The organism is Bacillus sp. NMCC46 (assembly GCF_002998465.1).
Taxonomy (GTDB): Bacteria; Bacillota; Bacilli; order Bacillales; family Bacillaceae; genus Bacillus.
On sequence record NZ_PVQZ01000006.1, the window covers coordinates 115,343 to 173,013 of the forward strand.

The 57,671-nt window shown below is 43.2% G+C and carries 55 protein-coding genes (2 of these 55 running past the window's edge); 40 read left to right on the forward strand and 15 right to left on the reverse strand.

Annotated features, from left to right (window positions below; all coding sequences use genetic code 11):
- Both C6Y01_RS16080 and C6Y01_RS16085 read right to left on the reverse strand, forming a co-directional pair.
- Positions 1 to 937, reverse strand: partial view of an acyltransferase family protein gene (locus tag C6Y01_RS16080; RefSeq protein ID WP_106038496.1) — the 5' portion only. Its footprint begins 104 nt before the window's first position; only the first 937 of its 1,041 coding nucleotides appear in the window; the start codon lies at positions 935 to 937; its stop codon lies beyond the left edge, outside the window.
- A gap of 210 nt (positions 938 to 1,147) precedes the next feature.
- Complete coding sequence (locus C6Y01_RS16085; RefSeq protein ID WP_034664251.1) at positions 1,148 to 2,140, reverse strand: LLM class flavin-dependent oxidoreductase; 993 nt, start codon at positions 2,138 to 2,140, stop codon at positions 1,148 to 1,150.
- A gap of 435 nt (positions 2,141 to 2,575) precedes the next feature.
- On the opposite strand from C6Y01_RS16085, the gene C6Y01_RS16090 reads away from it, so the two are divergent.
- From C6Y01_RS16090 to C6Y01_RS16165, 15 genes are all read left to right on the forward strand, one after another.
- The gene (locus C6Y01_RS16090) at positions 2,576 to 3,178 is read left to right on the forward strand and encodes a TerD family protein (RefSeq protein ID WP_034664249.1); all 603 of its coding nucleotides are present in this window, start codon (positions 2,576 to 2,578) and stop codon (positions 3,176 to 3,178) included.
- A 20-nt stretch (positions 3,179 to 3,198) separates the two neighbouring features.
- Entirely contained in the window at positions 3,199 to 3,780 is a 582-nt protein-coding gene (locus C6Y01_RS16095) for a TerD family protein (RefSeq protein ID WP_034664247.1), read from the forward strand.
- A gap of 40 nt (positions 3,781 to 3,820) precedes the next feature.
- Positions 3,821 to 4,399, forward strand: coding sequence for a TerD family protein (locus C6Y01_RS16100; protein ID WP_034664245.1), 579 nt, complete (start codon positions 3,821 to 3,823; stop codon positions 4,397 to 4,399).
- Between the two features lie 139 nt (positions 4,400 to 4,538).
- Positions 4,539 to 5,318 (forward strand): TerC family protein, encoded by a 780-nt coding sequence (locus C6Y01_RS16110; RefSeq protein WP_034664243.1) that lies wholly within the window; start codon positions 4,539 to 4,541, stop codon positions 5,316 to 5,318.
- 94 nt (positions 5,319 to 5,412) lie between these two features.
- Positions 5,413 to 6,603 (forward strand): HpcH/HpaI aldolase/citrate lyase family protein, encoded by a 1,191-nt coding sequence (locus C6Y01_RS16115; protein WP_095285933.1) that lies wholly within the window; start codon positions 5,413 to 5,415, stop codon positions 6,601 to 6,603.
- Positions 6,593 to 7,924, forward strand: a complete 1,332-nt coding sequence (locus C6Y01_RS16120; RefSeq protein ID WP_095285934.1) for a phosphoribosyltransferase family protein — start codon at positions 6,593 to 6,595, stop codon at positions 7,922 to 7,924. Before C6Y01_RS16115 ends, C6Y01_RS16120 begins: the two co-directional genes overlap by 11 nt.
- Positions 7,917 to 9,026, forward strand: coding sequence for a cysteine protease StiP family protein (locus tag C6Y01_RS16125; protein ID WP_106038497.1), 1,110 nt, complete (start codon positions 7,917 to 7,919; stop codon positions 9,024 to 9,026). The genes C6Y01_RS16120 and C6Y01_RS16125 overlap by 8 nt, the downstream gene beginning before the upstream one ends.
- On the forward strand, positions 9,023 to 9,838 hold the full coding sequence (locus tag C6Y01_RS16130) for an HAD family hydrolase (protein ID WP_095285935.1): 816 nt from the start codon (positions 9,023 to 9,025) through the stop codon (positions 9,836 to 9,838). Before C6Y01_RS16125 ends, C6Y01_RS16130 begins: the two co-directional genes overlap by 4 nt.
- A gap of 70 nt (positions 9,839 to 9,908) precedes the next feature.
- Positions 9,909 to 11,525, forward strand: coding sequence for a YceG family protein (locus C6Y01_RS16135; protein ID WP_106038498.1), 1,617 nt, complete (start codon positions 9,909 to 9,911; stop codon positions 11,523 to 11,525).
- 14 nt (positions 11,526 to 11,539) lie between these two features.
- On the forward strand, positions 11,540 to 12,634 hold the full coding sequence (locus C6Y01_RS16140) for a toxic anion resistance protein (RefSeq protein WP_003217200.1): 1,095 nt from the start codon (positions 11,540 to 11,542) through the stop codon (positions 12,632 to 12,634).
- Positions 12,635 to 13,034: 400 nt separating this feature from the next.
- Positions 13,035 to 14,303: a glycine/proline betaine ABC transporter ATP-binding protein OpuAA gene (gene opuAA / locus C6Y01_RS16145; protein WP_034664221.1), complete on the forward strand. Its 1,269-nt coding sequence runs from the start codon at positions 13,035 to 13,037 to the stop codon at positions 14,301 to 14,303.
- A gap of 10 nt (positions 14,304 to 14,313) precedes the next feature.
- Positions 14,314 to 15,159 (forward strand): glycine/proline betaine ABC transporter permease subunit OpuAB, encoded by an 846-nt coding sequence (gene opuAB, locus C6Y01_RS16150; RefSeq protein ID WP_034664471.1) that lies wholly within the window; start codon positions 14,314 to 14,316, stop codon positions 15,157 to 15,159.
- The gene (locus C6Y01_RS16155) at positions 15,159 to 16,040 is read left to right on the forward strand and encodes a glycine betaine ABC transporter substrate-binding protein (protein ID WP_034664219.1); all 882 of its coding nucleotides are present in this window, start codon (positions 15,159 to 15,161) and stop codon (positions 16,038 to 16,040) included. Before opuAB ends, C6Y01_RS16155 begins: the two co-directional genes overlap by 1 nt.
- A gap of 106 nt (positions 16,041 to 16,146) precedes the next feature.
- Entirely contained in the window at positions 16,147 to 16,902 is a 756-nt protein-coding gene (locus C6Y01_RS16160; RefSeq protein WP_223249954.1) for an alpha/beta fold hydrolase, read from the forward strand.
- A 123-nt stretch (positions 16,903 to 17,025) separates the two neighbouring features.
- A complete protein-coding gene (locus tag C6Y01_RS16165) occupies positions 17,026 to 17,748 on the forward strand; it encodes an SDR family NAD(P)-dependent oxidoreductase (protein WP_106038499.1) in 723 nt (240 codons plus the stop codon).
- Positions 17,749 to 17,796: 48 nt separating this feature from the next.
- Here the strand turns inward: C6Y01_RS16165 and C6Y01_RS16170 are convergent, their stop codons facing one another.
- Positions 17,797 to 18,924, reverse strand: a complete 1,128-nt coding sequence (locus tag C6Y01_RS16170) for a M20 peptidase aminoacylase family protein (RefSeq protein WP_034664215.1) — start codon at positions 18,922 to 18,924, stop codon at positions 17,797 to 17,799.
- A 153-nt stretch (positions 18,925 to 19,077) separates the two neighbouring features.
- Here C6Y01_RS16170 and C6Y01_RS16175 point away from each other — a divergent pair, with 153 nt between their 5' ends.
- The 3 genes from C6Y01_RS16175 (at position 19,078) to C6Y01_RS16185 (ending at position 23,335) form a co-directional block, all read left to right on the forward strand.
- Entirely contained in the window at positions 19,078 to 20,508 is a 1,431-nt protein-coding gene (locus tag C6Y01_RS16175; protein WP_034664213.1) for a YfcC family protein, read from the forward strand.
- Between the two features lie 217 nt (positions 20,509 to 20,725).
- A complete protein-coding gene (locus C6Y01_RS16180; protein ID WP_060595484.1) occupies positions 20,726 to 21,673 on the forward strand; it encodes an L-lactate dehydrogenase in 948 nt (315 codons plus the stop codon).
- A 39-nt stretch (positions 21,674 to 21,712) separates the two neighbouring features.
- Positions 21,713 to 23,335, forward strand: a complete 1,623-nt coding sequence (locus C6Y01_RS16185) for an L-lactate permease (RefSeq protein WP_106038500.1) — start codon at positions 21,713 to 21,715, stop codon at positions 23,333 to 23,335.
- A 206-nt stretch (positions 23,336 to 23,541) separates the two neighbouring features.
- Here C6Y01_RS16185 and C6Y01_RS16190 read toward each other — a convergent pair whose 3' ends face one another.
- Entirely contained in the window at positions 23,542 to 24,531 is a 990-nt protein-coding gene (locus C6Y01_RS16190) for a LacI family DNA-binding transcriptional regulator (RefSeq protein WP_060595486.1), read from the reverse strand.
- Between the two features lie 109 nt (positions 24,532 to 24,640).
- Here C6Y01_RS16190 and C6Y01_RS16195 point away from each other — a divergent pair, with 109 nt between their 5' ends.
- The 6 genes from C6Y01_RS16195 to C6Y01_RS16230 all read left to right on the forward strand — a co-directional run bounded on the left by C6Y01_RS16195 (position 24,641) and on the right by C6Y01_RS16230 (position 31,261).
- Positions 24,641 to 25,966 carry a DegT/DnrJ/EryC1/StrS family aminotransferase gene (locus C6Y01_RS16195; RefSeq protein WP_106038501.1) on the forward strand — a complete coding sequence of 442 codons (1,326 nt, stop codon included), beginning with the start codon at positions 24,641 to 24,643 and terminating at the stop codon, positions 25,964 to 25,966.
- Positions 25,941 to 26,807, forward strand: coding sequence for an HAD-IIB family hydrolase (locus C6Y01_RS16200; RefSeq protein ID WP_034664203.1), 867 nt, complete (start codon positions 25,941 to 25,943; stop codon positions 26,805 to 26,807). The genes C6Y01_RS16195 and C6Y01_RS16200 overlap by 26 nt, the downstream gene beginning before the upstream one ends.
- Positions 26,804 to 27,850, forward strand: a complete 1,047-nt coding sequence (locus C6Y01_RS16205) for a Gfo/Idh/MocA family protein (protein WP_034664201.1) — start codon at positions 26,804 to 26,806, stop codon at positions 27,848 to 27,850. Before C6Y01_RS16200 ends, C6Y01_RS16205 begins: the two co-directional genes overlap by 4 nt.
- Positions 27,851 to 27,904: 54 nt before the next feature.
- On the forward strand, positions 27,905 to 29,098 hold the full coding sequence (locus C6Y01_RS16210) for an MFS transporter (protein WP_034664199.1): 1,194 nt from the start codon (positions 27,905 to 27,907) through the stop codon (positions 29,096 to 29,098).
- A 112-nt stretch (positions 29,099 to 29,210) separates the two neighbouring features.
- Entirely contained in the window at positions 29,211 to 29,840 is a 630-nt protein-coding gene (locus tag C6Y01_RS16215; RefSeq protein ID WP_034664197.1) for a LysE family translocator, read from the forward strand.
- 662 nt (positions 29,841 to 30,502) lie between these two features.
- Positions 30,503 to 31,261, forward strand: coding sequence for a YqcI/YcgG family protein (locus C6Y01_RS16230; protein WP_106038502.1), 759 nt, complete (start codon positions 30,503 to 30,505; stop codon positions 31,259 to 31,261).
- Here C6Y01_RS16230 and C6Y01_RS16235 read toward each other — a convergent pair.
- Positions 31,256 to 32,608: an amino acid permease gene (locus C6Y01_RS16235; RefSeq protein ID WP_034664193.1), complete on the reverse strand. Its 1,353-nt coding sequence runs from the start codon at positions 32,606 to 32,608 to the stop codon at positions 31,256 to 31,258. The genes C6Y01_RS16230 and C6Y01_RS16235 overlap by 6 nt on opposite strands.
- A 79-nt stretch (positions 32,609 to 32,687) precedes the next feature.
- Between C6Y01_RS16235 and C6Y01_RS16240 the strand changes: the two genes are divergently transcribed.
- The 3 genes from C6Y01_RS16240 (at position 32,688) to C6Y01_RS16250 (ending at position 35,003) form a co-directional block, all read left to right on the forward strand.
- Entirely contained in the window at positions 32,688 to 33,284 is a 597-nt protein-coding gene (locus C6Y01_RS16240) for a DUF1989 domain-containing protein (protein ID WP_034664192.1), read from the forward strand.
- A gap of 199 nt (positions 33,285 to 33,483) precedes the next feature.
- Positions 33,484 to 34,305, forward strand: coding sequence for an ammonia-dependent NAD(+) synthetase (gene nadE, locus C6Y01_RS16245; RefSeq protein ID WP_034664190.1), 822 nt, complete (start codon positions 33,484 to 33,486; stop codon positions 34,303 to 34,305).
- A 140-nt stretch (positions 34,306 to 34,445) separates the two neighbouring features.
- Positions 34,446 to 35,003 (forward strand): shikimate kinase, encoded by a 558-nt coding sequence (locus C6Y01_RS16250; protein ID WP_034664188.1) that lies wholly within the window; start codon positions 34,446 to 34,448, stop codon positions 35,001 to 35,003.
- 37 nt (positions 35,004 to 35,040) lie between these two features.
- Here C6Y01_RS16250 and C6Y01_RS16255 read toward each other — a convergent pair whose 3' ends face one another.
- Positions 35,041 to 35,814, reverse strand: coding sequence for a class I SAM-dependent methyltransferase (locus C6Y01_RS16255; protein WP_034664185.1), 774 nt, complete (start codon positions 35,812 to 35,814; stop codon positions 35,041 to 35,043).
- Positions 35,815 to 35,930: 116 nt separating this feature from the next.
- Between C6Y01_RS16255 and C6Y01_RS16260 the strand changes: the two genes are divergently transcribed.
- Positions 35,931 to 36,830 carry a LysR family transcriptional regulator gene (locus tag C6Y01_RS16260; protein WP_034664183.1) on the forward strand — a complete coding sequence of 300 codons (900 nt, stop codon included), beginning with the start codon at positions 35,931 to 35,933 and terminating at the stop codon, positions 36,828 to 36,830.
- A gap of 45 nt (positions 36,831 to 36,875) precedes the next feature.
- Here C6Y01_RS16260 and C6Y01_RS16265 read toward each other — a convergent pair whose 3' ends face one another.
- Positions 36,876 to 37,661, reverse strand: a complete 786-nt coding sequence (locus C6Y01_RS16265) for a carbon-nitrogen family hydrolase (RefSeq protein WP_034664181.1) — start codon at positions 37,659 to 37,661, stop codon at positions 36,876 to 36,878.
- Between the two features lie 234 nt (positions 37,662 to 37,895).
- Here C6Y01_RS16265 and C6Y01_RS16270 point away from each other — a divergent pair, with 234 nt between their 5' ends.
- Entirely contained in the window at positions 37,896 to 38,852 is a 957-nt protein-coding gene (locus tag C6Y01_RS16270) for an acetylxylan esterase (protein ID WP_034664179.1), read from the forward strand.
- 33 nt (positions 38,853 to 38,885) lie between these two features.
- Here the strand turns inward: C6Y01_RS16270 and C6Y01_RS16275 are convergent, their stop codons facing one another.
- Positions 38,886 to 39,200: a hypothetical protein gene (locus C6Y01_RS16275; protein ID WP_012008865.1), complete on the reverse strand. Its 315-nt coding sequence runs from the start codon at positions 39,198 to 39,200 to the stop codon at positions 38,886 to 38,888.
- A 90-nt stretch (positions 39,201 to 39,290) separates the two neighbouring features.
- Here C6Y01_RS16275 and C6Y01_RS16280 point away from each other — a divergent pair, with 90 nt between their 5' ends.
- From C6Y01_RS16280 to C6Y01_RS16300, 5 genes are all read left to right on the forward strand, one after another.
- Complete coding sequence (locus C6Y01_RS16280) at positions 39,291 to 40,061, forward strand: nucleotidyltransferase domain-containing protein (RefSeq protein ID WP_095285952.1); 771 nt, start codon at positions 39,291 to 39,293, stop codon at positions 40,059 to 40,061.
- Positions 40,062 to 40,221: 160 nt separating this feature from the next.
- Entirely contained in the window at positions 40,222 to 41,139 is a 918-nt protein-coding gene (locus C6Y01_RS16285; RefSeq protein ID WP_034664177.1) for a proline dehydrogenase family protein, read from the forward strand.
- Positions 41,140 to 41,162: 23 nt separating this feature from the next.
- Positions 41,163 to 42,710, forward strand: a complete 1,548-nt coding sequence (gene pruA / locus C6Y01_RS16290) for an L-glutamate gamma-semialdehyde dehydrogenase (RefSeq protein WP_034664174.1) — start codon at positions 41,163 to 41,165, stop codon at positions 42,708 to 42,710.
- A gap of 125 nt (positions 42,711 to 42,835) precedes the next feature.
- Positions 42,836 to 44,068: a PucR family transcriptional regulator gene (locus C6Y01_RS16295; protein WP_034664173.1), complete on the forward strand. Its 1,233-nt coding sequence runs from the start codon at positions 42,836 to 42,838 to the stop codon at positions 44,066 to 44,068.
- Positions 44,069 to 44,181: 113 nt separating this feature from the next.
- Positions 44,182 to 45,480 carry an arsenic transporter gene (locus tag C6Y01_RS16300; protein WP_106038503.1) on the forward strand — a complete coding sequence of 433 codons (1,299 nt, stop codon included), beginning with the start codon at positions 44,182 to 44,184 and terminating at the stop codon, positions 45,478 to 45,480.
- A 46-nt stretch (positions 45,481 to 45,526) separates the two neighbouring features.
- Here C6Y01_RS16300 and C6Y01_RS16305 read toward each other — a convergent pair whose 3' ends face one another.
- On the reverse strand, positions 45,527 to 46,204 hold the full coding sequence (locus tag C6Y01_RS16305) for an amino acid ABC transporter permease (protein ID WP_034664171.1): 678 nt from the start codon (positions 46,202 to 46,204) through the stop codon (positions 45,527 to 45,529).
- A gap of 12 nt (positions 46,205 to 46,216) precedes the next feature.
- Positions 46,217 to 47,089 (reverse strand): transporter substrate-binding domain-containing protein, encoded by an 873-nt coding sequence (locus C6Y01_RS16310; protein WP_034664168.1) that lies wholly within the window; start codon positions 47,087 to 47,089, stop codon positions 46,217 to 46,219.
- Between the two features lie 181 nt (positions 47,090 to 47,270).
- On the opposite strand from C6Y01_RS16310, the gene C6Y01_RS16315 reads away from it, so the two are divergent.
- Positions 47,271 to 47,600, forward strand: a complete 330-nt coding sequence (locus C6Y01_RS16315) for a YckD family protein (RefSeq protein ID WP_106038535.1) — start codon at positions 47,271 to 47,273, stop codon at positions 47,598 to 47,600.
- A gap of 49 nt (positions 47,601 to 47,649) precedes the next feature.
- Here the strand turns inward: C6Y01_RS16315 and C6Y01_RS16320 are convergent, their stop codons facing one another.
- Positions 47,650 to 48,414 carry an MBL fold metallo-hydrolase gene (locus tag C6Y01_RS16320; RefSeq protein WP_106038504.1) on the reverse strand — a complete coding sequence of 255 codons (765 nt, stop codon included), beginning with the start codon at positions 48,412 to 48,414 and terminating at the stop codon, positions 47,650 to 47,652.
- Positions 48,415 to 48,529: 115 nt separating this feature from the next.
- Between C6Y01_RS16320 and C6Y01_RS16325 the strand changes: the two genes are divergently transcribed.
- Both C6Y01_RS16325 and C6Y01_RS16330 read left to right on the forward strand, forming a co-directional pair.
- Entirely contained in the window at positions 48,530 to 48,946 is a 417-nt protein-coding gene (locus C6Y01_RS16325; RefSeq protein ID WP_034664465.1) for an Lrp/AsnC family transcriptional regulator, read from the forward strand.
- A 28-nt stretch (positions 48,947 to 48,974) separates the two neighbouring features.
- Positions 48,975 to 49,781, forward strand: a complete 807-nt coding sequence (locus C6Y01_RS16330) for an AAC(3) family N-acetyltransferase (protein WP_034664163.1) — start codon at positions 48,975 to 48,977, stop codon at positions 49,779 to 49,781.
- A 1-nt stretch (position 49,782) separates the two neighbouring features.
- On the opposite strand, the gene C6Y01_RS16335 is transcribed toward C6Y01_RS16330, so the two are convergent.
- From C6Y01_RS16335 to C6Y01_RS16345, 4 genes are all read right to left on the reverse strand, one after another.
- Positions 49,783 to 50,169 carry a competence protein ComJ gene (locus C6Y01_RS16335; protein WP_106038505.1) on the reverse strand — a complete coding sequence of 129 codons (387 nt, stop codon included), beginning with the start codon at positions 50,167 to 50,169 and terminating at the stop codon, positions 49,783 to 49,785.
- Between the two features lie 120 nt (positions 50,170 to 50,289).
- Complete coding sequence (locus C6Y01_RS19445; RefSeq protein ID WP_268496294.1) at positions 50,290 to 50,889, reverse strand: methyl-accepting chemotaxis protein; 600 nt, start codon at positions 50,887 to 50,889, stop codon at positions 50,290 to 50,292.
- 66 nt (positions 50,890 to 50,955) lie between these two features.
- Positions 50,956 to 51,801, reverse strand: a complete 846-nt coding sequence (locus C6Y01_RS19450) for a methyl-accepting chemotaxis protein (RefSeq protein ID WP_411266059.1) — start codon at positions 51,799 to 51,801, stop codon at positions 50,956 to 50,958.
- 312 nt (positions 51,802 to 52,113) lie between these two features.
- Positions 52,114 to 52,542 carry a NucA/NucB deoxyribonuclease domain-containing protein gene (locus tag C6Y01_RS16345; protein ID WP_034664156.1) on the reverse strand — a complete coding sequence of 143 codons (429 nt, stop codon included), beginning with the start codon at positions 52,540 to 52,542 and terminating at the stop codon, positions 52,114 to 52,116.
- Positions 52,543 to 52,909: 367 nt separating this feature from the next.
- Between C6Y01_RS16345 and C6Y01_RS16355 the strand changes: the two genes are divergently transcribed.
- The 3 genes in view from C6Y01_RS16355 to C6Y01_RS16365 are tightly spaced (each overlapping or abutting the next) and all read left to right on the forward strand, a layout consistent with a single transcriptional unit that may run on beyond the window.
- On the forward strand, positions 52,910 to 54,979 hold the full coding sequence (locus C6Y01_RS16355) for a hydantoinase/oxoprolinase family protein (protein WP_034664154.1): 2,070 nt from the start codon (positions 52,910 to 52,912) through the stop codon (positions 54,977 to 54,979).
- The gene (locus C6Y01_RS16360) at positions 54,969 to 56,954 is read left to right on the forward strand and encodes a hydantoinase B/oxoprolinase family protein (RefSeq protein WP_095285951.1); all 1,986 of its coding nucleotides are present in this window, start codon (positions 54,969 to 54,971) and stop codon (positions 56,952 to 56,954) included. The genes C6Y01_RS16355 and C6Y01_RS16360 overlap by 11 nt, the downstream gene beginning before the upstream one ends.
- Positions 56,951 to 57,671 carry the 5' portion of an ABC transporter substrate-binding protein gene (locus C6Y01_RS16365; protein WP_034664150.1) on the forward strand. It continues 365 nt past the right edge of the window, so the window shows 721 of its 1,086 coding nt (coding positions 1-721); the start codon lies at positions 56,951 to 56,953; the stop codon falls past the right edge of the window. The genes C6Y01_RS16360 and C6Y01_RS16365 overlap by 4 nt, the downstream gene beginning before the upstream one ends.

Below are 57,671 nucleotides of genomic sequence, written 5' to 3' on the forward strand. Positions count from 1 at the left end.
GCAAAGTCCCGATCGTATAAAAGAGTGTCCAAGAGAGCTGCGCTGTATCCGCAATATTGATGCCAAGTCCATAATAAACAAATGCTTTCATAATATCGATGCCGGCAAACTGCAAGACAAGAATAACAATAGAATTTCGTCCGAGATACGTCAAAATAGGGGACGTTTTGAATTTAAAGCTTAAATAAATCACGGCAGCTGAACCGAGCAGTGCACATGCATAGAAAAGAAAGAGATCGCCATAGTCGTTAACGCGCATATCGACCCGTGAATTCAAGCTTTGCATGTAAGCCGTCAGTACAAGCAGACCTGTACATAGAAGAAGGGTTGGATCTGTTTTTAATTCCACAAACCATTGCTTTGCCAAAAATCCAATTGAATAAAACACAACAGCCGTCAAGGCGACATTGGCATTCCAAGGCAGACTTTGGTCTAAAAGCAATGTAGAGGCATATCCAGCACCTCCGCAAAGAACGGTCAGTAAGATCAAGACAGCAGGTTTCCCTTTTGTCAGACGGTGCATAAAGAAAAATATAATTTCCACTAAAAAGAGCGTCGTTAAAAACCAGATGGCTGGGTTATGCGTGAGTCTAGCTTCATCTGCATTGGATATAAAAATACCTGTAAACGGAACGAAAGGATCAATATCCGTTTGTCCCTTAAAGGCAAAAAACCGAGTAACGGAGAACCAGAAAACATACGTAATGATGGAGAAATAGAGATAGGGCAAGAGTAAGCTCTTGGCTTTCTTCTGAATAAATGACAGAGCAGGGTGTGAGGATGATCGAAACATCATGCCTGATAGTAAAAAGAAAAGCGGCATATGAAAAGAGTAAATGAATTGCTTTAACGAATCTGGAATGGGCACATGCGCCATGACCACGAGCAGAATGCCGATTCCTTTAGCCGCATCGACCCAATCGAGTCTCTTTTTCATGGCCTGTCATCTCCTTCCTTCTAGCGTCGTAAACGATTCTTTAATATGTACCTCTACTATATAAAAGGTACACCCCTTATGCGTTTACAGTTCGCTAACGATTAGAAGACACATTTGCGATCAGATGACAGACGGAAGGATTTTGACATCTTGATGTTACATTTCCCATTTTTTATGACAATGTAAAAAAAGAAGCCAAAGGGATTGGCTTCAAAATAATTCTGCGATTCGTTTGAAGGAGCGCTGTTTTTCTATCGGATCAAAAGAATTGTTTAGAATCATGATGTCATCCGTTTGATAGCGATCCATCAAGCTAAGTAATTGCTCTTTCACCGTTGCTTTTGAGCCGACAATCATCCGCTGGCGGTTTTGTAACACTTTTTTCTTTTCCTGCGTGGTGTAGTGATAGGCACTGGCTTCTTCTATAGAAGGTACGCGGCTGTCCAGTCCTTTTTCAACACGCAGCAGCCATAAATCTGTACTGCTGGCGATCCGGTCAGCCTCTTCATCTGTTTCACCACAGATGACAAAAACGGCAAACATAGCGTGCGGCTGCGTAGAAAAGACAGATGGAGAAAAGTGAGACCGGTACGTCTCAAATGCTTGTTTGCCGCGTGCAGGGTGGATAAAGTGACCAAAAATATAGTTGATCCCAAGCTCCGCCGCCTGCATGGCACTATTTTCTCCTAGACCAAGCAGCCAAACCGGCGGATGAGCATCGACAAGCGGAGAAGCTTTGACTCCTGCATGCGGGTGCCCAGAAGGCAGGCTGTCTGATAAGTAATATAGAAGATCCTTCAGCTGGCGGTCAAACTGAGACAGGTCTTTATGCACGCCGTCCGTCAAAGCCAGTCTCGTCCTTTCAATTCCGCCCGGAGATTTGCCGACACCGATTTCAATTCGTCCAGGATAAAGAGCCTCAAGCTGCCGCGTGACCTCTGCTACTTTAAAGGGGCTGTACTGCGGAAGTAAAATGCCGCCAGACCCGGTACGTAAGGTTGATGTATGAGCAGCAATATGTGCCATTAATATTTCAGGTGCTGTACTAGCGAGCCCTCTTGTGCTGTGGTGTTCAGCAAACCAATAACGCTCATATCCAAGAGTTTCCGCAAGCTGAGCCAGCTGCGTTGTGTGAATCAATGTCTCTTGGGCTGTCTGACCTTTAGGAATAGCGACTTGATCTAATATGTGAAGTGATGGCATCATCAACATCCTTTCATCGACACGGTCAATGTTCTTCATCTCAAGTATAAAGAAATCCATGAATAGAAGGAAACGAAAGGGTTTATCTCTCGATCGCAAGCTTTTATATTTTCTATATCAACATATAAAACCAAGTGAAATGATGCCTACACTTCGTTCATTCAGCTAGAGCTGCTTACCGGGAACATTCGACAATGTTTCACATGAAACACTTCATTTACGACATGAACCATTTTCAACATGGATCTTTCGTTAAAAAAATATCATCTGTTTGAAACCTATCTTGAACATAGATCGTATATACTAGTAAATAGAAAAAAGAGTAAGAGGCTCCAATGTCATATCATGAATTTTGTCGAATTTTCATGTATGATAATTTTAATAGGGTCCATCGCTTAATAAATAGATTTTTATTATGCTGGAGGAGTGATTGATTTGGCGATTACATTAGAAAAAGGTCAACGTATTGATTTAACAAAAGGCAAAGCAGGGCTAACGAATATTCTTGTTGGACTTGGCTGGGACCCTGTATCACAAGGCGGCGGATTTTTAGGAAAGCTGTTTGGCGGCGGAGGCGGCGCTGATGTTGATTGTGATGCTTCAGTGCTCATGCTGAAAAATGATAAGTTTACGGAAAATAAAGATTTGATTTATTTTGGCAACTTGAAAAGCAAATGCGGCAGCGTCGAGCATACAGGTGACAACCTGACTGGTGAAGGAGACGGAGATGATGAACAAGTCCTCGTCAACTTGAGCAAGGTGCCAGGCAATGTGAATAAATTGGTGTTTGTTGTGAACATCTATGATGCACTAAGAAGAAATCAACATTTTGGTATGATTCAAAATGCGTACATTCGCATCGTGGATCGTTCAAACAATCAAGAATTAGTGAAATATAATTTAAAAGATGAGTATGCAGGGAAAACATCGTTAATCGTTGGAGAGCTTTATCGTCATGAGAATGATTGGAAGTTTGCGGCTGTTGGAAACGGTACAAATGATGCGAAGCTTGCCGATATTACGAGAAACTATATTTAATCAGAAGGGAGAGATTCCTAGTGGGAATTTCTTTAGCGAAAGGTCAAAAAATTGATTTAACAAAAACGAATCCAGGTTTAACAAAAGTGGTCGTCGGTCTTGGCTGGGACGTCAATAAGTATGACGGCGGACATGACTTTGATCTAGACGCAAGTGTATTTCTTTTAGATGCAGCAGGTAAGGCAAGCTCTCCATCGGATTTTGTCTTTTACAATCAAACAACTGGCGGTGGCGGCAGTGTCGTACATACAGGCGATAACCGCACTGGTGAAGGAGACGGAGATGACGAGCAAGTCAATATCGACTTATCAGCTGTACCAGCGAGTATTGAGAAGATTTCATTTGTCATTACGATTCATGATGCGGAAGCGCGCAGTCAAAATTTCGGACAAGTAACGAACGCATATGTGCGTATTTTAAATGCGGCATCAAATGAAGAACTCATTCGCTACGATTTGGCAGAGGACTTCTCCATCGAGACAGCGATTATTGTAGGTGAATTATACCGTCATGGCGGGGAATGGAAATTCTCAGCTGTCGGATCGGGCTATCAAGGCGGACTTGCCCGCATTGCAACGGACTTCGGTTTAGATATCGGGTAACGGCTAGTTTCATATTTTCAAAGACAGGAGAGGTACGAATATGGCGATTCAGCTTTCAAAAGGACAACGTGTCGATTTAACAAAAACCAACCCAGGGCTGACGAAAGTGATGATCGGTCTTGGCTGGGATACGAATAAATATTCTGGTGGAGCCGAATTTGATTTGGACGCTTCGGCTTTCTTAGTCGATGCAAACAATCGTTGTCAGCAAGACACAGATTTTGTCTTCTATAATAACCTTCAGCACCCAAGCGGCAGTGTCACTCATACAGGTGATAACCGGACGGGCGAAGGAGATGGAGATGATGAGCAAATTCTCGTTGATTTCTCAAAAATTCCTGCTAACATTGATCGTATCGGAATTACAGTTACGATTCATGATGCAGAGACACGCAGCCAGAATTTTGGACAAGTCTCTAATGCGTTTGTTCGTGTTGTAAATGAAGAGGGCGGGGAAGAATTGATTCGCTTTGATTTAGGGGAAGACTTCTCAATTGAAACAGCTGTTGTGGTATGTGAGTTGTACCGCCACGGAAGCGATTGGAAGTTTAACGCCATCGGAAGCGGATTCTCTGGCGGACTTGCAGCTCTTTGTCAAAATTATGGGTTAGAAGTGTAAACGATAGAAACAAATCGATTCAAGTGGCGCTGCCAATGACTCATATGAGGGCCTTTTCCAAAGTGAGAAAGAAACAGCGGTCAAGAATAACAGCAGGCGAAAGCCTGCTGATGCTCTACACTTATAGGAGGAAAACCAGTTGGATATTTTGAAACATATGTTGGACACGTATGCCTCGTTTTTTGATTGGCATATGTGGGCAGAGGTATTAACAAACCCTGTCTCTTGGGGGCTCATTGGGACCCTTGTTGTGCTTGAAGGATTGTTATCAGCAGATAACGCGCTTGTATTAGCTGTCATGGTGAAACATTTACCAGAAAAGCAGCGTAAAAAGGCATTAACCTACGGATTAATTGGCGCTTATTTCTTCCGTTTTCTATTCATTGGCGTAGGGATGCTGCTTATTAAGTTCTGGTGGATTAAGGTCCTCGGAGCTGCATATTTAGCATGGCTTGTCATTAAGCACTTCTGGTTAGGTGACGGCGATGACGAAGCGAAGGAATTGAAAAAAGAAGGCTGGATGGTTCGTGTATTTGGCGTGTTTTGGGCAACTGTTATTTCTGTGGAAATTATGGACCTTGCCTTCTCGGTGGACAGTATTCTTGCGGCATTCGCTGTATCTGAGGAAGTATGGATTCTGCTATTAGGCGGAATGCTTGGAATTCTCATGATGCGTACAGTGGCACAGTTATTCCTTGTCCTCATTGACCGTATTCCAGAGCTTGAGAATACAGCGTTTATTCTCATTGGAATTATTGCTATCAAAATGGGCTTAAGTGCTGCTCATATTGAAATTCCGCATGTCGCATTCTTTGCAATTATTATCCTAGCATTTATCGGAACGTTTATTGTTCATAAAATCAATAAGAAGAAACATCAAGATGTGACAAACGAAGCTGCGGCTTCAAAAGAAGAATAGGACGATCAAAAAGGAATGGAGTTGACTAGCGGCTCCATCCTTTTTTGAATCATCAGGTCATTTATTTTCTCTAAACAACAGGAGGTGGCACAGCATGCGGTATTTTCGATTTTTATCAGAGGCGAGGCAGCACGATCTTTTTTTCAAGCGGCCAGGGGCGATGCATTCACTGACACCGAGGCATGTACTTGCGCATGCATTAGGTGCTACTTTGTATATGCCTGCGACAAGACAAGATATAGCAGATATGCTGCTGTCACAGAAATATGAAGCGCTTTGCTCTGTTGTATTTTGCTTGGAGGATGCCATCGGTGATCAAGAAGTGGACATGGCCGAACAGAATCTAGTGGCACAATTGGCCAGTCTCAAAGAGAAAGTAACGCATGCTCCTGAAACGGCTGAACATTTGCCTCTTTTATTTATTCGTGTTCGTTCGCCGAAACAGCTGCTTAAAATGGCAGACTTGCTCGGTTCCTCTCTTCAATTACTTACCGGTTTTGTGTTCCCGAAGTGTTCAGTTCATAATGCGAAGGATTATTTGGACAGTCTGAAACAGGCATCGTCCCAAACGCGGACAACACTTTATGGGATGCCCATTTTGGAAACACCCGATTTATTAGAAAAAGAAACAAGAGATACGGTGTTGTCTGAGTTAAAGCAGATCTTGCTGAATGACGAGGAATATATTTTGAATATTCGCATTGGGGCAACGGATCTTTGTGGTTTGTACGGTATTCGCCGTGATCGTGACACGACCATCTATGAGATCAAATTGATTGCAGATTTAATCACAGATATCATCAATTATTTTGGGCGTTCCTTTGTAATATCTGGGGCTGTGTGGGAGCATTTTGGCCCTGCTCGAAAGGAACAAAAGCCATTCATCCGTGCGCTTTCTCATAGGAGCGGTGAACCGTCTTTATCTGAATTTGATGACGTACAAGGTTTACTCAAGGAGACAAAACTCGATGTGGCTAACGGCATTCATGGAAAGACGGTCATTCATCCAACACATCTTAAGCCGGTGCAAAGCATGTATGTTGTGACGAAGGAAGAGTATATGGATGCATTAAGCATTCTTGAACATGCAGACGGCACAGTTGGCGTAATGAAGAGTACCTTCTCTAATAAAATGAATGAAACGAAGCCGCATTACCGGTGGGCAGAGCACATTTTAATTAAGTCAGATATTTACGGGGTGTTTCATGAAAATAGAAGCTATATCGACATACTCACAGAAGCAGAAGCCGCATACGCTGAGCATCTTGGAACATATGGAAGTTGAGCTTGATCTTAAAGAAGGTGCGCTTCAGCTGGAAAAAGAGCATCTTTTTGACATGGCAGCAAGAGTGAACAAAAAAAGAGCCTTTTTATTCGTTAGTAAGGTGCTCGGTAAGCATATTCCTGTTCATCCAGTAAAACCGCTTCTTGTCTCGGGTCTTTTAGCCATGGCGTATGCACAAGAGCAAACAGGCAAGACGTCTCCGCATCAAGACCTTTTAGTAGAAGCACTCAAGACGGATGACCACACGGCATTAACTAAAGCCTACGAAGCACTCAAAAAAGAGAAGCTTTCATCAGGAAAACAGCCGATCGTGATCGGCTTTGCAGAAACAGCAACAGCACTGGGTCATGGTGTGTATGACGTAATAGAAGGAGCATCTTACATCCATACGACACGTGAACAGCTGCTGGATCTTGATCCTTCATTGGTATTTGAAGAAGAGCATTCGCATGCAACGGATCAGCTTTGTTATGCAGACGAAGCATTACTTCGCACAGACCGTCCCATCGTGCTAGTAGATGATGAAGTTACGACAGGCCGTACGAATATCAATATCATTCGGGACCTTCATGCAAAGCATCCGCGGCATTCTTACACGATTCTTTCTATTTTGGACTGGCGGACAGAGGAGCACGAGAAAGCCATGTGTGAGCTTGAAGAGGAGCTTGGTATTCACATCACATCATTGTCTTTATTAAAAGGGCAAATGGTCTTTCGGGGAAAAACGCTGGATGAGCCAGCTTATTCGTATGAGATTGCTGAGCAAAAGGATCTGCCAAGTCTCTCTGTTCACTCTCTTCAATCTTTCTTTAAGCACGAGCCGTATGCACTTTCTCATGCAGCAAATTCGGCAGGTCATTCGCCATATATACATGAAACGGGCCGTTTTGGTTTAAACGCAGCAGATACGGCAGCCATCGACCAAGCAGCTGCAGAGGCTGGGCTGAAACTGAAAAAGGAACGCAAAGGAAAGCAGACACTTTGTTTAGGAACAGGTGAGCTGATGTATGTGCCGATGAGACTGGCTGCACATATGGGAGAAGGCGTTCTCTTTCATTCAACGACGAGAAGCCCAATTCACCCTGTTGAAAAGGATGGATACGCTGTTCAAAATGGGTTTACCTTTGTGAGTCCAGAGGATGCCCGAATTCAGCACTACGTGTACAACATACCAAAAGATCAATACGATGATGTATTTCTCTTTTTTGAGAAAAAGGTCTCTCAGGAGGCATTGCGTCCGCTTGTTCACTTATTTGCCGAGCGGCATGTGAAGCATGTGCATATTGTGACTTTATCAGACGAGGTGAAGGTGAATGGCTAATGTGTATACAAAGATGGGAAGCTATCCAGAGCAGGATGTAACCTTCTTACTCAAAGATTTATCATCCATTGAGATGGAGAAAAGTACAGAAGAGCGGGAGCGTTCGATTCAGAGCGGTGCGCATTATTCAGAAATGCTGCCGATTGAGTATAAACCAACGGAATCTTATATGGATTTATTCTATCAATCTCTGAAAGAAAGTAAGGAAAAGGTAGCAGAAGCCGTAGCTGTGGTAGCAGAACAGATTGTGAAAAAGCGAGGCTTCCAAACGGTTCTTTGCAGTTTGGCTAGGGCGGGAACGCCGATCGGGGTGCTCATCAAACGATATATTCGAAAGACATATGGTCTTGAACTGCCTCATTACAGCATCTCTATTATTCGTGACCGAGGAATAGATGAGAATGCGCTGCATTATATGCTCAAAGAACATCCGGGCTTTGAGGTTGCCTTTATTGATGGATGGACCGGAAAAGGTGCGATTTCGAGAGAGCTCCAAAAAGCTGTGATTGATTTTGAAAGAAAGTATGATATTCGTCTTTCTAGTGAACTGGCTGTACTAGCTGACCCTGGCTATTGTACAAATGTCTACGGAACGAGAGAGGACTTTCTCATTCCAAGTGCTTGCTTGAATTCGACGGTATCTGGACTTGTCAGTCGAACGGTACTAAACAACCGCTGGATCAGTGCCGATGATTTCCATGGGGCGAAGTATTATGAAGAGCTGCTTGATGAGGATGTGTCCAATCTGTATGTGGATACAATTGAAGAAGCATTTTCTAGCCTCGAACCAAATGTACGTGAGAAAGCAGAGACCATCCTCACACAGGGAATGCCTGCGGACTGGCAGGGGATGGCGTCCATTGAAGCGATCGGTCAGGAGTTTCAAATTAAAAATACCCATTTGATTAAGCCGGGTGTTGGTGAGACGACCCGTGTGCTGCTTAGAAGAATCCCTTGGAAAATCCTGATTCAGCCTGGGTCTCAGGAGAAGCTGAAGCATATTTTGCTTTTGGCAGAGGACAGAGGCGTTCCTGTCATTGAATATGCCAATATGTCCTATACGTGCTGTGGGCTCATTCGTCCGCTGGAGCAGACGTCATGAAGACAAGTGCGTTTGCCAGTGATTTAGACCGGACACTGATTTACTCACATCGAGTGCTGGATCAGTATGAGTATGAAGGAGATTATGATTTAGTTGAGGTGCTGGATGAACGGCCGCTTTCCTATATGTCGGTTGAAACGAAAAAATCCTTGCAGACAATCCATCAACTGGGCTGGTTCATTCCAGTGACGACAAGAACGACTGCTCAGTATGAACGGATCACCTTCTTTCAGCAAGAGCTCCAACCGGAGTATGCCGTCACGACAAATGGAGGCTGTATCCTTCATCACGGCAAGCCGCTTGAGGATTGGCAGGCTATCGTTGATGAGAGGCTCAAAGCGTGTATGTCAGTCAGAGAGATGCTGAGAGCCATCTCCGACCTTCCAGTTGCGGCATGGGTGAAGCGTACCCGGACAGCAGAGGGAAGATTTCTTTATTTGATAATGAAAGATGAGTATTTATCTCGCATTCCACTTGCTGAATTGAAGCTGTGGGGCGAGGAAAGAGGCTGGCAGGTTTCTCTTCAAGGACGGAAGCTTTATTTTATTCCGGAGCCGCTGAATAAGTGGGATGCTGTTGCTTTTTTAAAGGAACGGCTGGAGCTTGAATATGTATATGGTGCAGGCGATTCCCTTTTAGATGCAGGTCTTATTCGTCAGGCGGATATGGGCTTTGCCCCAAGGCATGGAGAAGTGCTCGACTTTGACCCACTACTTGAGCCGACAGCAGCATCGGGCATGGCAGCAGCAGATGAAATCACCGCTTGTGTCATGAAGCAGATGACGACCGTAAAAAAGCCTTCGATTCGATAGCAGAAGTAGAAGGGTGAATGATATGATAGTAGTAGCTTTCGAGAAAATATAGGAGAAAGGAAGGAGCGGCGTGAGTTATAAAGAAATCGATGTCAACCATACACGGGCGGAGCAGGAAGCCTGGAAAAACGTGCTGAAAAAGCCGCTCCCTGAAAGAGACGGTTATGTAAAGGACGAGCATACATTGTCCTTGCCGCGTCTCGCCGCCCGGGTCCTTGGAACTCCGCATGATGCAACCGATTATTTTATTTATTTACATGAATTATATGAAACAGATGGCGTTCATATTTTAAGTGAAACGCTCAATCGTCATATTGAGCCGGAGCATTTTCAAGCGCTTCAACGCATTCATTTGATTAACCAAGAAGAAAAGGGATTATCCGTGAATCGCTTTGTGGCTTTTTTAGATGGTGAACAGCTGATTGTACGCCATCCAAATCCTGTGATGAACCGGCATATCCGCCTTTCATTGATCAAGGTGTTTGAGCATTTCAAACAGATGCATGAGGGTGGATTTCAACATCCCGATTTCCGCCGGGTTCTGCTGGATGTAGTGAAGTTTTCAAATAATCATCTAGGTCCATGGCTGAAGGAAGTCAATATAGAAGAAAAAATGCCGGCTGTCATTTGGTATGGAGAGGCGAATAAAAGTCAGCTTTATTTTCTTTACTATGTCATGCTGATTGGCTGTGATGTTGTGCTATTTCATCCAGAGGGCGAGGATTCGTTCCGCGAATTAGATCCAGAAGAAAAGCTGACTTTTATTGATCAGTATCCGGGAAATTCAAAGCTTGAACCGTTCCCTACTGAAAAGCTTGAGAGGAAATCAACGGTGGCGTACCGCTCGACAAGAGAGCTTGAAGAGGTGCTCCACACGGAAGATTCAATGCTGTATAAGCCGTGGCAATTCAGAGATCATACCCCTCATTCCATTACGCTGAAGACAACGTATGATGAGCTGTTTTTAATTGCAAAGGAACGTTCCTTTATTCGCCCTAATTTTCAAGCAGACCGGGACACGATACAGATTCCGAATCTCTTTGCGAAAATGATGGGGATCACACGAGACAAGCGTGAATACTGGGATCGTATCCATACGTTAATGGAAGGGAAAGAGACGAAGACCATTCGCCATTTTCCTTTTACGAAAGAAGTGTCTTCGAATTATCAATTTCATTATCAGCATGCCCTTTCTTCTGCTGGAGAGATTGATCCTGAATTATTAATGAAAAGCAATGTATGGCAGTTTTCTCATCTATATGAGGGCGCGCAGCGTGCGATAGCAGAGGCGATATCTCGAATCTGTCAGCATCCAAAGCTATTAAAAGAAGGCAATGAGACCGAATTAGATGTCCGTATTTATTTATTCAAACAGATACTGCATATCGGTCAGGAGCTCATTGAACTCATTCAAACCTTTGATTATGCACAAACCGTACCGAAAGTGATTTTATACCATACGGAATATAATGGTGAGCTGACTCGTTCTGATGCGGCTGCCCTCATTTTCCTAAACGAAATGGGGGTGGATCTCTTCGTGTATCATCCGGCGGGATACCAGTGTATCGAGCGGTATATAGATGACCAATTATTTGATACCCATTGGCTTGATGAGATGGTCATGAATCAGGAGTTTAAAGAGCCATCCATCGTCAGAAAGTTATTTCAATCCATTAAAAATCGATAAGGAGATCAAAGCTTATGACAAATACAAACGGAAATGACATCATTTCAATTGATAAAGAGGAAATCTCCATTGAGAAGGCAGACGATATCCGCGTTCAGCTTCGAAATGAACCAGAAGTGCAAAATATTGCGAGACAGATCGATGCGAAAAATCAGCTGGAGCTGCTTGAATACGGAAAACAGCCGGCCGTTGAAATCTCTAAGTTCTCTGATCGTATTCTTTCGATGATGCGTTCAACAAGTGTCACTGACTCAGGAACGATGCTGACGCAGCTTGGAAAAATTATGGATCGTTTTGATAAAAATGATTTTGACGAGCCAAAGGGTGGTTTGTTATCAAAAATCTTTAAACGCGGCGGCAGCATGATTGAAAAGATTTTCAGTAAATATCAAACGCTCGGTGCAGAGATTGAAAAAATTAATGTAGAAATCAGTAAATATAAAGACGAAATGACCAAATCGACTGTGACGCTTGAAGAAATGTATGAGCATAACATTCAATACTATATGGAGCTTGAAAAGTATGTTGTTGCAGGTCAAATGAAAATCGAAGAATTAAAGCAATTGGTTCCTTCTTATGAAGAAAAAGCGGCTAGTGGAAACCAGCTGGCACAAATGGAGCTTGATACACTTCGTAACGGCATTCAAGCATTGGAAGAGCGTGTATATGACCTTGATATGGCACGGATGGTGGCTCTTCAAACGGCACCGCAAATTCGTTTGCTGCAGCGTGGGAATACGAAATTAATCGGTAAAATCAACTCTGCGTTCATCATCACCATTCCAATTTTTAAAAATGGGATCATTCAAGCTGTTACAGCGAAGAGACAAAAGCTTGTGGCTGATTCAATGAGTGAGCTGGATAGAAGAACAAATGAAATGCTGAAACGAAATGCTGAAAACATCTCAAGTCAAAGTGTGGAGATTGCCAAATTGTCTGGACGTCCAAGTATCGACATTGAAACGATCGAATCTTCCTTTAATACGATTGTACAAGGGATGAAAGAGACGAAACAGATCGAAGAAGAAAACAAACGATTACGCGAAGATGGAACAAAACGTATGCTTGAATTGCAAGATAATATTAAGCGGGCTGCCCTAGAGTCCTAAAAAATAAGCTGTCTGTAACTAAAGTTGCAGGCAGTTTTTCCATCAATTTTATTAAAATTTGAAGAAAAAAGGTTTTTATGTGACCATTTTCGGGTAAATCCTGTTCAGGGGAATGGTTCACCCACGTTTGGAAAAGTCCGCTATGGTGAGGATTCGAGTTGTTTTTTAGCATAATTAGGAATTTCCAGTAAAATATTGTCTGGTGAGAGGAAATACCCCGTAAAATATGTAGTTTATGAAGCATTCTATAGGATTTACGAGTAATACGGCGTATAAACTCTAATCACCAGACCTCTATATGGAATTCATACATATTGTGCGGAAATAAGCGAATTCTAAAGATTGTTCGCATCATAACGCTTATGTTACGGTTATAAAGATGCTAATTTGGAGGGAAAATATGAATTCTGAAGAGAGAACTATCAAAATCAAGATAAATAATGTATCTAAAATTTTCGGTAAAAATGCTAAAAAAGCATCTCAAATGCTTGGAAAAGGGAAAACAAAAAGAGAGATCCTAAAAGAGACCGGCGCAACAGTTGGTGTCAATCGAGCAAATTTTGATGTGTATGACGGCGAGATATTTGTCATCATGGGGCTATCAGGGAGCGGAAAGTCCACACTTGTGCGGCTGCTAAATAGGTTAATCGAACCAACCTCCGGAGAAATATTTATTGATGGGGATATGATAACAAATATGTCAAAGGATCAATTGCGTGAAGTCAGACGGAAAAAGATCAGCATGGTCTTCCAAAACTTCGCATTGTTCCCCCACCGTACGATTCTTGAGAACACAGAGTACGGTCTTGAATTACAAGGTGTAGACAAAGAAGAACGCCGCTCAAAAGCGCTTGAGTCCTTAAAGCTTGTTGGACTTGAAGGCTTTGAAGAACAGTACCCAAACCAATTAAGTGGCGGGATGCAGCAGCGTGTTGGATTGGCACGTGCATTAGCAAATGACCCTGACATTTTATTAATGGATGAAGCATTCAGCGCACTCGATCCATTAATTCGTAAAGATATGCAGGATGAATTGCTTGAGCTTCATACATCTGTAGGAAAAACGATCATTTTCATTACCCATGATTTAGATGAGGCGCTTCGGATTGGCGACCGCATTGTGCTCATGAAGGACGGAAATATCGTTCAAATCGGAACACCAGAAGAAATCCTGATGAACCCATCGAATGAATATGTTGAACGTTTCGTTGAAGATGTCGACCTTTCTAAAGTATTAACCGCTGGTCATATTATGAAACGTGCAGAAACAATTCAGATCGACAAAGGGGCACGTGTTGCGCTCACGCTCATGAAAAACCTTGGGATTTCGTCTATCTATGCAGTAGATAAGAAAAAGCATTTATTAGGTGTTATTTCTGCACAAGCAGCGAAAAAGGCGGCAGAAATGGGAGCGTCGCTTGAAACAGTTCTCGATAAAGAATTCACGACAGTATTGGAATCTACGTATTTGACAGAAATCTTTGACGCAGTGTCTGATGCAGCAAACATTCCAATTGCTGTTGTCGATGAGAAAAACAGAATGAAGGGTATTGTGGTCAGAGGTGCATTAATTGGTGCGTTATCAGGTAATGATGAGTATATCAACATGTCTTCTAACAAACTTGAGGAAATTAAAACACAAGAGCCTTCTGCACAGGAGGTAGAATAAGATGTTTAGTATGAGTGATTTACCTAGAATTCAGTTCGCGGATTACATTGATCGATTTGTTGACTGGTTAACATTAACGTTTGGTGGTTTCTTTGATGGCATCACAAATGGATTAGCAGGCACAGTAAATGGAATTGTGGCAGCACTTGGTGTGATTCCATCCATTATTTTAACCCTTATTTTTGCCGGCATTGCCTGGTGGATCAGTACAAGAGGAGTTGCTCTTTTCACACTTATTGGATTTTTGCTGATCGACTATTTAGGCTACTGGCATCCAATGCTACAAACACTTGCGCTCGTTTTGACAGCTGTGGTCATTTCCATCGTGATCGGGGTTCCGATCGGTATTTGGGCATCACAGAAGGAAACTGTGCGTAAGATTGTAACACCTATTTTAGATTTAATGCAGACAATGCCTGCATTCGTTTATCTATTACCAGCAATCTTCTTCTTTAACATTGGCGTTGTGCCTGGGGTTGTAGCATCAGTTATTTTCTCCATGCCGCCAACGATTCGTATGACGATTCTCGGTATTAAACAAGTACCAGCTGATTTAATTGAAGCAACAGAAGCATTTGGTTCAACGACATTCCAGCGTTTGTTCAAAGTTCAGCTTCCACTTGCAACAAAAACCATCCTAGCTGGTATTAACCAAAGTATCATGCTTGCTCTATCAATGGTCGTCATTGCGGCAATGGTAGGTGCGCCAGGACTTGGTTCAGAAGTATATAGTGCGGTAACGCAGCTGAAAACAGGAATTGGTTTTGAAGCAGGTATTGCCATTGTGATTGTGGCGATTACACTCGACCGTATTACACAAAACATTAAAACGAAAAAAACCAGGGGGAATGCTTAATGTGGAAAAAGTCTCTCTACATTGGGATGACCGCCCTGCTTGTCTTTTTACTAGCCGCTTGTGGCGTGAAGTCAGATTCAAATGCGAGTGCAGCACAGCAGGTGAATAAAACCATTATCGGCATTGATCCGGGTTCAGGGATTATGGCGCTAACGGATCAAGCGAAAAAGGATTACGGCTTAGAGGATTGGACGGTTGTGTCTGCATCAAGTGCAGCTATGACCGCAACGCTCAAGAAATCTTACGACCGTAAAAAGCCAATTATTATCACTGGCTGGAATCCACACTGGATGTTTACTCGCTATGATTTAAAATATTTAGAGGATCCAAAGAAATCTTACGGTGAAGCGGAAGAGATTCATACGATTTCACGTAAAGGTTTTGCAAAAGATCAGCCGGAAGCAGCCAAAATGCTTAGTCAATTTAAATGGTCTCAAGATGACATGGGCGAAGTCATGATGGATATCCAAGATGGTATCAATCCAAAGGATGCAGCCGTTAAATATGTGAAGAAACATAAAGACCAAGTAGCGAAATGGACAAAAGGCGTGAAAAAGTCGAATGGTGACAAAGTCAATCTTGCCTACGTTGCGTGGGATAGTGAGATTGCAAGTACCAATGTCGCTGCAGAAGTACTGCGTGAGCTCGGATTTGAAGTGACCTTGACTCAGGTGGAAGCAGGTCCAATGTGGACAGCAATTGCAACTGGAAGTGCGGATGCCTCATTATCTGCTTGGCTGCCAAATACGCATAAAACGTATGCAGCGAAGTTTAAAGGGAAATATGATGATCTAGGCACAAGTATGAAAGGTCTTCGCATGGGGCTAGTTGTTCCGACATATATGAAGAACGTCAACTCGATTGAGGATTTGAAAAAATAGCCTATAGTGATGAGGTTCCCTTATAATAGAAGGGAGCATATGAAAAAGCAGTCTGCTCAAAAAGCGGCTGCTTTTTTCTTATATAAGGATGGTGGACGAGTTGTCGATGATGGATAAGCCAATCATGATTTTCCTGCATGGCGGAGGAGTCAGCAGCTGGATGTGGCAGGAGCAGATGGAAACATTCAAGGAAGCGTATGAATGCTATACGCCTGATCTGATTGGTCATGGGACAAGAGCAAATGAACAGTCATTTTCCATGCGAGAAAGCGCTCTTGAAGTCATCTCGTGGTTCAAGCAGCATGCGCGCGGCCGTAAAGTGATACTCATTGGATTCTCTCTAGGTGCACAGGTTGCCGTTGAAGTGTTATCGAATGAGCCTGATATCGTAGACATAGCCGTCATCAACAGCGCTCTTGTGATGCCGCTGCCGTGGCTTTACTTGATGGTGAGACCTCTTTTACCTCTTACGTATCCATTATTAAAGAAAGATTGGTTTATCCAGCTCCAAGCTGAAAAGATGGGGCTTCCAAACGATGTACTGAATGACTATGCGGCGGATTCGAAGAGTTTGCAGAAGAAAACCCTTCTGACGATGTTTCAAGAAAATCTCCATTACAAGCTCCCAGACACGTTTCAACAAGCGAAGGCACGGATTCTTGTCACAGTGGGAGAAAAGGAAAAAGGTATCATGAAACGGTCAGCAAAGAAAATAACGACATCACATCCGAAGGCAGCAGGTGTCGTCGTTCCTGATATTGGACATACATTTACGTTTGAAAAGAAAGAACTGTTTATTGATATGATTCAATCCTTTATAGAAGAGCGTGCGTTACCAGTGGAATTAAAGGAAATCAAGTAGCCGAAAGTGAAGACAGGCATAAAAGAGGCAGTTAGATCTTAGAACCTATATGATATAGGCATAAAACGCTTACAGATGAGCTGCAGTCTGACTGAAAGCTCATGAGCTGTAGAAGGAGGAGCTATGAGTAAAAACTATATCATATTCGGTGCGAGTCAAGGCTTAGGGGATGCTTTTGTAAAAGGTCTTCCTTCAAGAGGAGATACAGTTTGGATTGTGTCTCGAAGTGAACCGAGCAGTTTGAACATAGATGACGGTGTACATAGAATTTGGCTGAAAATTGATTTATCAAGCCAAACCCACATCCCTTTTATGCTCGAAGCATTGGAGAATCAAACCATTGATGTTCTCATCTATAACATTGGTTTATGGGAAAAACGAGGCTTTGAAGATGATTATTCATTCGATCACGATCAGCCAGAGGATATCGCTCATTTAATCAATGTGAATGTCATCTCTACGATTACTTACATCCAAGCACTGCTTCCGCACGTAAGGAAATCGGAGAATGGAAAAATCATCGTGATTGGCTCAACGGCGGGACTCGATCATACAAACCTGCCGCAAGTTTCTTTTGTCGCATCTAAATTTGGCCTGCGCGGAATTGTGAATGCACTGAGAGAGCATGTGAGAAAAGATAAAATATCTGTTACCTGTATCAATCCAGGAGAGCTGGCGGCAGAGGTTCCATATGAAGATGGTGCCGAAAAAGCCATCGCTCTATATGATGAAACGAGAATCCCTGTACAGGATATAGTAGAGCTTGCGAGATGTGTGATTCATTTATCAAGGGTATCCTGTGTAAAAGAAATCAATGTCCCAGCCATGACAGATTTGAATGCGTAATATAAAGAAGACCACCCGTTTAAAGAAAAAACGGGTGGTTTTTTGATTTTATGATGAATGCTGCTGAAGTGTTTGATAAACAGCTTCAGTCAAAATCTCAATGCCGGTAAAGATAGCAGAGCGGTCGAATGTCATATAAGGATGATGTAGACCGGGCTCTAGATCACAGCCTAAACCAAGCATCGTGGATTTGATATGCGGAACCTTTGCTGCATAAAAGTGAAAATCCTCTCCGCCTGTCGTGACGATCGGGGGATCGAGCTGTTCTTTGCCTAAAACCTGTTCAATGGCATGAGACATGATCTGGACAGCTTCCTCATTTAAGGTTGCGGCAGGCAGACGGTGATCGGTTGAAAGGGTAATGGAAGCGCCAAAGGCATCCGCTACAGCATGTACGGCTCTTTCAATTTCTTTTTCTAGTTCATCCATCACAACATTTGTTTGTGCCCTGACATCCAATGTAAAAGAAGCTTTGCCAGGGATGATGTTTGAACTGCCTCCGCCAGCATTCAGGTTGGTCATTTTCACAGAATGTGCAACTCTTGGGTCGACATGGATATGCGCGAGTCTCTGTACGAGGGTAGAAGCCACTTCAATGACGTTGACCCCAAGATGCGGGCGTGCACCGTGGGCTTCCTCTCCAATAATTGTGCCGATGTAATGATTACTCGATCCATGCAAAATGGCAGGTGCACAGCGTCCGTTTAATGTTTCTTGAATTGGGCGCACATGCACTCCGTATAAGTAATCAACGTCTGCTAACACACCTTTTTCAATCATTTTCAGCGCGCCGCCGCCTTTTTCCTCAGCAGGCTGAAAAATGAAGCGGATGGTGCCGTTCGGGAGCTCCTTTTCCTTTAATGCCATGAAGGTGCCGAGAGCCATTGTCATGTGTGCATCGTGACCACATGAATGATTGGCTTGAAACTCACCATCTACTTCCTGCCAAAGTGCATCAATATCGGCTCTCACAGCGACCACTGGTGCGCCTTCTCCCATTTCACCAATCACTCCTGTACAGTCGTCAAATGTTCGAGTCTTGCAGCCCATTTTTTTTAATATGCCTTCAAGATAAGCCGTCGTATTCGTTTCTTCCCAGCTGATTTCTGGGTGGGCGTGCAGGTGTTCAAAGATGTCTGTCACGGTCTGTTGCATTTCGTTTGTCAAAGTTGTCATGAGTAGCCTCCTTGCTGACAGAAAATCTGCCAAAACATTCTTTTAGTGAAATAATATTGATCTTAAATATCATCAGTGTTTATAATATAACACATCATTTGATTATTCAGAAAATTAAGTGAAATTCCGATCGGGACAAAGGGGTTTTGACACATGAAAACAGCGGCAGTATCAGCACCAGAGAAACAAAAACGAAAACTTCAAATGCCGGATGCGTATGTTCTCTTATTTATCATTGCGCTCATTTGTACCATTGCAACGTATTTTGTACCAGCGGGTGAATTTGATCGAAAGACATCAGGGGAAATCACAACAGCTGTTCCTGGCAGCTTTCACCGCATTGATCAATCACCCGTGAGTCCCGTTGGCTTTTTTACAGCCATTCAGGAGGGGATGGTAGGGTCCTCTTCTATTATTTTTCTCATTCTATTTACTGGCGGAACCATTGCCATTTTGGAGAAAACAGGTGCTATTAACGGAATGATTCACCATGTCATCAGCAGGTTTCAAACGAAGCAATTATTGTTTATTTGTATTGTTGGAGGATTATTTTCGGTGCTTGGAACGACCGGCATTGTCGTGAACTCTGTTATAGGATTTATTCCAATCGGGATTATTGTGGCAAGGTCCTTGAAATGGGACGCTGTGGCAGGAGCAGCGGTCATTTACATCGGCTGTTATGCTGGATTTAACGCAACCATTTTGTCTCCATCTCCACTAGGTTTATCTCAAACGATTGCAGAGCTGCCGATCTTTTCTGGCATTGGCCTGCGTGTCATTATTTATCTTTGCTTTCTTATATCTAGTATTGTGTACATCTATTTATATACAAGACGCCTGAAGAATAAAGAAAAGGGAAGCCTTCTTGGTGATCAATGGTTTCCTGCGAAGGGGCTTGGCGGAGCTGATGCGGAATCTGTGGACAAGCCTGCATTTACCGGCAGACATAAGCTGATTTTAGCGGTGTGCGGATTGTCTCTTGGGGGCTTCTTATATGGCGCGCTTCAGCTTGGCTGGACCGATAAGGAAATGGCAGGTGTGTTCATTTTTATGGCCATTGCTGCTGGATTGCTTGGCGGATTAGCAGCCAATGATATTGCGAAAACATTTATTGTCGGCTGTCAAAGCCTTGTGTACGGCGCACTCATTGTCGGAATGGCACGCTGCATTTCTGTCATTTTAGAAAACGGTAAGCTGCTGGATACAGTGGTCAATGGCTTGGCGAGTATGCTGACAGGATTTAGTCCAATTGCTGGTGCGATCGGGATGTATATTGCGAGTGCGCTTCTTCACTTTTTGATTTCATCAGGATCAGGAGAAGCGGTTGTCTTTATTCCAATTCTTGCGCCACTGGCTGATTTAATGGGCATCACAAGACAGGTAGCTGTAGAAGCAGTGATGCTTGGTGAAGGGGTGGTTAACTGTATCAATCCGACGTCAGGTGTGTTGATGGCTGTGCTTGCTGCAAGTGGTATTCCTTATGTGAAGTGGCTGCGTTTTATGGTGCCGCTTGCGCTCATTTGGTTTGTCATTGGCCTTGTCTTTATTTGTATCGGCGTTATGATCAACTGGGGACCTTATTAAACATGTATAAAGCTGCTGACAATTGTTTGGCAGCTTTTTTCTTGTGGAAATATGCATGGAGACAGCGCTTTGAAAGCACAATAAGTGTGTTCACAAATTCGCTACATATTTTTTTTGAGCAACCCCCTTGCAAAAGTTTGTGAAGTGTTGCACAATAAGAATGTGAAATACTTCACATAAGAAAAACAACCTAGTTTTACTCAGGAGGATGAGATAAATGACAAACGAAAAAGTAAACAAAGTAGCACTTATTGGAGCAGGTTTTGTAGGCAGCAGTTATGCCTTTACATTAATAAATCAAGCGATCACAGATGAATTGGTTGTCATCGATTTAAATCAAGATAAAGCAATGGGTGACGTCATGGATTTAAACCACGGGAAAGCATTTGCTCCGCATCCTGTGAATACATGGTATGGAGATTATGAGGATTGTAAGGATGCAGACATTGTATGTATCTGTGCTGGTGCGAACCAAAAGCCAGGTGAAACGAGACTTGACCTTGTTGAGAAAAATTTAAATATATTTAAAGGCATTGTAGACAATGTGATGAAAAGTGGATTCGATGGTATTTTCTTAGTCGCCACGAACCCTGTTGATATTTTGACATATGCCACTTGGAAATTCAGTGGCCTGCCAAAAGAGCGAGTGATTGGCAGTGGAACCACACTTGATACTGCAAGATTTAGATACATGCTCAGTGAGTACTTTGAAGCAGCGGCACACAATGTGCATGCGTACATCATTGGAGAGCATGGGGATACAGAGCTTGCTGTGTGGAGTCATGCGAATATCGGAAGTGTACCCATTACAGAATTAATGAAGAGAAATGATCAATACAAACAAGAAGATTTAGATGAGATGATGGAAAATGTCCGCCATGCCGCTTACCAAATCATTGAGAAAAAAGGCGCCACTTACTACGGCGTAGCGATGAGTTTGGCCCGCATTACAAGAGCGATCCTGCACAATGAAAACAGTATTTTGACCGTCAGCACTTACTTAGATGGAGAGTATGGAGCAGAAGATGTCTACATTGGTGTACCTGCCCTTGTGAATCGAAATGGCGCAACAGAAGTGATGGAGCTTGCACTTAATGATACAGAAAAAGAACAATTCGCACACAGTGTGAATGTGTTAAAAGAGATTTTGGCTCCTCATTTTTAATCAAAAGCAACCTATCTGAGCAGAAAAGGATGAATCACTATGTGGCAGCAAATATATAATCCGTTTGGTAATGAGTTCGTGAGTGCATTGGTAGCAATGCTCCCAATTTTGTTTTTCCTGCTTGCATTAACTGTATTTAAGTTAAAAGGTGTTTTAGCCGCTTGTTTTACCTTAATCGTCAGCTTTGTAACAGCTGTTTTCTTCTTTCATATGCCAATTGAAAAGGCATTATCTGCTGTGCTGCTCGGTATATCTAATGGGCTGTGGCCGATTGGATATATCGTCATCATGGCGGTATGGCTCTATAAAATTGCTGTGAAATCTGGAAAATTCGATGTCATTCGTTCTAGTATTGCAGGAATCTCTCAAGATCAACGTCTTCAGCTATTATTAATTGGTTTTAGTTTTAATGCATTTTTAGAGGGAGCCGCTGGGTTTGGTGTACCGATTGCGATCAGTGCTGCTCTCTTAACAGAGCTTGGGTTTAAACCGCTGAAAGCTGCGATGCTCTGCTTAATTGCCAATGCTGCGTCTGGCGCATTTGGTGCTGTGGGTATCCCAGTCATTACAGGGGCGCAAATGGGCAATATGACTCCGCTTGCGTTATCTCAAACCCTTGTGTATACGATACCGTTTATTTCATTCTGTATTCCGTTCCTCCTCATTCTCATTGTGGACGGATTCAAAGGGATTAAAGAAACGCTCCCTGCCTTGCTTGTTGTAAGTGGAAGCTATGCCATTTTACAAGCTGTCACAATGGTGACAATGGGTCCTGAGCTTGCCAATATTATTTCAGCTTTAGCAAGTATGGGCATTTTGGCTTTATTTCTTCGAAAATGGCAGCCGAAACACATTTATCGTGAAGAAGGAGCACCAGCCATTGAACAGAAACAAACGTATCGCGGCATTGAAGTGCTGAAAGCATGGTCTCCGTTCTATATTTTAACCGCCATTATTACGGTATGGAGTCTTCCAGCATTTAAAGCATTGTTTGCTGTAGGAGGCCCGCTCAACTGGACAACCATTTTAGTGAGAATGCCTTTTTTGCATCAGCAAATTGTGAAATTACCACCAATTGCACAAACAGAAACACCTATTGATGCGATCTTTAAAATTGATGTCATCAGTGCAACGGGTACTGCCATTCTGATTGCGGTGATGCTGACAGGTTTGTTTAGCAGACATATTACATTAACAGAAGGAGCTGCCTGCTTAAAAGCATCAGTGAAAGAGCTTTGGGTACCTGTTCTTACCATTTGTTTTGTCATGGGCTTTGCCAACTTGGCGAACTTCGCTGGACTAAGTTCAGCCATTGGGCTTGCACTTGCCAAAACAGGCGATTTGTTCCCGCTTGTCAGCCCGGTGCTTGGCTGGATCGGGGTGTTTATTACAGGATCTGTCGTGAGTAACAACGCCTTATTCGGCAACCTTCAAGCGGTCACTGCTTCTCAAATCGGCTCACAGGCAGGTTTGTTAATCGGGGCAAATACAACTGGCGGGGTCATGGCAAAATTAATTTCTCCACAATCCATCGCCATAGCTACAGCAGCTGTTGGAGAAACAGGTAAAGAATCTGAGCTCTTCCAAAAGACCGTGAAGTACAGCTTCATCCTGCTCGGCATTGTGTGTATATGGACATTCATTCTTGCTCAATTTGTATAGGTTTAAAAAAAGACTGAGACAGCTCTCAGTCGCAGCGTGTAGATAAACCCTCGCATTCTTTGTCCGGTCTGTGCTCCGGTGCTCGTCCTTCCTAGACTGCAAAGGTTTTCTATCACGCTGAAAGAAGGAAGACAAAGGGCTAAAACAAAGATCATTTTAGCCCTTTGTCAACAAAAAAGACTGAGACAGCTCTCAGTCTTTTTTGTTTATGTCGATTCCCTTGTCACAAGCCGGGTAGGCAGATGGATATGTTCACGCTGTAATGGTTTTTGGTCTTGCAGGATCTCGATTATTTGCTGCACAGACCGCTGGCCAAGCTCTACGATCGGGATGTCAATTGTGGTGATTGTTGGAGCTGTCACCTCGCAAATGTCTTGATTGTCATAGCCGATCACCGCTAGATCCTTAGGGATTTGATAACCGTATGAAATGGCCTGTTTAATGAGCCCTGCTGCGACTTGATCATTACCCGTGAAAATGGCATCAGGTGCATTCTTCATGTCATGGATGACATCCATTAAGCGAAAACCGTCTTCAATGGTGAAGGCCTCCCCGAAAAGCCAATCGTCATGCAGCGGCAAGCCGTGTGCAGAAAGTGCATCAAGATAGCCCTGTTTCCTTTGTTTTTGTGCTTCACTGCTTTCAGTATCAAAGCAAAATCCAATCGATCTTCGCCCTGACTGAATCAAGTAGTCAACCGCTTTATAGGCGGCTTCCCGCTCATCGTATCCAATAATCGGGATGTCTGCTGTTTGATGATATTCGTTCGCCATGACAATAGGGCCGTTCGTTAAAAATGGCTCGATCTTTTCCCACGGATTTTCTAATGCCCCTAATATGACCCCATCTACTTCTCTTTTTTTTAATAATTGAAGCCCTTCAAGCTCTAACGATTCCTGATAAAACGTCTGAAGCACGATGGCTTTATAACCTTGATCCAGTACTTCCTTTGATATGCCTTTAATCAATTGTGCAAAAAAAGGATGGTCCACAGCCGGGACAGACACAGCAATGGTTTTTGTCTGATGTGAACGAAGAGTGCGAGCCGCTGAACTCGGTGTATATTCCATTTCTTTCATCACCTGTAAAATGAGCTGACGCTTTTCCTCTGACACATATGGATGATGATTCAGCACTCTGGAAACGGTGGTGGTTGAAACCCCGCAGCGTTTGGCAATTTCATAAATTGTACACATATTAACAAATCCTTTACACAAAGTTATTGTTCTGAAATCGATAACATCATTTACAATGTGAAACAAGTTAAATATTAACAAATGGAATTGATTAATTGGAGGGAATGGAATGCAAATATTGACGAAGATATCAGGTAAAAGCAAGGATTATCTTCCTTTGCTGGATATGATCAATCAAGGTGTTCAAGTAAAGTCTGATTCAGTTGAGAAGCACCTAGCAAATGAAAAGCTGGTGACGTTCCTTGAGCAAGATATAGGGCGCACAGGCTTGGAAAAAATTCTCTTCCATTATAAACAAAATAAGGAAAAAAAGATACCATTTCTGCCAGTTGATAAACTGATTTCAGAGGATGAGATCGATGATATCATGCAGGTGTTGAAAGAAGTATTGAGTTCTGGCCGTTTTACTTCAGGGCCATATATTCCGGCGTTTGAAAAGCAGCTCGCTGAGTACTTAGGGAAGAAATATGTCATTGCCACGTCAAGTGGAACAGATGCCCTAATGATCAGCCTCATATCAGCAGGCGTCCATCCGGGAGACGAGGTCATTTTGCCAGCGAATAGCTTTGCTGCAACAGAAAATGCAGTGCTTGCGATTGGGGCTGTTCCGGTCTATGCCGATATTGATCCAGATACTTACTGCTTGGCACCGAGTGAAATTGAGAAGCATATCACAGATCAAACGGCATGCATTCTTCCGGTTCATTTATATGGAAAGCAAGCGGATATGAAGGCCATTTCGGCGATTGCAAAACAGCATGGGTTGAAAATCATTGAAGATGGCTGTCAGGCGATCGGCAGCAGCGGCCTTGGAGCATATGGAGATGGACTTGTTCTCAGCTTTAATCCATACAAGAATCTTGGTGTCTGCGGCAAAGCAGGAGCTATCGCGACAAATGATGAAGCCTTAGCGGAAAAATGCATGGAGATCAGCTATCACGGCTTTGAAGTAGGAAAGAAAAATGTCAAACGCAGTGACTATGGATTTAATTCTAAAATTGATAATTTGCAGGCAGCGATCGGACTCGAACGCATGAAGTATTTAGGGTTACAAAACTTTAAACGCTTTTACTTAGCAAAGCGATATATTGACCAGCTGCAAACGCTTGAGGATGAAGGATACTTGAAGCTTCCGAAGCTGACGGATGATCATGTCTGGCATCTGTTCCCGATTAGAGTGTTGAAGGGAGAACGAGATGAGCTTGCAGCGAAATTGCTGGAAATGGGCATAGAAACAGATGTTTATTACCCGATTCTATCGCATCAGCATCAAACAAATCTTGTTTCTCAAAAGTATAAACAAACGACACTTCCACACACGGAAAAAGCAGCACAGCAATTACTTCACTTGCCGCTGTATCCAGGCATGCCGCTGCAAGATCAGGAGAAGGTCATCGAGGGGGTTCATCATGTTATCAAGTCTTCCATTCAATAAAAAGCTGCTGAATCAGCCGGAAAATCCGAAGTGGATCGTCTTCTGTGACTTTGATGAAACCTATTATTCTCACGGAATGACCGATGAGCAGAGAGAGGATGTAAAGCGGCTGGAAGCCTTTGTGGCAGAAAAGAGCGAAGCAGGACAGCTCATGCTTGGCTGGGTCACGGGAAGCAGCCTCGATTCTGTCACAAGTAAAATGGAAAAAGGCGGTTTTCATCAATTCCCGCATTTCATTGCGTCGAACTTAGGAACTGAAATTGTGTATACATCGGAAGCTCGTTTTGGACAGCCAGATGCGGAGTGGATGAAGCGGCTGGATGCGCAGGGCTTTTCAGATGAAAAAATTGAAGACATCCTGGAAACCGTACGTGAAAAGGGAATTCATCTCAGACCGCAAACGCAGCTGGGCAGCTCAGGGTATAAGAAGAATTTCTATTATCAGGAGCAGGATGAACGGACAGATCTTCATCATCTATCATTCATCCAAACACTTGCCAAAGAGCGCGGGGTGGCGGTCAACATTAACAAATGCAATCCGCTCGCAGGAGACCCTGCGGATTGCTATGATGTCGATTTTTTACCAGTCGGAACAGGGAAGGATGAAATTGTCCGCTTTATGCTGAACCAATATGATCTGTCGAAAGATCAAGGCTTTGCCTTTGGAGATAGTGGGAACGATTTGCGGATGCTTCAATCCGTCACGCATGGTTTCCTCGTCCAAAATGCGACGGTCGAAGCCAAGCGGCACCATCATCAGATTTGTCATCATGGGTATGCAAAAGGAATCTATGAAACACTGAAAACAGTGATGTATAAACATGAGGAGGCACATTCATGAAGAAAATTGGAATTGTTGGAGCAGGGAATATTGCAAAAGCTCATGCAAGAGCATTATCAACAATCAAAGGTGCAGAGTTATCCGGTGTCTATGATTTGCACGAGTCAGTTGCACAGGGATTCATTAAACAGTACGGCGGACGTGTGTATTCAAGTATTGAAACACTAGCAGATGCATCTGATGGGTTGATCATTGCCTCCCCTAATTTTTGTCACAAAGACCATGCCCTTCAGGCACTAAGAGCAGGACAGCCCATTTTATGTGAAAAGCCGATGGCTGTGTCGCTGAAGGAAGCGAAGGAAATGGTGGAGACAGCCAAACAGTTCCAGGTTCAAGCCAGTATGGGCTTTAACTATCGTTACTTATCCTTTGTGAATATTTTGAAGAACTTGATTGCCAATGGTGAATTAGGCCGCATTTTGACCGTCAGGACTCATTTTAAGAAAAACAGTGCCCTCAGAAGAAAGACATTTTCATGGAGAGACGGCGGTGAGAGTCTGCGCACGAGCGGTGCATTAGGGGATCTTGGTATTCATTTAATTGATATGCTGTGGTACTTATTTGGCAGTGACATGAAGAAAGAATCACTTAATACCAAGATGCTGACACATGTAAAGGAAAAAGAAGAGAAAAAGGTGCAGGTGGATGATCATACCGAAATTTTCGGTCAGATGGAGAATCAAGTGTTCTTTCACTTGGTCACATCCAAAAGCACGCAGCCTGAGGAATGCGGATTTAGTGTAGAAGTCGTTGGTCATGACAAGGTATTCAAATACCATACGAACATGAAAAACGAATATGAGATCAGTGATGGATTGTGTGTGGAGCGTCATCAAATGCCGCAAACCCTGCTGACAGATCCGCCAAATGAATTTTACGGATGGTCTGATACGTTCCGTGATCAGCTGATGCACTGGGTGAATACAGATTCATATCCATCTCATATGAAAGTGGCTGATTTTGTAGATGGGTATCGCGCACAGGCTGCGCTCAATACATGCTTCGAGAGGGAAGAGGCTGTCAAGTCTGCCCGGACATATTAAAGAGGTGGAGCGGAGGATGTCATGACTCCGCTCCTTTTTAGAGGAAGTGAAAAGATGAAAAAAGTATTTTATTTTGGCTGTGTCTTTTATTTTTTTATTGGGACCATTCATGTGTTTTTTGGCAGCTTAACTCCTTATTTACTGTCAAGTTACGATAAGGGTCCCGGGGAATTATCTTCTTTAATCTTTTTTCAGTTTATTGGTTTTTTGACAGGTGTTCTGTTATCCCCCATTCTTGTGAGGAAAAAAGGCTATGGCGCTGTTCTGACCATGGGTCTTTTGCTGATGATCGGGTCACTTCTCCTTGGACTTTTGGTGCCGGGCTGGACAACACTTGTGCTGGCAGGTTTTTTTCTTGGGAGCGGTGCAGGCAGTCTTGAGACCACAGCCGGAGCGTATGTGATTTCGATGGCAAACAGTGCGAAGCGAATCAGCATCATGGAGGTCTTTTTTGGGTTAGGAGCGCTATTATTTCCACTTGTGATTCTGCTCACTGTCACTGAACAGACGTGGCACTATGTGTTTTTATTTCAAGTCGGTGCACTGACTTTCTTTCTTATGCTCTGGCTTGCCTTTATGAACAAATTGCCTCGTGGACAGATGGCTTCTTCTTCCAATTCCAATGGGATGAGAAAACCGTCCTTACTTGTTGATCGAAACAATCGAATGATTGTGGTGCTCATGATCTGTTTTGCTTTTTTCTACGCAGGGATTGAAACGAACTTTGCGAACTTTTTGCCGTCGATCATGCTGGATAAAGGGGGAGACAACTGGAGTCTTTTTGCGGTTTCTACCTTTTGGACAGCGATCGTCATTGGCAGAACTGTCATTGCGAGAAAAGCTGATCAGCTGCATCCGCTGCGTTTTTTAAAGCTAAGCGCAGCACTCATGATTGTGCTGCTCGTTGTATTTGCCCTGACAACCCACATCGCCGCGCAGCTGCTTCTCATCTTTTTCATCGGCCTGTGCGCAGCTGGCATGTTCCCAATCGCACTGACTGCATCTGCATTAATGATTGAAAATGCCATCGACGAGGCAACGAGTTACTTTATTGCAGCCGCAAGTTTAGGCGGAGCCTGCTTGTCCTTCTTGATTGGCTTTAGTCTTGAATGGGCAGGAGCAGCAAGTGCCGTCTTTGTTTTCGCCTTCTTAGCTGTTCTTCTGTTTGCAGCTGCGATTCAAATGAATCGTGCTAAGAAAAAGGATACGGTCCTGTCGCAGCAATCGGCGCTGAAAGCCGATCGGTAAGCAATATCCAATGTCTCCTTGAGTCCACCTGAAAAGATGACAAAGGACTTGTACTAAAACACAGAACGTTTGAATAATATGTACAAGTCAGCATCAAAAGGAGGACGTCTATGTGGCGGTGTTTTTTGGTTATATCTTTTTAGGGTTGTCACTTTCAGCGCCTGTTGGGCCAGTCAATGCAGCCCAAATCGACAGAGGGATTAAAAGTGGATTTTGGCACGCGTGGATTTTTGGTGTGGGGGCGATGGCCGCGGATATTGTCTATATGCTCCTCATCTATTTTGGTGTCGCCCAGCTTTTGACTGCACCTCTAGTGAAAACCTTTTTGTGGCTGTTCGGCTTTTTCGTTCTGACCTATACGGGCATTGAAAGTCTGCGTAAAATCAATTTGCAGGAGAGCCCGAAAAAGGATGGTGGAAACACTTCGGTTGGTCAGTCGTTCATGACGGGGTTTTTCATTTCTCTTTCCAATCCGCTCAGTATTTTATTTTGGCTTGGCATCTACGGCAGTATTTTGGCTAATACGATTGAAAAGTATGGGGCATCTCAAATGCTGATGTACAGCATGGCTATTTTTATCGGCATGCTGATCTGGGATTTCAGTATGGCGCTGCTTGCTAGTTCGTTTAGGCGCTATTTAAGTGAACGTGTCTTACATGGCTTATCCGTTCTTGCAGGCTTATCTTTACTTGGTTTCGGCGCCTATTTTGGGTATCAAGGGATCATGGCGTTGATTGGGTAGAAAAGCAGACTGATACATTCAGTCTGTTTCAGCGTGTAGACAAACCCTCGCATTCGGTGTCAGTCCTGCGTGCCGGTGCTCACGAATGTCAAATTCGCTCCGCTCCGGTACTCGTCCTTCCTAGACTGCAAAGGTTTTCTATCACGCTGAAAAGAAGACAAAAGGCTAAAATGAAGATCATTTTAGCCCTTTGTCAACAATTTGAAACAGACTGATACATTCAGTCTGTTTTTTGTAAGGATTGACAGACATAACACATTCTTGAATAATGATGGGATATAAAATGGTTTCAAGGAGCTTTGCCATGCGTATTTTTCTTCCAGTATTCAACTATGTGTGCATGCTGATCTTATCAGTTATCACAGCTACAAAGTCTATCTGTTTAGCTTATGCTCGGCCCTCATTTATTGGGTGCTCGATTCTGTCTTTTTGATGAAGAACAGATCATAGGAATGATACAAAAGCGCTCTATTAAAAGAAGCAGTTTGACGGCTGCATACACTTGTCTGTTCATGCATCATGGAGTGAAAGACACACATACATGCTCAATTTGAACGAGAACGCCCACCTCTTGAATGCGCAAGGAAAGTCGTTGAAGGACAGTCACCACAGCCTTTTTTTCTCATAGGCTATGGAGAAGACGCTAAAACGAGGTGGAAGAAATGGCCCAGTTGTATGCAAAAAGTTGCCTTGATCAAAATCTACGATCACTAGAAGAATGGAAGCAGGATGCTTTTACTCAATTTGGAGAGATGGTAGGAGATGAGGCAGATACATTCCCTTGTGTACCGGGAAGACAGGGGTTTTTTCTCGATCATTTACGCTATGGGTTTGTTGGTGATCCGAGGGAAGAGGAAGCGGTTGATGAATTAGCCCAGCTGCTGAGAGAATATCAAAGCTGTGCGAAAGAAACGGGTCAATATGCTTCATTTATTTGTTTTTTTGAAACACCGCAGGATTTAAAAGAAAGTTCGCTTGAAGAGTTTGAGCAGCAGTTTTGGTCACTGCTTCAACGACTGCACCAGAAAGATGAAGTGCCATGGCCTGAGGATATTCCACTAGATACTCATCATCATGAGTGGGAGTATTGCTTTCACGGGGAAGCGTATTTTATTTTGTGCTCCACACCGGCTCATAAGCTCAGAAAAAGCCGCCACTTCCCTTATGTCTTGATGGCATTTCAGCCTAGATGGGTGTTTGAGAAATTGAATGGATCGACCAAGTTTGGTCAAAAAATGAGCCAGCTCGTTCGCAAGCGGCTCAAAGCGTATGATGAGGTCAGCGTTCACCCATCATTAAAATGGTACGGTGATCCGACCAATCATGAATGGAAGCAATACTTTCTCCCAGATGAAGAGGCGGAGAAACCAGCCTCCGCCAAATGTCCTTTTACTGCATTAAAAAACATGATGAAATTATGATGCGGTCTGATCCTGCTGCTTCCACTTTTTTCTCATAAATAGCACCATGATGGCAATCACTGCAATGATCCCAAGGCTGATAAAAAAGCCAGGTCGTCCGCTTGCCTCTGTTAAAGTGCCTGAAATGGCGGCTCCAATCAAGAGAAGCGCAAGAATCATTTCGCACGTTTGGCGAGTGGATGGCTTTGATAGCTTTTTACTTGAGAACAGAATGAATACCCATGTGTACAGAAGGGTAAGACCGGCTGCTGTTGTGAGATGCTCGTAGATGTGTTTGGACAAAAAGAGTGCAAGCAAAATCGAGACAATTAATCCAGCAGCAGTTAAAATAATCGAAGGCCATCCGACATGAGATGGGTCTTTTTGTTTAAAACAAGCAGGTGCATCTTGATGCTCCGACATCGTGCCAAGCAGCGTCGTGACTGCATAGAGTGAGGCAACCAATGTCGAAAAGCCGGCAATAATGAAAATGCCATTAAAGATATGAAGAAAGATTGATAAATGAAATGGATCTAATGATGTAATAAATGGACTGCTGTTCTCGTTAAAGGCTGTTACTGGGACAAGCAAGAGAGCAAGTCCGATCGAGACGATATAGATAACCGCTAGAATGATCAGCATGACGCGTCCAGCCTTTGCCGCATCTTTCGGATCTTTTAAATGAACCGCCATCAGACCCATGACTTCAATTCCCCCAAATGCATAAAACGCGTAAATCAATCCATTCCAAAGACCAAGTGCACCGAGCGGCATCCATTCGTGATCTTTGTTTGGCAGATGCAGGGTCGGTTTATGATCTGTCAGAATGCCGAATAACACAAGCACCGCAAGGATCATAAACAGAAAAATCGCCGCTGTCTTCAGTACCGCAAGGACATTTTCTGTCTTTTGAAAAGAAGAAAGCCCTATGATAATCACGAGCAGGGCAAGAGCGGAGTAAATCGCAGAAAACACCCAGAGCGGAATAGATGGAAACCAGTGGCGGGTAAAAAGAGAAATCGCTGTTAACTGACTTCCCGTAATCAACATTTCTGCAAACCAATACACCCAGCCATTGCTAAACCCTGCCCAGCGTCCATATGCTTTACGAGCATAGGAACAAAATGACCCTTTATCAGGGTTATCGGCTGTCATCGCAGCCAAATGCTTAAAGACGAGATAGGTTCCGACCGCAGCAAGCAAAAAAGAAATGCAGACGGAAAAACCGGACTTTGTAATGGCAATGCTGGAACCAAGGAAGAAACCAGTGCCAATTGTACAGCCGACTCCGATGAGAGAAAGCTGCCACCAAGATAAAGTTTGTTCTTCTTTCAATGCATGTGCAACACCTTTCGATTTCAATGACATTAGCTTGTGACCGCCGTCTTTTTTTATACATGATCAAGGGGACGTTTTGGGCATACTGACATGGAAAGGAGTGCATGTGATGAACGGAGAATATGTCATTTTACCAAAGGATGGACACGGCTTTCGCTTAGGAAAAGGCCAATGTATGCGGGTCGTTGATATTGAAGGTCAGCAAGTAGCAGATGTCATGGCCTATCATGAAAAGGATTTTTATGAAAAATTTGACCAAGGCGCGACAATGGACAGCCTATTTTCGTCAAAAGTGAAAAAAGGGGATAAGCTCTATTCTAATTTATATAAACCGATGTTTACGGTCATTGAAGACACAGTCGAATGCCATGATTTATACATGCCCGCCTGCCGGCAAGAAATGTATCAGCTTTTATACGGACGGACGCATTTAGAGGTCATGCATACATGCTACGATAATTTGCGGACTGCCTTTGAGCCATTTGGGATTCCTAAGGAGGATATGTACTATCCTTTTAATGCCTTTATGAATACAGTCATTGATGAAAAAGGAAAACTGTCTGTGGAGCTCCCAAAATCTCTTCCCGGTGATTACATTCGTCTGCGAGCCGAAATGGATCTCATTGTGGCCGTATCCGCATGTCCCTCTGATATTGGGAAGTGTAATGGCGCAAGCTGTACATCTATACGGGTAGAAATTGATTGAAAAAAGAAAAGGGCCAGTCCATATAGACATGGTCTTTTTCTTTTGTGAATGTTTGATCATTAATGAAAGAGGGGAACGTCTAACAAAATGTTCTTCCTGAAAACATGGTATAATGAAGACTCAAAAAACGTTGTCAAACCAATGAATTCAGAGTAAAACCTGTTCTCTTCATGTAGAGGATGCTTAGGAGGAAAAGTGTATGAGTTTGCAGAAAAAGATCAGCCAAGAGTTGCATGTGCAGCCCTCAATTGACCCAAAGCAGGAGATCGAAAAGCGGGTTGGATTTCTAAAGGAATACTTGAAAAAAACTGGCGCAAAAGGATTCGTCCTCGGCATTAGCGGCGGACAGGATTCAACGCTCGCTGGCCGTCTTGCACAGCTGGCTGCATCTGAGCTGCGTCAAGAAGGAAAAGAAGAGGCAGTCTTTATTGCGGTGCGCCTCCCGCACGGTGTGCAGCAGGATGAAGATGATGCACAGCTCGCTTTATCATTTATTCAGCCGGACAAGTCGTGGAAATATGATATTGCGCCTGCCGTGACGGCATTCAGTGAACAATATCAAAAGGACACAGGCGGTCCGTTGTCTGACTTTAATAAAGGAAATGTCAAAGCACGCATGAGAATGATCGCGCAGTATGCTGTCGGAGGAGAAGAAGGATTGCTTGTCATCGGTACAGATCATGCAGCTGAAGCAGTAACCGGCTTCTTCACGAAGTATGGTGATGGCGGTGCAGATGTTCTTCCGCTCACAGGTCTGACGAAACGCCAAGGCCGGATGCTGCTAGAAGCGCTGCAAGCACCTGAGCGTCTATACTTAAAGAAACCGACAGCGGATCTGCTTGATGACAAACCTCAGCAAACGGATGAAACAGAACTTGGCATTACGTACAATGAAATTGATGATTACTTAGAAGGTAAGCCAGTGTCAGATCAAGCAGCAGAAGCGATTGAAAAGCGTTATGTTCAATCAGAGCATAAACGCCAAGTACCAGCTTCCATGTTTGATGACTGGTGGAAATAAGAAAATGCAAGAGACCTCTCCTTTGATGGAGAGGTTTTTGTCTTTATATTTTTCAAATTGCCTATCTTTTCGCGCGCCATTTATCATATAATAGATACATTATGTAGCATTCCTTGTCGTAAGGAGGACGTGTCACGAATATGAAAAACAATAGAGAAATCCCTGTGAGACAGCGAAATATTGTCCTCATTGGCTTTATGGGTGTTGGGAAAACAACCATTGGGCAGCTGGTTGCCAAAAAGCTATATAGAGATTTTATTGATGTGGATCAGGAGATTGAGAAAAAGTATAACATGACGATTCCTGAGATCTTTCAGCAAAAAGGAGAAGCATTCTTCAGGCAGGCTGAAAAAGATTATATCGTCGATTTATGTGAACATACGCAGCTAAAGATCGTTTCTCTTGGAGGCGGTGCATTCAAACAGGAAGAAATCAAACGCGCCTGCTTGAGGCATTGTACGGTTCTTTTCCTTGATTTATCTTGGGAGAATTGGAAACAGCGGCTTGATATTTTGATTGAAAACCGCCCTGTTCTTCACAACCGGACGATTGACGAGATGAAAGAGCTGTTTGAAGAGCGCCGGGAAATATATGCCCTTCATAACTCAAGAGTCGAAACAGATCATCTAGAAGCTGAGGAAGTCGCCAATTATATTGTGGACACACTCAAGCTTGGCTGGGATTTATACTCGAAATAAAAAAGTCTACCAACGAGGGTAGACTTTTTCTATAAGTTCAATTCTTCATTCCTTGAATGAGTGCAGCTTTTAAACAGAAGGAAATAGGCTGCTGCTGTGCATCGAATTGAAGTTGAAACAGCTGCTTTGTATCAGGGTCTGCGAATTGAAGATGGGAAACGATCTCTTTTTGAACATTCTCTGGTGTGCGTCCACGCATCATCCAGTCCTGATAATCAATTTGCAGATCCCAGTAACGCTTCTCTTTTTGAGTCAGTTGGTTGGCAGCGAAGAGCTCTTTCCATTCTGATAACGAGCTTTCTCGCACATGAGAAGGATCTCTGAGTCTATTTAAGTGATTAATGAATGAATCCTGTGCAGTGTTTTCGGGTGCGTAATGATCGACGAGCAGGAATGTGCCGCCTTTTTTTAAGACACGGCTGATTTCAGACATGGCTGCCGGCAGGTTTGTAAAGTGGTGAGCGGCAAATCGGCACGTCACGATGTCAAATGATTTATCAGCGAAGGGCAGTGCTTCTGCGGCTGCCCGCTCAAAAGTAATATGTTTCAGTTGGCGTTCTTCCGCAAGTGCTGCTGCAACCTCGATCATTTTTTGCGTGACATCAATGCCGATTCCTTTAGAAATGATATCTGAAAAGGAAAAAACGGTATGTCCTGCCCCACAGCCGATATCAAGTAAATGCTCGTGACCCTTCGTATTGGCTATTGCTTTCATCCATTCCAGCTCTTCTCCGGCTGCAAATATAGGTGAATCTCGATAGTTCTCGGCATTTTGTGAGAATTGGTTTTCGGCTTTAGCATATGGATTCATTTCTTCTCCCCCTTTGTTGTCTCTTTATCGTAAAATTCATTTTGTTATTTGTCTAAGACATAAAAGATATGACATGAATAGTTAAAACCTATGAGGTGATGAAAGTGGATATACGAATGATGGAATATGTCATGGAAGTGTACCGGCAGAAAAGTTTTACAAAAGCAGCGGATCAACTTCACATTGCACAGCCTTCTTTAAGCCAACAAATGAAGAAGCTGGAAGAGGAATTAGACACACCCCTCTTTATTCGAAAGTATGGACAAGTCACGCCCACACCTCAAGGGAGTCGATTCATTAAAAGGGCTGAGAACATTTTGAAGGAAAGAGATGATTTGCTGCGTGAAATGGGAGAAGCAGCTTATGAGGTGGGGAAAGAGCTGAACATTGGAGCGCCAGCAGTCACAGGGGGCTATGTCTTGCCCGGTTTATTAAAAACCTTTTGTCAAACGTATCCTCATGTTCACGTTCAACTAATAGAAGAATCACCTCGTGAGCTAGAAAAACTTCTATTGGCTGGAAAGCTGGATTTGGCTATTTTATCTATGCCTGTCGAGCATGAATCATTGAAAACGAAACACATGCTGACAGAGCCGCTTCTTCTCGCAGTTCCGCAAACTGCCCAGCCCTGGTCAACAGATGAATTGAACGAAATCATCAATCAAGCAGATCAGAAAGGGTCTGTTCCGTTTCGCCTTCTGGAAGACGCCGCATTTATTATGCTGAAAGAGGGATATGGCTTTCGGCAAGTGGTCATGGAACTATGTCTTCATCATGGTTTTCAGCCGAAGATTACCTTTGAAACAAGTCATATTCAAACAGCGCAGGCATTGGTCAAAAATGGACTAGGTGTGACAGTTGTGCCGAAAATGGTGGCACAAGAGGAAAGGAACGAAGTCACTTATTTGAAAATTGATTCATGCCCAACCCGCACTCTTGTGTTTGCATATGTGGAAGAAAGGTATTTAACGAAAGCCGCTCAAGCCCTAATGGACCTTTACCAGAATCAAGCTTAAACAAACGTTTAATTAAATGCAAAAAGCAGGGGAGCACCCTGCTTTCTAATAGATATCCAGACGCTGATCCGTCATCACAGGAATTTGCTGTCTCACTTCATCCACTAGCTGAAGATCAATTTCCGCATAATAAATGTCTTCCTCATGGCTTGTTTCAAGCAGAATACGGCCAAGTGGATCAATCACCATGGAGTGGCCAGGGAATTCAGTGTCTCTGCTTGTGCCTGTTCTGTTAACAGCAATCATAAATGACTGGTTCTCAATCGCTCTTGCGATGAGCAGGCTGCGCCAATGATCCACTCTTGCTGACGGCCATTGCGCCGTATTGATGAGCACTTTCGCTCCTTTGTTTACAAGTGTTCTGGAAAGCTGCGGAAAGCGAAGGTCGTAGCAGATCATCGCACCGATCTTCACATCCTCATCATAGTCAAATAAACCAAGCTGATCACCAGCGGTTAAATAGTTGTGCTCATCCATTAAGCGGAATAAGTGAATTTTATCATAATCCACTAAGAGCTCACCTTGGCGGTTAAAGACATACATCGTGTTGGTGATGTTGTCATCTTCTGTGCGCTTGTTCAATACACTTCCTGCGATGAGAACCACTTGGTGTTTGCGGGCAAAGGAAGAGAAGAGCTGTTTTGTGCGTTCACCGTTTACATCTGCAAGCTCCTCGGCTTGTTCAAGATCGTAACCGGTATTCCACATTTCGGGTAAAATGATCAGATCAGGCTGCTGACGGATGGCTTCTTCTAAAAACGCTTCTGCTTTTTGAAAGTTCACATCAGGTTCCCCAATTTGAACGTCCATTTGGACAAGAGCGATTTTCATACAGGTTCCTCCTTTATTCGATGGTGTAAATGTGAAAATCCATGAATGTCTATCGATTTGTTTTGCCTGAGAACATCTAGTTTTCAAGCCAGTTTCTTTATCATAAAGGTTTCAATCTTTTTTGCCAATAGAAATGTCAGAAGGTTTTGTCTTTTGTAGTGAAAATGACTTTCTAAGTCAAGAAAACAGTGATATGATACTCATAACTAATAAAACAAAGGGGGATAGTATGGTATGCAATTGTTCGATTTACCACTAGAAGAGCTAAAAGTATATAAACCGAAGAAAACAGCACGACCTGATTTCTCAGACTTTTGGAAGGCGTCGCTCGAAGAACTGCGCCAAGTGGAGGCAGAGCCAGCACTTGAACCTTATGACTATCCAGTGAAAGGCGTCAAGGTGTACCGCCTGACGTATCAAAGCTTTGGTCATTCTCGAATTGAAGGCTGGTATGCGGTACCAGATCAAACAGGTCCGCATCCAGCGCTCGTTCGTTTTCATGGCTATAATGCCAGCTATGACGGCGGCATTCACGACATCGTCAACTGGGCACTGCATGGCTATGCGACATTTGGTATGCTCGTCCGCGGTCAAGGCGGCAGTGAAGATAAGACAGTGACACCAGGCGGGCAGGCTTTGGGATGGATGACAAAAGGCATTTTATCGAAAGAGACCTACTATTATCGAGGTGTTTATTTAGATGCGGTTCGTGCACTCGATGTTATTCAGTCCTTTCCGGAAGTGGATGAACACCGTATCGGCGTGGTGGGTGGAAGCCAGGGAGGTGCACTGGCGGTTGCAGCTGCGGCACTTTCAGACATTCCAAAGGTCGTCGTGGCAGATTATCCTTACTTATCAAATTTCGAGCGTGCAGTGGATGTGGCATTGGAGCAGCCTTATTTAGAAATCAATTCATACTTTCGAAGAAACAGTGATCCAGAAGCGGAAGAAAAGGTATTTGAGACATTGAGCTACTTTGATTTGATCAATTTAGCCGAATGGGTGAAACAGCCCACATTGATGGCCATCGGTCTGATCGACCAAATCACCCCGCCATCTACTGTGTTTGCGGTATACAACCATTTAGAAACAGATAAAGATTTAAAGGTGTATCGCTACTTTGGACACGAGTACATCCCGGCTTTTCAAACAGAGAAGCTTGCCTTCTTACAAAAGCATTTAAGGATCTAAAAGAACAGAGGCCGCTCTAGGAGGGCCTCTTTTTTAATAGCTCGTATTCTGTCTCGTTTTTTCATCAGGCACTAACGCAGTGATAATCAGGGCAAGGGCAGTGATGATATGAAGAATGAATCCGAGAATCGGAATCCAAGCAAGGCAGGATGTGACAATTCCGATGATGCTTCCAATCATTGGTCCCTGGTCTCGCTTCGATAAGACGAGTGTGATAATATGCAGAATAAGCATGACCATGAGCGGTGAATAGCCATTGCTGATAACGAATAGACCTCCGATCACAGGGATGGCAAGGCAGGCTTCAAAAATCCCGGTGATCCATTTCATAATGCGAGATATAGACATCAGATCCAACTCCTTTTTTATATGTCTTATTCGTATTTTCCCAAAACGTGAAGAAGTCATGCAGAATTCTATAGAAAGAGTTGATGGATGTTGAGAGAGAGAATCAAGGAAGAGCTGAAAATCATCGAAGAAACGTATGACGTAAAGATTTGCCTCGCCGTTGAATCAGGCAGCAGGGCATGGGGATTTCCCTCGACTGATAGTGATTATGATGTTCGTTTTTTATATGTTCCCCGGAAAGAATGGTATTGGGCGATGGAAGAGCATCGTGATGTCATTGAACGGCCGATTGATGACGTGCTTGATATCAGCGGCTGGGAGCTTAGAAAGGCACTTCGCTTATTCAATAAATCAAATCCATCCATCATGGAATGGCTATCTTCTGACATCATCTATGCTGAATCTTTCTCTTTAGCAAAGCAGCTAAGAGAATTAAAGGATCGAGCGTTTTATCCTGCAGCATTGATGTATCATTACCTCAATATGGCGAAGCGGAATGAAAGCCGGCATTTACGAGGGGAGCAGGTGCGAATCAAGAAGTATTTCTATGTGCTTCGTCCGCTATTTGCCTGTCAGTGGATTGAACGCTACCGGACGGTTCCGCCGATGGACTTTCATGAACTGCTCGAGGAGCTAGTGGAGGAAGGCCCGCTTTTAACAGAAATTCACGAGCTGCTCAAACGTAAAATGGACGGAGAGGAAATGGATGTAGAGAACCGTCTCGCCTATGTCCATCCATTCATCGACAAAGAGCTGGCGCGTTTTGATGAATTGGTGAAAAGCTACAATCAGCCGAAAGACAATCTCACGCAAGAATTAAATGAGCTTTTGCAGTCTACCCTTGATGAGGTGTGGGCGTAGGAGGGAAGAGCCAGCCGGATAGCGGCAGGCTCTTTTTTATCTCTTATTGTGATAAAACCACAAAAAAAGTCAGAATTTTTGTCATCTTCAAATATTGTAGCGGACAGCTTATGAGCCTTACAATAAAGACATAGCTTACAAAGAGTGGGAGGTGCCCTTTATGGAGTCGGTCACAAGAAATTTCTTCTTGTTTTTGTCAAAGAGCAGTCTCTTGAACCATATTGCTCGTAATTGGGGAAGTGCTGTTGCATCTAAGAAAATCATCGGTGGGAAAGATTTTGAGAGCGCTATCTCTGTCATTAAACGATTAAATGATCAAGGAATGGCTGTAACAGTCGATCACCTTGGTGAGTTTGTCACAAAGGCAGAGATTGCAAATGAGCGGACGAATGAGTGTATTCAAACCATTCAGCGGATTGCTGAGGCGGGACTCAATTCCCACGTGTCACTCAAAATGACATCACTTGGCCTGGATATTGACGATGACCTTGTGTATCGCAATATGAAAAGCATTTTAGATACGGCAGAGAAACACCGTATCATGGTGACAATCGATATGGAGGATGAACAGCGCTGTCAAAAAACGCTGGACATTTTTAAAGAGATGAAATCTCAATATGAGTATGTCAGTACGGTCCTGCAGGCGTATTTGTACAGAACAGAAAAGGATCTTGATGACCTAAATGAGCTTCAGCCATTTTTAAGACTTGTAAAGGGTGCCTATAAGGAATCCGCCGAAGTGGCGTATCCAAACAAAAAAGACGTCGATCAGAATTATCAAAAGCTGATCGAAAAGCAATTACTCACAGGGAACTATACAGCCATTGCGACACATGACGATCAAATGATCGAGTTTACGAAAAATATTGTGAAAAAACACAATATACCGACAAGTCAGTTCGAATTTCAAATGCTGTATGGCATGAGGTCAGAAACGCAGCAGGCACTTGTGAAGGAAGGCTATCAAATGAGGGTCTATACCCCGTATGGACGAGAGTGGTATGGCTACTACATGAGACGTCTTGCAGAACGGCCGGCAAACATTGCCTTTGCTTTAAAAGGGATGACGAGAAAATAATTTGAAACGGGAGCGTGACAAAGATGACAACACCTTACAAACATGAACCATTCACGGATTTTAGCCAGGAAGAAAACCGCAAAGCGTTTGAACAAGCATTAGCAAAGGTAACAGAATCACTTGGTCAAACCTATCCACTCGTGATTAATGGAGAAAGAATCGAAACGAAAGACCAGATTATCTCGATCAATCCAGCGAAAAAGGATGAAGTCGTTGGAACCGTATCAAAGGCCGGAAAAGAAGAGGCAGAACAAGCGGTTCAGGCTGCGGCGAAAGCATTTGAAACTTGGCGCTATACGTCTCCAGAAGAAAGAGCCAGCGTCATCTTCCGTGCTGCGGCAAGCATTCGCCGTAAAAAGCATGAGTATTCAGCCCTTCTTGTCAAAGAAGCAGGTAAGCCTTGGAATGAAGCGGACGCAGATACAGCAGAAGCGATCGACTTCCTTGAATATTATGCTCGTCAAATGCTGGAGCTGGCGAAAGGCAAACCAGTGAACAGCCGCGAAGGAGAACACAATCAATACGTATACACACCAACTGGCGTGACACTCGTCATTCCGCCGTGGAACTTCTTGTTTGCCATTATGGCAGGAACTACAGTAGCACCAATCGTCACTGGGAATACAGTTGTCTTAAAACCAGCGAGTGCAACTCCTGTGATTGCGGCACGTTTTGTGGAAGAGCTTGAGCAAGCAGGTCTTCCAAAGGGTGTGGTGAACTTTGTACCAGGAAGCGGAGCAGAGGTCGGAGATTACTTAGTAGATCATCCGAAAACAAGCCTGATTACATTCACTGGCTCAAGAGAAGTAGGGACACGTATCTTTGAACGCGCGGCAAAAGTACAGCCAGGTCAGCAGCATTTAAAGCGCGTCATTGCTGAAATGGGCGGTAAAGATACAGTGGTTGTAGATGAGGATGCAGACGTCGAATTAGCGGCTAATGCCATTTTCACATCAGCCTTCGGTTTTTCAGGTCAGAAATGTTCGGCTGGATCTCGGGCTGTCGTCCACGAGAAGCTGTATGACCAAGTGGTCCAGCGAGTGAAGGAAATCACAGAAACAAAAACAACAGCGAATCCTCTTTCTGCGGATGTCTACATGGGACCTGTCATTGATCAAGCGTCCTTTGACAAGATCACGGATTATATCGAGGTGGGCAAGGAGGAAGGCCGCTTAGTGACTGGTGGAACGAGTGATGATTCGGAAGGATACTTCATTCACCCAACTATTTTTGCAGATCTTGAGCCAACATCTCGCTTGATGCAAGAAGAAATCTTCGGACCAGTCTTGGCCTTCTCGAAAGTGTCTAGCTTTGATGAGGCACTTGAAGTAGCCAACAACACGGAATATGGTTTGACAGGTGCTGTCATTACCAATAATCGTGATCACATCAACCGTGCGAAGCAGGAGTTCCATGTAGGGAATCTCTACTTTAACCGTAACTGCACAGGAGCCATCGTGGGATACCACCCATTTGGCGGATTCAAAATGTCAGGAACCGATTCAAAAGCAGGCGGTCCAGATTACCTAGCTCTACACATGCAGGCGAAAACGATTAGTGAAATGTTTTAAGATGGAAAAGCATGAACCTGTGCACACGGGTTCATGCTTTTTTTGCTTGTCTACGACTTGTTTCTATACAAATCTGACTGGAAAGAAGTATGATAAATGTATCACTTAATCAGGGAGCAATCAGGATGGAAGAGATATTAGAAAAGCTTCATACATTTTTTGATGTCGATAAGTTAATTGCATTTATTAGCGGGTATTTAAAAAAACCAGTCATTTTAGAAAGCACAGAGTGCCAGCTCCTTGCTTATAATTCTTACAGCATTCAGCAGTTTGACCCAGTCAACCAGCAAACGATTTTCTCAAAGGAATGTCCGGGGTCTGTAGTCGATTGGTTAAAGAAAACAGGGGTAATCGAGCGGCTTCACACGGATTCAAAGCCTTTTTATGTGAGCGGTCATGACGAGCTCGGATTTAATCGGCGGGTGGCTGTGAGCGCCAAGCATAAACAAGAAGTTGTGGGCTTTATTTGGGTGCAGGACATTGAGGATTCCCTCTCTCAGGAGGAGCTGCAATTTTTGCACGAAGCTTCCTTTCAAGTGGGAAAAGTGATTTATAAGAATAAGAAACAGCTGGAGAAAAAGGAAGGCAAGATTGAAGAATTTTTCAAAAAGGTCATGGATGATCATTTTTATACAGAAGAAGAACTGAAGTGGGAGGCTGAGAATTTAAGCATCCCGCTGCCGGCAGTATTTACTGTCATGGTCGTACATGCTGCCGATAACAAAAGTGAGACGGCAGAAGACGTGAAGGATGTCATTCGAACGTATTTGCAGCTAGAAGATAAGGTGAATCACGTATACTCCGTTCAAGCCGACATTGTCGTGATATTGGGCAGCTTGTCAGACCGGCACTCACCGAAAGCGACTGCGGCTGACGTCATCGCTCATCTGCAATCGAAAACGCATGCCCATCCTTCGCCGCTGTATATCGGGATGGGAAGAGAGTATCGAGATGTCATGAAAATGAGTACAAGTCGATTTGAAGCGATAGAGGTCGTGAAGGCTGTGAAAATTGTTGGGGGGCAAGAGCTGATTCCATATGATTACGAGAATCTGGGGGTTTTCCGGTTCTTAGACTCGATTTACAGCCATCAAAAAAAGAAAAATGATTTCAATCCAGATTTGTTACGTTTGAAGGAAAAAGACCGTGACAGCCAAACTTCTTTTTTAAAAACGCTTGAAGTCTACTTATTGAATAACTGCAAGCTAAAGCCTGCTGCAGAGCAGTTGTTTATTCATCAAAATACATTAAACTATCGAATGAAACAAATCTTTGATATGACCTCAATTGATTTAAGTCACTTCAGTCAGCGATGTGAGTTATTTATTGAATTGATGCTGATGAAAAAGGATCAATAGTCATCGAATCCGCAGGTGCCCGGGATCACCTGCGGGTTTTCATGTGAAAATGGCATACAACTGCTGCGTTTCGTTGTATGATAGGTAAGGATTTTATGAAAGGGGGGCCACCTTTGGGAGCAGTCACCTTGGCCATTTTGATTTTTATCCTGACCCTCGTCCTTGTCATTTGGCAGCCAGGACGTTTAACCATTGGATGGTCAGCATGTGGAGGCGCCATTCTTGCCCTTGTCTTTGGTGTCGTTCATCTGGGCGATGTGTGGGAAGTGACGCATATAGTATGGAACGCGACATTTGCGTTTATTGGCATCATTATTATTTCGTTAATTTTAGATGAAATTGGGTTTTTCGAATGGGCTGCACTGCATATGGCAAAAGCCGCAAGAGGGAACGGTGTCCGCATGTTTATTTATTTAACATTGCTCGGCGCTGTCGTGGCTGCTTTTTTTGCGAACGATGGAGCGGCACTGATTCTGACCCCGATCGTCTTGTCTGTGGTGAGAGCGTTAAAGCTGGATGAGCAGATGATCCTGCCTTTTGTGATGGCGAGCGGCTTTATTGCAGATACAACCTCCTTGCCATTTGTCATTAGTAACTTGGTCAATATCGTATCAGCCGACTATTTTCATATTGGGTTTCTAGAATATACAGCGAACATGTTCGTGCCAAACCTTGTGTCGCTTGGAGCGAGCATGATAGTGCTTTATGTGTTTTACCGGAAGCTCATCCCAAAAACATACGATCTGTCACAAGCGAAAGAGCCGGCATCAGCTATTCGAGATATCCGCATGTTCCGCTTGTCTTGGTATGTGCTTGGCTGTCTGCTTGTCGGTTATTTTGCAGGAGAACTCATTGGGATTCCGGTCTCCATCATTGTGGGCGGTATTGCCCTTGTCTTCTTGTGGCTGGCGAGAAGAAGTCCGCAAGTGGCGACAAAACGCGTCATAAAAGAAGCACCGTGGTCCATAGTCTTTTTCTCAATTGGCATGTATGTCGTCGTATATGGACTGAAGAATGTCGGTCTCACAGAAATATTGGCGGCATGGATCGAACAAGGCGCATCGCATGGCTTGCTTGCGGGAACGATGTTTATGGGCGTGCTTGCCGCAGTGCTGTCTTCTGTCATGAACAATCTGCCCACTGTGTTAATTGATGCGATTGCGATCGGTCATACAGATACAGCAGGCGTCATGAGAGACGGACTGATTTATGCCAATGTCATCGGCTCCAACCTTGGTCCGAAAATGACGCCAATCGGCTCATTGGCGACATTGCTGTGGCTTCATGTTCTCAAGAAAAAGGGCGTCCATATTTCTTGGGGTGCATACATGAAAGCCGGAATCATCCTGACCATCCCAACCTTGATCCTTACTTTACTAGGGTTATATGTGTGGTTATGGCTGATACATTAAAGCTAAATACAAAAGAGAGCAGATCCATGAGATCTGCTCTCCTTTATTACAGATATTTCGCATAGCGCTTTTCTAAAAAGTCTTGAAGCAATGAGACTACGCTGCAAATGCCCCAGTAAATGAGTGCGACCAAAATATACATGGTCATATAATCGAATTCGCGTCCACCTACAATTTTTGCTTGCTGGAAGAGCTCGGGTACAGTAATCATCGCAGCCAGTGAGGAGGCTTTGATTAAATCGAGCATGACATTGGTCAATGGCGGAAGTGCGATGCGGACAGATTGAGGTAAAATGACACCGCGCATCGTTTGCCAATAGCTGAGACCTAGTGACTTGGCAGCTTCCACCTGTCCACTCGGAACAGAGGAGAGAGCCGCCCGGTTGATTTCTGCAATATAGGCAGCGCTATTGAAGCTGAACCCAATAATGGCAGCAGTGACCGCTGTAAATTCAATCCCGATATAAGGGAATCCAAAATAAAGAATAAATAAAATCACCAGAATGGGCACGCCTCGCATGAATGAGATATACAGCCGTGCAGGCAGCCGAAGCATCCACGTGTTCGCCATTCTGGCAAGCGCAATAAAAAAGCCAAGAATTGTACCAAAAAACATGCTCACAAAGGAAATGAGCAGCGTCAGCCAGATGCCTTTCATGACAAATGGAAATGACGCCTTTGCCAGTGCAGGATTAAATATATATTCTAAATGAATATCTCCCACGATTGCGGCTCCTTATTTAGAAATGTCGACATCTTCGACATCAGCATCTATTTTCTTTGAGACGTCTGCATGATGAAAGAATTTTTCGGAAATCTTTTTCATGGTTCCGTCTTTTTTCATGTCTTTTAAGACACGATTTAATTCTTTTTGAAGCTCTGTGTTGTCTTTCTTCATCACAAAACCTTGTTCGTTTGGCATGTATTTTAAGTCAGGGTGAATCGTAATATTTAATTTCGGGAATGCAGCAAGAGCTAGTGTCTGCAAGTAATAATCATTTAGAATGACATCTGTACGACCATTAGCGACATCCTTTAAGTATTGCTCGTTTGTCGCATTATCATAAATGACTTCCTTCGCACCGTACTTGCGAGCGACATCCATGTAAATCGTTGTGGCAGCACCAGCTGCTTTCTTTCCTTTTAAATCTTTTAACGTTTTAATGCCAGACAAATCATCTTTTCGTACGATCGCCGTGCCATAGGAATATTTATAAGGAGTTGAAAAGGCAAACTTATCTTTTCTGTCATCTGTGATGTCAATGTCGTTTGCAGCGGCATCCACTTGACCAGAATTAATGGCGCTCAGCATGCCATCATAGCCCATTTCTTTAAATTCTACTTTCACATCAAGGCGTTTAAACGCTTCTTTGACCACTTCCACTTCATAACCAGTCAATTGATCCTTGCCATTAGATGTATCATGATATGACGTTGGATAAAGGGTGCCTGAAGTAGCAACCACGATTTTCCCTTTCTTTTGAATCTCATCCCACTTTGAATCTCCAGACTGAGAAGAGCTTGATTGACTGCAAGCAGACATGACAAGTATGAAAGCAGACACAACAAGCATCACCCATATCGATTTTCTATGATAAAAACGACTCATTTAAGAATCCTCCTCTATTTTTTATACAAAACAAAACATAGCACGCTTTTTCTGTTAGGACAACGTTTTCAGAAGAAAAGTGAAAAAGTAAGAATATTATGTGCAATTTGCGTGGTGAAATAATGTATAAAAAAGGAAGGTGCGTACAAAATAATTGCGAATAAAGGAGGGAATAACAATGATGAAAAAAGTAAGTGGCTTAATCATATTATCGATGATGCTGTTGCCTGGTTTTTATATGGAAACAGCTCATGGTGAAACACCCCAAATGGAAAAGCGTCCAGTAACGCATCAAGTAAAATTAACGACAGAACAACAAAAACAAATTGAAATGCTTGAGCAGCAAATTCTTTCTAAACGAAAAGAAGTGATTGAGAAATACGTTCAATATGGTGTGTTAACAAAGGAACAAGGTACACATATTACCAAACGAATGGATGAGCATTACAATCATTTGAAAAATAACGGATTCGTTCCATTGCTGAAAAAACCACAGCACCATCGACCATAATGATGAAACCGGCAGCGAGGTGCCGGTTTTTTATTATTTATGAATCTTTTCAGAAGGTGAGGCTTTCACCATCTTTAGGGACAAAAATGGATTGATCTGCATGATGCTCCTGAATGTAAGCTTTTAAAGAAGCTCTTGTTAGCAAGCAATGGTTCACTGCCTCAAGGTGACAAGCGACAATTTGTGCTTTTGGCTGAGAACGGTGAACGTCTAAAATATCTTCCTTCGTCATGGTAATCGGATCGCCTTCTAAAAATTGAGCAGCTCCGCTATTAACCACAATGACATCTGGCTTGCATGTATTGACAACCTCCTTCGGCTCATCACACCAAATGGTATCACCTGCAATGTAAAGGGTAGGTTCATCAGGGTGAGAGAAAACAAAACCGCTGACCTGTCCCATCCGCTTCGCAGTTTCTCCTGTCCCATGCTGTCCACCTGTCCGCTTAATATGAACACCGCAAATGTCTATTTCATCTTCAATGCATGTGACATGCTGGAAACCGGCTTCTTCAACTTCTTTTTTGTCATTCTCCGATTGCGTATAAATGGGCTGGTCTTGAGCTAATTTTTGTTTTGCCTCGTCATCAAAGTGATCCACGTGCAAATGAGTGAGTAAGACAGCATCTGGGTGTAACATGTTGTCTAAGTCAATGTTTACAGGCAGATCAACAATAGGATTGTTCAAATGTTGATTGGCTGTATGAGGAAACGGTGGATATGTTCCTTTTGCTGCTAAAAAGGGATCAATGAAGAAAGTTGCCTGACCATATTGAAGGTATAAAGTAGCATTCCGAATGAGCGTGATTTTCATGAAAAGGCCTCCTTTTTTTCTGATTAAGTTTACAGTATATTAAAAGAGTTCCATATGACAGAGGGTAATGAAAGTCTTTCAGCAGAAGGACTTGATTTTTGAAAGAGGTGAGCCAATGTTAGACCAAACCGATATGGATATATTAAAAGAGCTCTCTAAAAACAGCCGATTGACCATGAAAGCACTAGGTGAAAAAGTTCATTTAACCGGTCAAGCTGTTGCAAATCGTGTGTTAAAGCTTGAAGAAGAGGGTGTGATTGAAGCATATACCATTTCGATTGACTGGCGGACTCAAAAGACCATCCAAACATTTATGCAGCTCTATACCCGCAGTCATCATCACGAACCACTTCTGTCGTTTCTCGACCAACAGGAAGAGATCAAGAACTTGTTTAAAATAAGTGGTGAGGGCTGTTATATGGCTGAAGGCCATTTTTCCAGTCATGATGAACTGGATCTGTTTTTAACGGAGCTGACAAATTACGCAAATTATAAACTGTCTATTGCGGTTAAACGTCTCATTCATCAGTAATAGAAGAGACGCAGGAGGAAAAGGAACGATGAAAAAATTAATCAAAAATCAAGCTGAACCGATGACAAAGGAAAGAATCAAAGCAGACTTGGTTCAACTTGGTGTGAAAAAAGGCATGATTTTATGTGTTCACTCATCTTTATCATCTATCGGCTGGGTAAACGGAGGCGCTGTTGCTCTCATACAAGCATTGATGGAAACCTTATCAGAAGAGGGGACACTGATCATGCCGGCACAAACGTTAGAGCTTTCTGATCCCGCTGATTGGATCAATCCGCCTGTTCCTTTTTCGTGGTGGAAATCGATCAAAGAGACGATGCCTGCATTTGATCCAGCATACACGACGCCAACAGCAATGGGAAAGGTAGCGGAAACGTTTTGGAAATATCCAGGCGTGGTGAGAAGCAATCATCCTCATTTTTCATTCACAGCCTGGGGCAAAAGGAAACATGAGCTTCTGAAACACCACGCACTTTCTTTTGGATTAGGAGAACATTCGCCTCTAGCCCGCATGTATGATCTTCAGGCTCAGGTGCTGCTGATTGGTACGTCATTTGAGAGCCTGACAGCTTTCCATCTTGCTGAATATCGCATCCCTCAGCAAGACCTCATGACAAGAGGAGCTCCCATCTTAGAAAATGGTTGGAGGGTATGGAAAGAGTACCAAGATATTATCACAAGAGAAGAACTATTTGAGCAGATCGGTCGTGATTTTCTGCAATCAGGAGGCACTCATGATCACGGTCAAATCGGACTTGCCAGTTCATATTTATTGCCGGTGAGAGAATCAGTAGACTTTGCGGAAAAGTGGCTTGATTTGTACGATCAGTCGTGATCTACACAGTTTGGAAATTTATATGATAAAGGTCTTGATCAGGCTGCTGTGAGGTATAGCAGGTGAGCTGATAGTCTCCCTTTGGAATAGGGAAAGACAGCACCTGAGCCATGACGCTTGTGATATAAACTTGATCGCTTGCATGCGTAAAAGGCACTGTAACTGTTCTGTCAGCCGAGGCTGGGGGCATATCGCTATTTAAAGTTACAGTAATAGATGCTTTTCCGTTGTTGACCCCTTCAAAGGACACACCCTGATCTCCCATGGCGAATCCTTGAAGAATGTCATCATCTGACCAATCAATCACAGGTGGTGTTTTGCTTCCGGTGTATACGGTGATTTGGTGATAAGAGATAGATAGGGAATAGGCTTGGTTTAACTTATTCATTTAAAAAACTCCTTTATACATAGATTTTCGTTGGAATGTGAATGATTGAAAGAATGATTCTTGAAGAGAATGTTAGGCAGCAAGACGATTGTCGCCGTCTTGCGCTTCTATTTGAGGAATCTAGATGTGAAATTGCGAAACCATTGCTTTTAAATCTCCTGCTAAATGGGCAAGAGCTTCTGATGATGCTGTTACTTCTTCCATTGCGGCAAATTGTTCTTCTGTTAAACCGGCTACTTGCTGTGAATGTTCACTCGTTAGTTTAACGCCTTCTGTGATAGTGGCAAAGGATTGTTTCGCATCGTTTGTATAAGCTGCGATTTTTTGTGATGCACTAGATAAATGCTTGATGCCATCTGCCATTTCTCTCATTGACTGTTGAATATCAATAAATGATTCTTCTGTATGAGAAATAAGTACAGTCCCTTGAGCCGCTTCCTCTTTTACTCGTTTGATGGCATTCGTCGAATGAGTCATCTCTTTTTGGATTTCAGAAATGAGATGGGAAATCATATTTGATGATGCTTGAGATTCTTCAGCGAGCTTTCTCACTTCGTCTGCGACAACCGCAAAACCTTTTCCATGCTCGCCTGCTCGTGCTGCTTCAATTGCTGCGTTAAGAGCAAGCAGGTTTGTCTGATTAGCGATGTCTGTAATAACATTGGAAATATGATCAATTTCAGCTGAACGTGTTTCTAATGCTTTGAATGGCTGTCCCATTTTCCTCTATTGATTTTGCAATAGATGTCATTTGTGAGTTTACTACCCCAATATTCTGTACACCTTTTAGGGCCATTTCTTGTGCAATTGACTTCTTGAAGCCATTTGTTCCGCATTTTCCGTGATGTTTGCCAGCTCGTTAGATACTTGAATCATCGTGTGCTCACTTGTTGTCATTTGAGCAGATTGTTCTTCTGATGATTGAGCTACTTCTTGAATACTGTGGGTGATTTTTTCTGATGCTGCACTTGTTTCTTCTGCGCTAGCTGAAAGCTGCTCAGATGAGGTGGCCACTAATTCAGATGTGTTCATGACATTAAGAATGGTTTGATTTAATTTTTCCCGCATCTTATTGAAATGACCAGCCAGGTCAGACAGTTCATCGCCTGCCGTATTCGACACATTGATGGTTAAATTTCCTTCGCCGGCACTTTTAATGGCAGAAGCTATGCACTTGAGGCGTGACTGAAACCGCTTTGTGAAAATAGAAATAATGATAACTGCAACAATTAAACTTAACAACAGAACAATGACAAATTTATTATAGAATGACTGAAGCATTTGTGAAATCATGCTTTGATTGGCGCCCGTATAAAAAATACCAATCGTTTTGCCTGCTTCATTTTTGATCGGCATATAAGCCGTTTGATAGTCTTTCCCGGCAACATTTGCTGTGCCGTAATAGTTTTCTCCTTTATCTAATACAGTGGCCTTCACTTCAGGTGAGACTTCTGTACCGACAGCTCGTTTTCCGTTTAACATGACATTCGTCGCGACACGGGTATTCCCTTGGAAAATTGTGATGGTATCATCGGTATATTCAGCTAATTGGTCAACCAATGTATCATGATCATTGATTGGGGTATCCCCTTTATAAAGCTTGCCATCTTTTATCAGCCACGAGCCTGCCACTTTTTCATCTAGGTAGGCATAGCCTAGCTTTAATCACTTTTTGCTTTTTCAGTGGCCATGTGCTTGATGTTTTCTGTCATTTCACGATTCACCACATAACCAACAACTGCTGAAAAGATGATGAGGACACTTAAAAAGATCAGCAAAATTTTGGCACCAAGCCTCAGTTTCCCCTTTTTTTTTCATGCTTTTTGACTCCTTTAGGTATAAGGTAGGATAATCCTCCTTAAGGATTATCAGCATGAAAAAAATGTTTGAAATACCTGTATGCAGTTACGAGAAAATTTTTTTAGATAGAAAAGGGAAATGGCGTTAATCGATGATAAATTGTATTCTTGTGCCGTCAGGATCATCCGATAATTGATGACCGACCCATGAGCCTGCTCCCCTATTATCTGAAGGACTGATATATTTGACAGAAGCTCCTGTTCCTCCTTCCTTACACATCGCCATCGGCCATTCGTCCCGATCATACCCGCGCTTTGTTGGGATGCCATGAAGTGATTGGTCTCTCTGTTCATCGCTATGTTTACGGTCAATCGTACATACGGATGAATGGCCTTCATCAATTGCCTCTTCTATGTGCTTCGCGGTTTCTGGGTAACGATCTGATGGGAAGTGAATGGTTTTGTCATAAGATGAATTCGTCGTCTCTTGTTTACTTTGCTCCAGCTGAATATAGCCTGTTGCTACACCAACGACGATTAGTAAAAGCAAGAGAATGATTTTAAGAAGTTTCATAGATGCTAGCTCTCTTTCTTGTTTGCGTATTTTGTAAACAGAAGTATAGCAGAATTACTTACCAATTTCTCCTGGTTTTGAAAAAACGCCTTTTAAAGTTCGAAAAACGGTTTTTATCCGTTTTCTTGCTTTTCATATTTGTAAAAATTCATAAAAATTTTAATTTTGCTGGTCAAAAAAAGATTATGCTTTATCAAAATGGCTTTATCACTGCTTTTTGGGCTAATTTCAAGAATTTAACACACAGAAATTTTTAAAAAATAAAATTGACTAGACCGATATGCTTTAATAATATGGAGTCAAATATCAAAAAATGTCGTAATTTATCAAAATATGATTCTATTTACATTGCAGGAGGGGAGTACAAATGGCGGATGTCTCTTATCGGCTTGGTATAGACATAGGAGGAACATTTACTGATTTATCGCTGATGAATGAAGCAACAGGGGCGCTGACTGAACTCAAAACACCCACAGTGACTGACGACCCAGCCCAGGGAATTATCAATGGGCTAAAACTTCTAAAAGACAGAGGTGTTGATTTATCTAAAATCCAATATCTCGTACATGGAATGACAATCGGTCTTAATACATTATTGCAGCGGAAAGGAGCAGATTTAGCCCTTTTTGTGACGGAAGGCTTTCAAGACATATTATCACTACAACGATTACGATTACCCATTCCTTATGACTTCAATTCTCGTTTGCCGGAACCGTTGATACCACGAAAGCATGTATACCCAATCTCTGAAAGGTTGATACACGATGGTACGATCAAAAAACCTCTCCATCTGCAGCAATTAGATCATGCTGTCCAGCAGGTCATGTCTAAAAGGCTAGCAGGTATTGTCATTTCTTTTTTACATAGTTATCAAAATCCAGTTCATGAATTACAGGCAAAAGCCTATATCAAACACCATTATCCGCAATTAGAAGTCCTTACTTCATCTGAATTATGGCCTCAAATGAGAGAATACGAGCGTACTGTGATGTCTGTTGTCAATTTGTACATTCAACCAAAGGTAAAACAGTATTTACAAACATTGAAAAGCCGTTTGAAAGAAGAAGGTGTACCAATTTCTCCATACATTACACAATCAAATGGTGGTTTAATGGATGCAGAAAGTGCAGCAACTTCACCTGTTAAAACACTTTTTTCTGGTCCGGCAGCTGGTGTCATTGGTGCGGCAAGAATCGCAGCCTCTGCAAACGAATCCAACCTGATCACTTTTGATGTAGGGGGGACGAGTGCAGATATCTCCATTATTCAAAAGGGGCAGCCTACAATGGCTCAGTCTAATCAGCTTTCAGGTTTTCCTATCATTCTTCCATCTGTTGCGATGTATTCAATAGGGGCAGGCGGAGGTTCTGTCGCGTGGATTGATCAGGGCGGGCTTCTCAAAGCAGGACCAGAATCAGTTGGCTCACAGCCGGGACCAGCTTCGTATGGTAAGGGAAAGAAAGCTGCCTTAACTGATGCGTTCCTCATATGCGGTTATCTCAATCAAGAGCGTTTTGCTGGAGGACATTTACACCTACAGCTATCCGCGGCGGAAAAGGCCTTTCAGCCAATTGCTGACCAGCTCAACAAAACGGTAGAAGAAGCGGCTGACCAGCTGATCCAAGTAGCTGTCGCCAATATGTACACAGAATTAAGCAATGTCATGGAGCAGCAAGGGTTTGACCCAAGAGATTTTAGTTTACTAGCGTTTGGCGGAGCAGGACCGGTTGTGGCGAATTTCCTTGCTCGAGAAATCCATGCGAAAAACGTGGTCGTTCCTCCAAGTCCAGGAACATTATGTGCATTAGGTGCTCTGACCGCTGATTTTATTCATGATGCGGTGCTGTCGAAGAAAATATGCTTACAAGACTACTCGATAGATCAACTAAAACAAGATTTTGAGATGCTTTCGCGAAAAGCGGCTGATTGGTTCAGTCGGCAGAACATTCAGCATATTAAACAGACATCCATTCTATTATTGGCAGATGCACGTTATCAAGGACAAGCCTTTGAGATTGAATTACCATTATCAGCTGAATGGCTGAAGCAAGAACAAGATATCCACCAACTCATTGAAGCCTTTCACAAACTGCATCAGCGTCAATATGGTCATAGAGATGATCAGGCGAACATCGAGTTTACTCATTTACGAGTTCGAGTCATAGGCGAGACGCCGCCGCTGCCTTTCACACCTGTTCATGAAAGCAGCGGACAATCTTTGAAGCCATATGAATACAGGCGAATCTTTATAGAAGAAAAAGAACATGAAGCAGCTATTTATTACAGAGATACTTTGTCAGTAGGTTCTGTCATCAATGGACCTGCCATTATTGAGCAGGATGATACGACAACATTGATTCTGCCAAATTGGACAGGCAGCATTGATCAATCAGGGAACTTGGTGATTTCAAGGGAGGCGGCTTTACATGAGAACTGATCCAGCAAAGCTTGAGATGATGCGCAGTTATTTTAATGCAATTGCGTCTGGCATGGGACATGTCATTGAGCGGACGTCTTTTACGACTTTCGTCAAAGAATCAGCTGACTTTGCGACAGCGTTAGCAACGCCTTCTGGAGATTTCTTTGTTTATCCGAAGACAGTGGGTGTAACGATCTTTTTAGGGCTGAGTCTTAAAAAAGCGATTGAAGAGAGCGGGGCGATGCAGCCGGGAGATATTATCATCACAAATGACCCTTATACGACAGATGGTTTAGCGACTCACCTGCCGGATGTCCATATCATTAAGCCAATTTTCGTAGATGGTGAAATTGTCAGCTATGCTTGGTCTTTTGTTCATGTGAGTGATGTGGGCGGACTTGTGCCCTCGAGTATTTCACCGACAGCAACAGATGTCCATCAAGAAGGATTAAGAATCCCACCAGTGAAAATTTATGAAGGCGGGAAAGAGAATCAGGTCGTTCGTACCTTTTTAAGAGCCAACAGCCGAGCCAGTCATTTAAATGATGGGGATATCAATGCGATGATTGCTGCAGTAAATACAGCAGAAATTCGGTTAAAAGAAATGATCGGAAAATTTGGAAAAAATGAAGTGAAACAAGGAATGATGGACCTGCTGAAGCAAGCTGAGATTCGTGCAGGAAAGGTCATTGAAGCCATTCCGAATGGAACGAGTGAATTCGCTGATTATTTAGATGATGATATGATCTCGGATGTGCCGATCCGTTTGAAAATCAAGTTAACGGTGAAAGGAAAGCGGCTGATTCTTGATTTTTCTGAGTGTGACCCTCAAGTGAAAACAGCTTTTAACCTTGTCACCAATGGTCAGAAGCATTCCTTCCTATATCAAGGGTTGATTAATTACATTATTAGTAAAGATCCCTTTATACCGATTAATGGCGGAATAACATATCCGATTGAAGTGATTTCACCTAAAGGGACGCTGGTGCATCCAGAATACCCGGCCTCTGTTGGTATTCGGCATTCGATTACGATGAGGCTGTATAATGTCGTGCTAGGCGCCATTGGTAAGCTGTTACCTGAAGCAGTGCCGGCAGCAGGTGCAGGTCAATCTGCTATTGTTGTTCTCTCTGTTCCTGATGATCAAACAGGTGGCAGGAAAATGTCTGTTGTCGAACCATTAGGCGGAGGCGGCGGTGCTCAAAATGGAACGGATGGAGTAGATGGCATTGATCATTCATCTGGCTTTTTGAAAAATACACCCATTGAGAGTTTAGAACAGCATATTGATATTCATGTTCACCGATATGAGCTTTTGCCGAACACAGGCGGGGCAGGAGAAAACCGAGGTGGACATGCGATTGGTTTGGAATTTGAAATGATCAAGCCTGAATCTATGGTGACCGCACGAGGAATGGAACGAATGAAGTTTCAGCCTTGGGGGTTAATGGGCGGCCGAGCAGGAGCTGTTGGTGAGGTCAAGCTGATCACAGCAAAAGGTGAAAAACAAGACCAGCCAAAAATAGATGTTCTGCGTCTTGAAAAAGGTGATATTGTGCAATTAATATCACCAAGTGGAGGCGGCTGGGGAAATCCATTTGCTAGAAATAAAGAAAAAGTGCTTCAGGAAGTGGAAGCAGGTCTATTAAGTGAAGAAAGAGCGCTGCAGCAATATGGCGTTAAAGTGTATCTAGACCAAAATGAATGGAAGATTGATGAAAAGCAAACGAATAAGCTTCGTGAAAAGGTTGATCATCCTGCTGATATCATGTGGGATTTCGGAGAACACAGAGAAGCTTATGAGAAAGTATGGACGGATGAAGCCAGCAGCGAGCTTGCCGTGCAGCTGCGTTCTTACCCAGCTAATGAACGTACGCATTATAAGCATGCAGTTCATCAACATTTCAGTCATAGAAATGAGCCGTTAACAAAGAAAGATATTATTCAAGCACTTCGTCATATGGATGGACAAAAAGGGGGAAATCAATCATGAAAAGAAGATTAATCACTATTTTTGCAGGTGTACTATCAATGATTCTACTGCTGACAGCTTGCGGTGGAAATGGACAGGATCAAGGTAAACAGCAGCAGACTGTGATCGTTGGCGTATACGGAGGCGATTGGGAAAAGAATATCAAACCAATTCTCGAAAAGTTTGAAAAAGATACAGGAATTAAAGTCCAAACCGTCTCTGGAGCGGATTCTGAATGGTTTACGAAATTAAAAGCGTCCAATGGAAAAAATCCACCGTATGACCTGCTTATTTTACAGCCTGATACGATTCAAAGAGGCATTGCAGCAAATGTTCTTGCGCCGATTGACGAAGAGCAAGCACCGAATGTCAAAAAACTTTACCGTTCTGTCCAAAAGAAGCTCACTATTGATGGGAAACAATATGCAGCAGGCTTTAGCATGGGGCAGCTAGGAATTGCTTATCGAAAAGATCTTGTGAAGCAGGAACCAAACAGCTGGACAGACCTATGGAGCAGTCAGCTAAAAGGGAAGGTGGCGATATCATCTCCGACTTATTCAGCTGGTTTGCAATTTTTTTCTGCGCTTGTCCATGCTCAAGGTGGGACAGAATCAAATCCTAAGGATATTGATAAAGCCTTTAAAAGCCTTTCACAATTAAAAGGACATGTAGCTGCTTTTCCAGATAATCCAGGGTCTATTCAAACCTTGTTAGAACGTGGTGACGTGGCAGCAGTTC

Excerpts from the sequence above, each read along its gene's own strand:
- C6Y01_RS16085 (WP_034664251.1), bottom strand. The coding sequence starts at position 2,140 with ATGCCATCACTTCACATATTAGATCAAGTCGCTATTCCTAAAGGTCAG.
- C6Y01_RS16100 (WP_034664245.1), top strand. The coding sequence starts at position 3,821 with ATGGCGATTCAGCTTTCAAAAGGACAACGTGTCGATTTAACAAAAACC.
- C6Y01_RS16115 (WP_095285933.1), top strand. The coding sequence starts at position 5,413 with ATGCGGTATTTTCGATTTTTATCAGAGGCGAGGCAGCACGATCTTTTT.
- C6Y01_RS16120 (WP_095285934.1), top strand. The coding sequence starts at position 6,593 with ATGGAAGTTGAGCTTGATCTTAAAGAAGGTGCGCTTCAGCTGGAAAAA.
- C6Y01_RS16125 (WP_106038497.1), top strand. The coding sequence starts at position 7,917 with ATGGCTAATGTGTATACAAAGATGGGAAGCTATCCAGAGCAGGATGTA.
- C6Y01_RS16130 (WP_095285935.1), top strand. The coding sequence starts at position 9,023 with ATGAAGACAAGTGCGTTTGCCAGTGATTTAGACCGGACACTGATTTAC.
- C6Y01_RS16140 (WP_003217200.1), top strand. The coding sequence starts at position 11,540 with ATGACAAATACAAACGGAAATGACATCATTTCAATTGATAAAGAGGAA.
- opuAA (WP_034664221.1), top strand. The coding sequence starts at position 13,035 with ATGAATTCTGAAGAGAGAACTATCAAAATCAAGATAAATAATGTATCT.
- opuAB (WP_034664471.1), top strand. The coding sequence starts at position 14,314 with ATGAGTGATTTACCTAGAATTCAGTTCGCGGATTACATTGATCGATTT.
- C6Y01_RS16155 (WP_034664219.1), top strand. The coding sequence starts at position 15,159 with ATGTGGAAAAAGTCTCTCTACATTGGGATGACCGCCCTGCTTGTCTTT.
- C6Y01_RS16160 (WP_223249954.1), top strand. The coding sequence starts at position 16,147 with ATGATGGATAAGCCAATCATGATTTTCCTGCATGGCGGAGGAGTCAGC.
- C6Y01_RS16165 (WP_106038499.1), top strand. The coding sequence starts at position 17,026 with ATGAGTAAAAACTATATCATATTCGGTGCGAGTCAAGGCTTAGGGGAT.
- C6Y01_RS16170 (WP_034664215.1), bottom strand. The coding sequence starts at position 18,924 with ATGACAACTTTGACAAACGAAATGCAACAGACCGTGACAGACATCTTT.
- C6Y01_RS16175 (WP_034664213.1), top strand. The coding sequence starts at position 19,078 with ATGAAAACAGCGGCAGTATCAGCACCAGAGAAACAAAAACGAAAACTT.
- C6Y01_RS16180 (WP_060595484.1), top strand. The coding sequence starts at position 20,726 with ATGACAAACGAAAAAGTAAACAAAGTAGCACTTATTGGAGCAGGTTTT.
- C6Y01_RS16185 (WP_106038500.1), top strand. The coding sequence starts at position 21,713 with ATGTGGCAGCAAATATATAATCCGTTTGGTAATGAGTTCGTGAGTGCA.
- C6Y01_RS16190 (WP_060595486.1), bottom strand. The coding sequence starts at position 24,531 with ATGTGTACAATTTATGAAATTGCCAAACGCTGCGGGGTTTCAACCACC.
- C6Y01_RS16195 (WP_106038501.1), top strand. The coding sequence starts at position 24,641 with ATGCAAATATTGACGAAGATATCAGGTAAAAGCAAGGATTATCTTCCT.
- C6Y01_RS16200 (WP_034664203.1), top strand. The coding sequence starts at position 25,941 with ATGTTATCAAGTCTTCCATTCAATAAAAAGCTGCTGAATCAGCCGGAA.
- C6Y01_RS16205 (WP_034664201.1), top strand. The coding sequence starts at position 26,804 with ATGAAGAAAATTGGAATTGTTGGAGCAGGGAATATTGCAAAAGCTCAT.
- C6Y01_RS16210 (WP_034664199.1), top strand. The coding sequence starts at position 27,905 with ATGAAAAAAGTATTTTATTTTGGCTGTGTCTTTTATTTTTTTATTGGG.
- C6Y01_RS16230 (WP_106038502.1), top strand. The coding sequence starts at position 30,503 with ATGGCCCAGTTGTATGCAAAAAGTTGCCTTGATCAAAATCTACGATCA.
- C6Y01_RS16235 (WP_034664193.1), bottom strand. The coding sequence starts at position 32,608 with ATGTCATTGAAATCGAAAGGTGTTGCACATGCATTGAAAGAAGAACAA.
- C6Y01_RS16240 (WP_034664192.1), top strand. The coding sequence starts at position 32,688 with ATGAACGGAGAATATGTCATTTTACCAAAGGATGGACACGGCTTTCGC.
- nadE (WP_034664190.1), top strand. The coding sequence starts at position 33,484 with ATGAGTTTGCAGAAAAAGATCAGCCAAGAGTTGCATGTGCAGCCCTCA.
- C6Y01_RS16250 (WP_034664188.1), top strand. The coding sequence starts at position 34,446 with ATGAAAAACAATAGAGAAATCCCTGTGAGACAGCGAAATATTGTCCTC.
- C6Y01_RS16255 (WP_034664185.1), bottom strand. The coding sequence starts at position 35,814 with ATGAATCCATATGCTAAAGCCGAAAACCAATTCTCACAAAATGCCGAG.
- C6Y01_RS16260 (WP_034664183.1), top strand. The coding sequence starts at position 35,931 with ATGATGGAATATGTCATGGAAGTGTACCGGCAGAAAAGTTTTACAAAA.
- C6Y01_RS16265 (WP_034664181.1), bottom strand. The coding sequence starts at position 37,661 with ATGAAAATCGCTCTTGTCCAAATGGACGTTCAAATTGGGGAACCTGAT.
- C6Y01_RS16270 (WP_034664179.1), top strand. The coding sequence starts at position 37,896 with ATGCAATTGTTCGATTTACCACTAGAAGAGCTAAAAGTATATAAACCG.
- C6Y01_RS16275 (WP_012008865.1), bottom strand. The coding sequence starts at position 39,200 with ATGTCTATATCTCGCATTATGAAATGGATCACCGGGATTTTTGAAGCC.
- C6Y01_RS16285 (WP_034664177.1), top strand. The coding sequence starts at position 40,222 with ATGGAGTCGGTCACAAGAAATTTCTTCTTGTTTTTGTCAAAGAGCAGT.
- pruA (WP_034664174.1), top strand. The coding sequence starts at position 41,163 with ATGACAACACCTTACAAACATGAACCATTCACGGATTTTAGCCAGGAA.
- C6Y01_RS16295 (WP_034664173.1), top strand. The coding sequence starts at position 42,836 with ATGGAAGAGATATTAGAAAAGCTTCATACATTTTTTGATGTCGATAAG.
- C6Y01_RS16310 (WP_034664168.1), bottom strand. The coding sequence starts at position 47,089 with ATGAGTCGTTTTTATCATAGAAAATCGATATGGGTGATGCTTGTTGTG.
- C6Y01_RS16315 (WP_106038535.1), top strand. The coding sequence starts at position 47,271 with ATGAAAAAAGTAAGTGGCTTAATCATATTATCGATGATGCTGTTGCCT.
- C6Y01_RS16320 (WP_106038504.1), bottom strand. The coding sequence starts at position 48,414 with ATGAAAATCACGCTCATTCGGAATGCTACTTTATACCTTCAATATGGT.
- C6Y01_RS16325 (WP_034664465.1), top strand. The coding sequence starts at position 48,530 with ATGTTAGACCAAACCGATATGGATATATTAAAAGAGCTCTCTAAAAAC.
- C6Y01_RS16330 (WP_034664163.1), top strand. The coding sequence starts at position 48,975 with ATGAAAAAATTAATCAAAAATCAAGCTGAACCGATGACAAAGGAAAGA.
- C6Y01_RS16335 (WP_106038505.1), bottom strand. The coding sequence starts at position 50,169 with ATGAATAAGTTAAACCAAGCCTATTCCCTATCTATCTCTTATCACCAA.
- C6Y01_RS19445 (WP_268496294.1), bottom strand. The coding sequence starts at position 50,889 with ATGGGACAGCCATTCAAAGCATTAGAAACACGTTCAGCTGAAATTGAT.
- C6Y01_RS16345 (WP_034664156.1), bottom strand. The coding sequence starts at position 52,542 with ATGAAACTTCTTAAAATCATTCTCTTGCTTTTACTAATCGTCGTTGGT.
- C6Y01_RS16355 (WP_034664154.1), top strand. The coding sequence starts at position 52,910 with ATGGCGGATGTCTCTTATCGGCTTGGTATAGACATAGGAGGAACATTT.
- C6Y01_RS16360 (WP_095285951.1), top strand. The coding sequence starts at position 54,969 with ATGAGAACTGATCCAGCAAAGCTTGAGATGATGCGCAGTTATTTTAAT.